Genomic DNA, 56,241 nt, shown 5'->3' with positions numbered 1-56,241 from the left:
GAGATCGGCGGCGGCCTGGATCTCGCGCAGCGCCTGCTCGACGGCGGCGGTGACCCCGGCCTCGTCGGTGGGGTCCACCGCGGCGGACGGTGTGCTCTCGGACATGGTTTCTCGCGTTCCTGCTCGCGGACGGGTGTCACGGATCCCGACGGCTCGGTGGCGCGGGTCACGTGTGGGGCCCTCGGCCGGGGGCCGGGCGGGCACGGTCAGTCTAGTGGATGCCGGTGGCCGCGACGCCGCGGTGGGACCCGCTCACTCCGTGCCCGTGGTGGCCGGTGCCGGAGCCGCCGAGCGCCCGGAGCCGGGTGGCCGGAAGAACGCCGTGGCCACCGCCCCGAGCAGGAGCACCACCACCGGGAGCATGAGGGAGTGCGTCATGGCCAGGGCGAAGCCCGGGCGCAGCTCCTCCGGGAGTCGGCCCGCTGCCCCGAGCTCCGCAGAGCCCGCGCCCGCCGGGAGTTTCGCGGCCAGCTGGGCCTGCATGAGCACGGCCATCATGGCACTGCCGACCGCAGCGGCCACCTGCCGCGTGGCGTTGAAGACACCCGACCCCGCACCCACCACGTCCGGTGCGAGGTCCGTGGTGGCGGTCAGGGACACGGGGGACCAGATCATCGCGCTGCCCAGACCGATCACGAGTGTGAGTGCCGCGAGCAGCCACACGGGTGTGCCGGGGCGCAGGCTCCACGCGTGGGCCGCGAGCCCGGCCGCCATGACCAGCATGCCGGGCAGGGCCAGCGAGCGCGGGGACACTCGGGCCAGGGCACGGCCCACCACCGGGGCCAGCACGGCGGAGAGCAGGGACATGGGCGCGTAGCTCAGGGCTGCCGCGGTGGGGTCCAGCCCGCGGACCACCTGCAGGTACAGCATCGCGGGAATGATCATCGAGTTCACGGTGAGGCTCACCGCCGCCGTGGCCGCATTGGCCAGGGTGAAGTTGCGCTGCCGGAGCAGGCTGAGCGGCAGCAGGGGTTCCGCGGGTGTCACCCGCTGCCACACCAGGAACGCGGCGAAGACCACGGCACCCGCCCCGATCACCATCGGGATGGTGACGGGCCCCCACACGGTGGACCAGTGGTAGGTCTGGCCCTCCTGGATCCCGAAGACCATTAGGAACAGGCCCAGCCCGGACAGCAGCACGCCCAGGACGTCGAACGAGTGGCTGCGGGACGGCAGCCGCGGGAGGTGGACCGCCGCCCGCCACAGCGCGAAGATCCCCACGGGAACGTTGGCCCAGAAGATCCACCGCCAGCCTGCGAGGTCCACGAGCAGACCGCCCAGCAGCGGCCCCACCAGGGTGGCGACCCCGGCGGTGGCACCCCAGATGCCGAGCGCGGAGCCGCGCGTGCGGGCCGGGAACATCCGCGTGATCACGGTCATGGTCTGCGGCGACATCAACGCCGCCCCCAGCCCCTGGACCACGCGCGCGGCCACGAGGCCGGTGACGTCCTGCGCGAGGCCGCACCACAGGGACGCCCCAGTAAAGACCGCGAGCCCCCACAGGTACACGGTGCGCGGGCCGAAGCGGTCACCCAGCCTGCCCGTGACCAGCAGCGGCACGGCGTACGCGAGCAGGTAGCCGCTGGTCACCCACAGCACCCCGGAGATGTCGGTGTGCAGACCCGAGGTGATGGCGGGGATCGCGGTGGAGACGATCGTCGCGTCCACCAGGATCATGAAGAAGCCGATCACCAGTGCCCACAGGGCGTGCCACGCCCGCGGGTCGGTCCCGGTACCCGGCGGTTCCGTGCGGCTCCGGGTCACGGGGTCACGCGCGGTCGCAGCAGCTCCAGCAGGGCGGCCACGATGGGCAGGTCCGCGGGGATCCACGGCAGGGACAGGACGGCGGCGGGGTCCGCGAGCGGGAGCCACCGCACGGCCAGGTGGTCCTCGCCCGCGCTGAGACCGGTGTCCGCCCCGTGGGTCGGAACGGCCGTGAACACGCGCATCACCGCCGAGCCCGCGAGCGGCCACCCCTGCGGCTGCGGCGCTCGCACCTCCTCCAGCAGCTCCAGCTCCACATGCAGCTCCTCGCGGCACTCGCGGAGCAGCGCGTCACGCGCGGACTCCCCCGGTTCCTGCTTGCCGCCCGGGAACTCCCACAGCCCGCGCAGGGACTCGGGGTATGACCGCTGGGCGGCCAGCACACGGGTGGGTTCGGTGGCGGAGTCGAGCACCGCGGCGCCCACCACGCGGGTCACGTGCTCCGCGGCGGCGGTCACCGGGGCTCCCCGGCCCCGGGGACGACGCCGCCGGGGCCGGCGGGTGCGTCCGCACCGGCCGGCGTCTCGGTTCCCACGGGGGCGTGGCTCCCGTCCTGCGCGGGTGCTCCGCCGAGCGCGTCGGTGCCGCCGTGCCGAGGGCTTCCGGCCGCGTCCCGCGCGACCGCTGTCGAGATGGACGGTTGAGTGCGCCGCTGCTGCGCCCGGGCGGACGAGTAGAGGCACACGGTGGCTGCGGTGCCCACGTTGAGGGACTCGGCGCGGCCGTGCAGCGGGACGGCCACGGCGAGGTCGGCGAGCTCCCGCTCGGTGGCGCTCAGGCCCTGGGCCTCGTTGCCGAACAGCCAGGCCGTGGGCCGCTCCAGGGCGACCGTGGCGCGTCCGGAGTGCGGGGCGGCGTCGTCGTGCGTCCCGCCGATGACATCCGCCTGGGCACCGGGGCGGGCACCCACGTGGCGCAGCAGGGCGGCGTCGGCGAGCTCGTCCACGGTCACGCACGCGTGGCCGTCCGCGGCGAGCAGCTGCAGCCCGCGTTCGTGCGCGGATCGCGAGAAGTCGGTGAGGTCCACCCCGGTGAGCACCGGGAGGTGGAAGAGGGAGCCGGCGCTGGAGCGCACGGCCTTCGGGTTGAACGGGTCCACGCTGCCCGCGGTGAACACCACGGCCCCGGCGCCCGCGGCATCCGCGGCGCGCACCACCGTCCCGGCGTTGCCCGGGTCCTGCACGCGCACGAGCACGCACACCAGGTCCGCGGTGGCGGCCGCCCGCTCTGCATCCGGGCGCGGGGTGCGGCACACCGCGAGCATGCCCTGCGGTGTCACGGCGTCCGTCATGGCCGCGAGCACCTCGGTGGACACCGCCCGCACGAAGACGTCGCGACGTGCCTCCAGGACCTCGAGGTCCGCGGCGATCTCCGGGTGCCGTTCCAGCTCCGGGCCGGTGACGTACACGGCGTCGAGGACCGGCAGCTCGGCAGGGTCCTGGCCCGCGGGGGATGCGAGCGCGAGGCGGAGCGCCTCCCGCACGTTCTGGGGCCCCTCGGCGCGGAACAGACCCCGTTTGGAACGCGTCGAGCGCCTGGTCAACGCGGCCACGTCCCTCACCCGATCGGCTCGGGGGTTGGACAGCAACCGGTCTTCCAGGCGCTCGACGAACGTCACAGCTGCACTCAGGCGGCGGCGCGGGGCGCGGAGGTGTCCTCCGGCAGCGCGTCCTTGGCCACCTGGACCAGGGCCGCGAACGCGTTCTCGTCGTTGACGGCCAGCTCGGCCAGCATGCGACGGTCCACCTCGACCTCAGCGGCCTTCAGGCCCTGGATGAAGCGGTTGTAGGTCAGGCCGTTGGCGCGGGACGCGGCGTTGATGCGCTGGATCCACAGCCGACGGAAGTCGCCCTTCTTCTTCCGGCGGTCGTTGTACGAGTAGGTGTACGAGTGGAGCATCTGCTCCTTGGCCTTGCGGTACAGGCGCGAACGCTGACCGCGGTAGCCCGACGCCTTCTCCAGGACTTCCCGACGCTTCTTGTGGGCGTTGACTGCCCGCTTCACACGTGCCACGTGTGTACTCCTCACGATCTGGTCCCGGTGCTCCCGGGAGATGACTGCCGCCGCTCACCGAGCGACGTGGTGCTGACTGGTCTGGCAGGAAGGGCTTACTTGCCCAGCATCCGCTTGATGGCCTTGGCCTCGCCCGGGGTGGAGACGATCTGGTCGCTCGCCAGACGGCGGGTCAGGCGGGAGGACTTGTGCTCCAGGTAGTGGCGGCGGTTGGCCTGCTGGCGCTTGACCTTGCCCGAGCCGGTGAGCTTGAAGCGCTTCTTGGCTCCGCTGTGGGTCTTCATCTTCGGCATGGTGGCCGTCTCCTTCTCCGTCGACCGGTGTGGGGCACACCGGTGGGTCGCGGCACTCGGCCACGACCACGCTGGTGCCGGGCGGTCACACGCCCGGCGCTGTCAATTCTCGGTTCGCGCTACTTCTTGGCGGGCCCGGGCTTGGGCGCCCCGGGCTTCGGCGCGGACGCCGCCGGCTTGGCCGGGGCAGGCTTGCTCGCGGCGGGCTTCGCCGCCGGCTTGCTCGCGGCAGGCTTGTCGGCAACGGGCGTAGCCGACGACGTCGCCGCCGGTGCCTCCTGCTCGGCGGGCGCCTTCTCCGCGACGGCCTCGGACGCCTCCACCGGCTCGGGCTGCCCGGCGTCCTGCGTCCCCTCGCTCGCGGGAGCGACCGTGGCCTTGACCTCGTCCTCGGCGGCCAGCGGAGCGCTCTCCACCGGCGCCTCGGTCGCGGGGGCCTCCGCCTCGGGTGCCGACGCCGCCCGGCGCAGCTCCTCCGGGAACGCGTCCCCGATGGACTGGGTCACGGACTCGGCGGACGAGGTGTCCACCCGCTGCTTGCGCGCGCTGTCCGCCTGGGACTTCTCGCGCTGCGCCTGCTTGCGTGCTTCCGCACGCGCCTCGGCCTTGTTCTTCAGAGGGCCGATGACCATGACCATGTTGCGGCCGTCCACGCGGGGGGTGGTCTCCACGGCACCGACCTCGGCGACGTCGTTCGCGAGCCGCTCGAGCAGACGGACGCCCATCTCGGGGCGCTGCTGCTCACGACCGCGGAACTGGATCATGGCCTTGACCTTGTCCCCCGCGGAGAGGAAGCGCTTGGCGTGGCCCACCTTGGTCTCGTAGTCGTGCGTGTCGATCTTCAGCCGGAAACGCACTTCCTTGAGGACCGTGTTGGCCTGGTTCTTGCGGGACTCACGTGCCTTGACCGCGGCCTCGTACTTGTACTTGCCGAAGTCCATGAGCTTGGCCACCGGGGGCTTGGCGTTCGGTGCGACCTCGACCAGATCGAGATCCGATTCACGGGCCAGCCGCAGCGCGTCCTGGACGCGCACGATGCCGACCTGCTCGCCGCCAGGTCCGACCAGGCGGACTTCCGGGACGCGGATTCTGTCATTGATGCGTGGCTCGCTAATGCCGATCTCCTGATGTTCGTGGGTTTCCCCGTGGTTCGGACGGGACCGCAACGAAAAAACCTCCGCTGCGGCACGCGCGAGCGGAGGCTGGAAACCACACTGGGACCGATGACTCGATCTGCCCCGGCAACCCGGCACGACCGTTCGGCCTCTGACCCGAGCACCTGGTGTCCTCGGAACTGGTCCGGAACGGGCGGTGACGGGTGGGAGTCTCCTCCGCTTGCACACTGCCAGCCATGGTAGCGCATCCCCGCACCGTGGCGCCACCGGGCGCCGCCCGGACTGCTCTGTGGCCTCGGCTCCCCTGTTCTACAGTGGGAGCATGTCCGATCAGCCGCGCTCCGAGCGCTTCGAGTTCCCCTCCGCCCCCTCCACCCGGGACGCCCACGGTGGGCCGTCGGCCACCGCGCCCGAGGACCTGCCCGACGAGACGGTCGAGGTGGTCAGCGCCCAGATGCGCGACATCGCCGAGGTGCCGGCGGTGGAGGTCATCACCACCGCGGCGGTGCACCTCATGAGCGCCGCCGCCGTGAAGTGCGGGCTCGCGGCCGGTGAGGACGCGGAGGAGCTGAAGGACCTGGACGAGGCCCGCAAGCTCATCACCGCTCTGGCCGGATTCGTCACGGCCGCCGCCCCGGAGATCGGGTCCCAGCACGCCGGCCCGCTGCGCGACGGCCTGAAGTCCCTCCAGCTCGCGTTCCGCGAGGCCTCCCCGTTCCCGGACGCCCCCGGTGCGGGACCGGGCGAGAAGTTCACCGGCCCCGTCTACGGCTGAGGCGGCAGCTCCGCGGCCGGTCGCTCCCGCCCGGGAACGCGACCGAGGTGTGCGCTGGTTCTACGACACGGTCGTGGCCGCCCGTGCCTGCACGGGGGTGCGGGTGTGGCGCTCAGCTGGACAGCCGCACCCGGATCGAGTCCACGTTCTCGGCCATGATCGGCTGCGCCGCGAGGGCCTGCTGGAACTGCCGCACGGACGCGGCCACGTCCTCCTGGGCCAGCCCGGGGCGCAGCTGCAGGGAGACGACGAGCTCGGGCCCCTCCCCTCCCCCCGTCAGGACCGTGCCGTCGTGGCGCACGGCGTGCACACCGCTGCCCGGCGCGGCGAGTGCGGAGACGACCCCGGGCAGGCCCAGCGCCGCCCGGGTCACGGCGTCGTCCACCGTGAAGTCCCGGTACGACGGCGTCCACGCCCGTCCCTGCGCCACGGCCCACAGCGCGGGCCGCCGCACCACGAACGCGGGATCCGCACCGGGGTCCAGGACCAGCAGGGAGGAGCCGTCCTGCACGGCCGAGAGCGCGGCGCGCCGGATGTCCGCGGCCACCGGACGGGCCTGTGCGTTCCACGCCCGCAGGGTCTCCGTGGAGGTGAACACGGGCAGGGCCTTGCGCCCGTCCGAGGCCTGGAGGCTCACCAGGGCCATGTCCGCCTCCTTGTCGGAGACCAACCCGTCCTCGGTGATGTGCGAGCGGGAGACCTGGGCGATGATCGGCACGAACACGCGCACCCCGGACAGTGCGGCCACCACCTCGTCCTCCGGGGCGTGCCCCTCGCGCCACGCGGTGAGCGCGCGGCCGAGAGCGGGGGCCGCGGCGCCGTCGTCCTCCGGGAACTGGTGCGTGTGGCTCGTGCCCTCCCCCAGGTTGCGCCCCTCCCAGGCCTGGCCGCCCGTGTCCGCGGGGCCGCCCGCGGAGCGCAGCTGCGCCGCGATGTGCGGCGGGAGGGCCCGAGCGGCGTCGTGGTCGGAGCTGTCCTGCTCAGGCACCCGGGCGCCCCGCGACGTCCAGCGCCTCGGCGAGCGTGAACCTGCCCGCGTAGAGCGCCTTGCCCACGATGGCTCCCTCCACACCCGCGGGGACGAGCTCGCGCAGGGCCGCGATGTCCTCGAGGGACGAGATGCCGCCCGAGGCCACCACGGGCTGGTCCGTGCGGCGCGCCACCTCGGCGAGCAGCTCGGTGTTGGGCCCGCGCAGAGTACCGTCCTTGGTGACGTCCGTGACCACGTAGCGGGCGCAGCCGTCCGCCTCGAGACGGTCCAGGACCTCCCAGAGGTCCCCGCCGTCACGCGTCCAGCCGCGCGCCGCGAGCGTGGTGCCCCGCACGTCCAGGCCCACGGCGATCAGGTCGCCGTGCTCGGCGATCACGCGGTGGGTCCACTCGGGGTTCTCCAGCGCCGCCGTGCCGAGGTTGATCCGTGCGGGGCGCAGGGACAGCACCCGTTCGAGGGACTCGTCGTCCCTGATGCCCCCGGACATCTCGATCTTCAGGTCGAGGTTCTCGGCGACGCCGCGCAGGACCTCGATGTTGTCCCCGCGCCCGAACGCGGCATCCAGGTCCACGAGGTGCAGCCACTGCGCGCCGGCATCCTGCCAGGCGCGCGCGGCCTCGAGCGGGTCTCCGTAGCCGGTCTCCGAACCCGCCTCGCCCTGGACCAGTCGGACGGCCTGTCCGCCCTGGACGTCCACGGCGGGAAGCAGCTCGAGCCGGCGGCCGGTGGTGTCGTTCATGTGTCTCCTCCTGTGCGCGCTGCGCGCGCGACGATGGTCGGGTGGGCCGGGCACGGCCCACCGGGGTCCGTCAGACGCTCACGAACCACGAGTACGCGCCGTAGCCGATCAGTGCCGCGGCGAGCACGCCCAGCAGCACCACGGACCACAGCGGCTTGCGCTGCTGGGCGAACGAGATGGCACCGCCCACGAAGAAGGCTCCGGCCACGAGGACCAGGACGGATGCGGTCATGAGGTGCTCTCCTGCGCGGGGTCTGCGAAGCGGTGGTCCAGGCGACCCGTGCGGGGCAGGGTGGCGATCCAGTTGCGGAGCAGGGCGATGCCCGCGTGCGAGGACTTCTCGGGATGGAACTGGGTGGCGCTGAGCGGGCCGTTCTCCACCGCGGCCACGAAGGGTGCGCCGTGCTCGGCCCACGTGACGGCCGGCGGCGCCATGTGCTGGATGCTCTGGTCGAACGCCCATTCCTGCACCCCGTAGGAGTGCACGAAGTAGAAGCGCTCGTCCTCGATGCCCCGGAACAGCACGGAACCCTCGGGAGGGCGGACCGTGTTCCACCCCATGTGCGGGACCACGGGCGCGGCCAGCCGCTCCACGGTGCCGGGCCACTGGCCCAGGCCCTCGGACTCACGGCCGTGCTCCACACCGGAGTCGAACATCACCTGCAGTCCCACGCAGATCCCCAGGACGGGGCGCCCGCCGCTGAGCCTTCGGTCGATCAGCCGGGGGGCGTCCACCCCACGCAGCCCCTCCATCACGGCCTCGAACGCGCCCACGCCGGGCACCACGAGACCGTCGGCCTCCAGGACGTCGCGGGGCTCCGCACTCAGCAGCACGTTCGCGCCCGCCGCCTCCAGTGCCCGCACGGCGGAGCGGACGTTGCCCGCACCGTAGTCCAGCACGACGACGCTCGGCACCGTTGCCGCCGCGGGGCGTCCCGGCATCACAGTGCGCCCTTGGTGGACGGGATGACCCCCGCCGCACGGGGATCGGGCTCCACGGCCTCGCGCAGCGCGCGGGCCAGGGCCTTGAACTGGGCCTCGACGATGTGGTGCGGATCGCGCCCCCGGATCAGCTCCACGTGCAGGCACAGCTGGGCGTGGTGGGCCAGGGACTCCAGGACGTGGCGGGTCATGGACCCTGTGAAGTGACCGCCGATCAGGTGGTACTGCTGCCCCTCCGGCTCACCGGTGTGGACCACGTACGGCCGCCCGGAGACGTCCACCACGGCCGAGGCGAGGGCCTCGTCCAGGGGCACGGTGGCCTGCCCGAACCGACGGATGCCCCGCTTGTCCCCCAGGGCGCGGGCGAGCGCCTCTCCGATCACGATCGCGGTGTCCTCGACCGTGTGGTGCACGTCCACGTGCGTGTCACCACTCGCCTCGACGTCCAGATCGATCATCGAGTGCCTCGACAGGGCGGTGAGCATGTGGTCGAAGAACGGCACCGTGGTACGGATGCGGGATCTACCCGTGCCGTCCAGGTCCAGGCTCACGCGCACGGTGGACTCGCTCGTGGCGCGCTCCACCGTGGCGGTGCGGGCTTTCTCGTTCGCGCTCATGTGTGGCGGTCTCTCCTCGGGGTGCCTTCGCGCCGTCGTTGCGGCGGGATGTCCAGTCTAGGTGCGCTCACGCCCGACCCAGGCCGGCACGCAGGGCCGCACCTTGCGGCTCCCGCGGCCTGTTGCGGTCATTCGCGGTGGAGACACGCCCGCACCGCCGTGAGGAACGCCGTGGTCTCCGCCTCGGTGCCCGCCGTGACGCGCAGGTGACCGGGAATGCCCACGTCACGCACGAGAACGCCCTCGTCCAGCAGACCCTGCCACAGGGTGGGGGCATCCTGGCCGCAGGCGAAGAACACGAAGTTGGAGTCGGAGGTGGCGGGTGTGAGCCCCAGGGCGGCCAGCTCGGCGACGATCCGGTCGCGCTGCGTCTTGATCTCCTCGACGGTGGCGAGCAGCGACTCGTGGTGCTCCAGCGCCGCCAGAGCGGTGGCCTGCGTGACCGACGACAGGTGGTACGGCAGGCGGACCAGACGCATGGCGTCCGCCACGGGGGCGGCTGCCGCGAAGTACCCCAGCCGTGCTCCGGCGAGGGCGAACGCCTTGCTCATGGTGCGTGACACGACGAGCCTCGGACGGCCCTCCAGCAGCGTCAAGGCAGAGGGTGTCCCCGAACGGGAGAACTCCGCGTACGCCTCGTCCACCACGACCACGGTGCTGTGGGCCTCGCCAGCCTCGTACACCGCGTCCACCACGTCCAGGTCCAGCGCGGTCCCGGTGGGGTTGTTGGGTGAGCACAGGAACACGACGGCGGGCGCGTGCTCGGCGACCTGCCGAGCGGCGGACTCCGCGCCCAGGGAGAAGTCGGGCTCACGACGACCGGCAATGAACTCCGTGCCCGTCCCGAGTGCCAGCAACGGGTACATGGAGTAGGTGGGGACGAAGCTCAGGACAGACCGCCCGGGTCCGCCGAACGCCTGCAGGATCTGCTGCAGGATCTCGTTGGAGCCGTTGGCGGCCCAGATGTTCTGCTCGGTGAGCCCGTGCCCCAGGTAGTTCGCCAGTGCGCGGCGCAGCTCCGTGAAGTCACGGTCCGGGTACCGGTTGAGCTGGGCCGCCACGCTGCGGACGCGCTCCCCGATGGCGTCCACCACGTCCGCGGGCACCGGGTGGGTGTTCTCGTTGGTGTTCAGCGCCACCTCCACCTGCAGCTGGGGAGCACCGTACGGGGACATGCCCCGCAGGTCGTCGCGCAGCGGGAGGGTGGCCAGGGGATCGGCAGGTGAGTTCACCGATCCAGTCTAACGACCCCTGCCGCCCAGCGTCCGTGCGGACCTAGCGAGCGGGGACCTCGAGGACCTGGCCCGAGGTGAGGGCCGGCGAGGTCAGGCCGTTGAGCTCGGCGATGTCGTTCACGACCTCACGGGTGTCACGCTCCGGGTCCGCCTCACGGGCGATGTCCCACAGGGTCTGCCGCGGCTGCACGGTGACGGTCTGGGTCACGGGGGCACCCACGGCGCCCGTGGAGGCCTTGACCGTGGACGGGAACAGGAACACGGCGGCGACCACGAGCAGGGCGGCTGCACCGGTGACCACCGGCAGACCGACCAGGAAGAAGCGACCGCGTCGCGTCAGGTGCAGACCGCCCCTCCGGGCGGCTCCGACTGCGCGGTCCGTCCGGGCAGTGCGGTCCGCCCGTTCGGTGGAGAGCGTCACTCGGCGAACGGACCTCGGCATGATGAGTGCGGTCATGGCTACCTCCTGGGATCGGACCGGAACCGCCCCTCCGGGCGGCGGTGTTCGAACAACTCAGCGTTTAGAACACATCTTCGAATCTTTGGACTCAGTTCTAGCACGGATGTACGAATGCTGTCGAGGTCCACTTCGAACACATATTTGAGCGGGTGAGCCCCGCCGGGTTAAGCTCGAGGTCACACAGGTGATAGTCGACCCCACGTCTCCGACACGCATAAGCGGACGCTCCGTCCGCTGCTCGCCCCGCGAGCCAGCGATGTGCGGCACGGTGAAAGGACCCCGCACGTGAGCACCACTTCCCCGCAGCAGCACACCCCCGGCACCCGCGTTCGAACACTCAGTGCGCGGCAGGCCAAGATCCTGGGGGCCGTCCAGCGCTCGATCGCCACCCGCGGCTACCCGCCCTCCATGCGCGAGATCGGTGACATCGTGGGCCTGGCGTCACTGTCCAGCGTCACGCACCAGCTGGGCCAGCTCGAGAAGTGGGGATACCTCAGGAGGGACCCCCGCCGCCCCCGGGCCATGGAGGTCCTGAAGCCCCTCAGCCAGGACGAGCTCGAACGTCACCTCGGTGTCGACGAGAACCAGGCAGCGGAGGCGGCGTCGTCGGCCGAACCGTCCGTGAGGGCCCTGCACACCACCTCCGACGAGGACGCCATGGTGCCCGTGCCGCTCGTGGGGCGCATTGCCGCCGGCGGGCCGATCACCGCGGAGCAGTCCGTGGAGGAGGTCTACTCGCTGCCCCGGCAGTTCGTGGGCCACGGCCAGCTGTTCATGCTGCGCGTCTCGGGCGACTCCATGATCGACGCCGCCATCTGCGACGGCGACTGGGTGGTGGTGCGACAGCAGAACTCCGCCGAGAACGGGGACGTCGTGGCCGCGCTCCTGGACGACGAGGCCACCGTGAAGACCTTCCGGCAGCGCGACGGGCACACGTGGCTGCTGCCCCAGAACACCCGCTACGAGCCGATCCTCGGCGACCACGCCACGGTCATGGGCAAGGTGGTCTCCGTGTTCCGCGCACTCTGAGCGGACCCCGCCGCGCGCAGCCCCTGCGGCCCGCGGGTTCCGGTCCGGTTCCGCCTCAGGCTCCGCTCAGCCGCTCCAGCGCGCCGAGCACGGTCTTCTTGTCGGTGGTGGGCCACAGCGGCGGCAGTGACCGCGCGAGGAAGGATCCGTAGCGGGCGGTGGCCAGGCGGGAGTCCAGCACCGCCACCACTCCCCTGTCCCCGCTCGCGCGAATCAGCCGCCCGGCACCCTGCGCGAGTCGCACGGCCGCGTGGGAGGCGGAGACCGTCATGAACCCGTTGCCCCCGGCCCGCTCGGCGGCACGGGTGCGCGCGGTACCGAGGGGATCGTCGGGGCGCGGGAACGGGATCCTGTCGATGACCACCAGGCGGCACGAGTGCCCCGGGACGTCCACGCCCTGCCACAGGCTCATGGTGCCGAACAGGCTCGCGGCGGGATCGTCCGTGAAGTCCTTGACGAGCGAGGGCAGGGAGGCATCCCCCTGGCACAGGATGGGCAGGTTCGTGCGCCCGCGCAGGGCCTCGGCGGCATCCTCCGCCGCGCGGCGCGACGAGAACAGGCCCAGCGCTCCGCCGCCCGAGGCCTCCAGCAGCTCCAGCAGCTCGTCGAGCTGCTCCGGTGAGACGCCCCTGCCCGGCTTGGCGAGGCGCTTGGCCACGTAGAGGATGCCCTGCCGGCGGTAGTCGAACGGGCTCCCCACGTCCACGCCACGCCAGGACGGTGATCCCGGGCCCTGCAGGCCGAGTGAGCCGGCCACGCTGGCGAACGAGGATCCCACGGCGAGCGTGGCGGAGGTCAGCACCACGGTGCGACCGTCGAACAGCCCCTCCCGCAGCGGGCCCGCCACGCTCAGCGGGGCGATGTTGAGGGTTGCCGGTTCCCCCGCCGACGCCCCCACGTACCCCTCCGTGGGACTCCACCGGCCCACCCGGGAGATCCACAGGACGTCGTGGGCGGTGTCCGCAGAGAGCATCCGCTCCGCCGTGTCCAGCAGCTCGGACAGCCGTGAGCGCGCGGCGTGCCTGCCCGCGTCCTCATTCTTGGACTCGCCCTTCGTCTCGCTGAGGCCGGTGCGCGCCGCATCCTGCACCCCGCGCACCGCATAGACCTGCTCCTCGGTGAACCCGCGGGCCAGCAGGCCGGACTCGTCGTCGTCGAAGGCCTTGTCGAAGGCCTGCGCCGCGCGCTCCAGCTCGTCGCTCGACGCCGCGGTGTGCTTGCGCACGGCCGTGGCGGCGGCCCGCACCGCGGCGGCGGACAGGGAGGCCGTGACGGCTCCCGTCACGCGGTCCCGCAGCTCGTGCGCCTCGTCGACGACGACGACGTCGTGCTCGGGCAGCACGGCCAGCCCCTCGAAGGCGTTGATGGCGAGCAGCGCGTGGTTGGTGATGACCACGTCGGCCTCGCCCGCCTGCGAGCGCGCACGTTCCGCGAAGCACTGCTCCACGAGCGGACACTTGCGCCCCAGGCACTCCTTGGCGGTCACCGAGACCTGCCGCCACGCCGCGTCCGAGACACCGGGCTGGATGTCGTCCCGGTCCCCGGACTCGGTGGTCTCCACCCACTCCCGCAGCCGCAGCACCTGCTGGGCGAGTCCGCCCAGGGGTGCCTCGGTGCCACTTCCTCCCCCGACGGGAGCGGAGAACAGGGCGTCGTCGTCCTCGGGGTAGCCGCCCTCCACCTTGTGGAGGCACGCGTAGTTCGACCGCCCCTTGAGCAGGGCCACGTCCGGGCGCTCGTCGAGCTCGTCCTCGAGGGCGTCCAGCAGGCGGGGGACGTCCCGGCCCGTGATCTGGTTCTGCAGGGCCAGGGTGGCCGTGGCCACGACCACCGGTTTCTCCGAGGACCGGGCGTGCAGGAGCGCCGGAATGAGATAGGCCAGGGACTTCCCGGTCCCCGTGCCCGCCTGCACGAGCAGGTGCCGACGGGTCTCGAGGGCTTCGGCGACCTTGGCGGCCATGAACCGCTGGCCGTCGCGGCGCTGACCGCCCAGGGCGGAGACCGCCGCATCCAGCAGCTCCAGAGCGTCCGCACCCCCGGGCAGGGACTCCGGACGGATGTCGGAGATGTCACGACCCGACTCGTCGATGAACCCGCCGCTCATGCGCTGGGGTGGTCCTCCGCCGCGGCGGCTCCGCCCGGAGCGCGGTCGGTGCGGTACTGCTCCAGGTCCCCCACGAGATCCTCCCGCACGCGCACGTGCAACCGGGTGCCCTCGGGGGTGTGCTCCGTGCTGAGGATCTCGGCATCCTGCGCGTGCAGCCGTGAGACCACCTCGCCGTGCACGTAGGGCACCAGCAGGTCGAGGTCGTGGTCGGGACGCGGGATCGCGGCGGCGATCAGGCGCTGCAACTCGGCCACGCCCTCACCCGTGCGGGCCGAGACGGCCACGGAGGGGTGCTCGTGGTTGCGCAGCCGGGCGAGGACCACCGGGTCCGCGATGTCCGCCTTGTTCAGGGCCACGATCTCCGGTATGTCGTTGGCACCCACGTCCGTGAGGACGTCCCGCACGGCCTTCAGCTGCCCCTCCGGATCCGGGTGGGAGGCGTCCACCACGTGCACGATGACGTCCGCGTCCGCCACCTCCTCCAGCGTGGAGCGGAACGCCTCCACCAGCTGCGTGGGCAGGGACCGCACGAAGCCCACGGTGTCCGCCAGCGTGTATCCGATGCCGTCCGGGGTCTGCGCCTTGCGCACCGTGGGGTCCAGCGTGGCGAACAGGGCGTTCTCCACGAGCACGCCGGCGTCCGTGAGCCGGTTCAGCAGCGAGGACTTGCCCGCGTTCGTGTAGCCGGCAATCGCGACGGAGGGCACGGCGTTGCGCTTGCGGTTCAGGCGCTTGGTCTCGCGCGCAGGCTTCATCGCGGCGATCTCACGCCGCAGCTTGGCCATGCGCTGCCGGATCCGGCGCCGGTCCAGCTCGATCTTCGTCTCACCGGGACCGCGGCTGCCGATGCCCTCACCGGAGGCCGCGCGCCCGCCCGCCTGCCGGGACAGGGACTCGCCCCAGCCTCGCAGTCGCGGAAGCATGTACTCGAGCTGCGCGAGCTCCACCTGGGCCTTGCCCTCCTTGGACTTGGCGTGCTGCGCGAAGATGTCCAGGATCAGTCCCGTGCGGTCGATCACCTTGACCTTCACCACGTCCTCCAGGGCACGGCGCTGGGAGGGCGCGAGCTCGGCGTCCACGATGACGGTGTCCGCCCCCGTGGCGGCCACGACGTCCTTGAGCTCCAGTGCCTTGCCGGAACCGAGGTAGGTGCCCGGGTCCGGGTTCACGCGACGCTGCAGCATGCCGTCCATGACCTCGGACCCTGCGGTCTCCGCGAGCGCCGCGAGCTCCCGCAGGGAGTTCTCCGCGTCCGCGGGGGTTCCGCTGGAGTACAGCCCGGCGAGCACCACGCGCTCCAGCCGCAGCTGGCGGTACTCGACCTCGGTGACATCCTCGAGCTCCGTGGACAGTCCCGCGACGCGACGCAGGGCGTGGCGCTCCGCGAGGTCCTGCTGGTCCCCGTCCGACGGCACGTGGGCGTCGTCCTCCGGCGCGAGTTCCCGGGCACGCCCGAGACGCTCGTGGGCCGGGCGCGCCGACGCGGCGGCGTCGTCCGCGGGGACGTCGTCACCGGGGTGGGTGGGCGAGGCGGACTCGGACCGCGAGCGCGCGCGGGCGAGGACGCGTGAGACGACGTCCTCGAGTTCGGTCCCGGTCAGGTCACCGGTCTGCTGCGAGCTCTCGGACGCGGTCTGCCGGTGGGGGAAAGAGTCAGTCATGGTTCCTTGATCTGCGCTGTTCATGGGTCGACCCAGTCTAGCGCCGGGTCCCGACACGGCTCCGGCGGGCACTAGCATGTGGAGCCATGGCCCACGAACCTCCCGCGCAGCACTACTTCGTGTCCGACCCCTCCCTCCCGGAGAAGCCGAGACGGATCACGGTGGAGCTGCGGGGGCGCACGGTGACCGTGGGCACCGCCGCGGGCGTGTTCTCCCCCGGGGACCTGGACAGGGGCACGGCCGCGCTGCTGCGCAGCGTTGCGGATCCCCGCGGCTCGTCGTTGCTGGACATCGGCTGCGGCTGGGGTCCGCTCACCCTGGCGCTCGCGCTCGCGGCTCCCGACGCCGTCGTGACCGCCGTGGACGTCAACGACCGCAGCCTGCGGCTCACGGCGGAGAACGCCCGTGAACTGGGCCTCTCCGGGGTGCAGACCCTGCGACCCGAGGACGTGCCCGAGGACCGCACCTTCGACACCATCTGGTCCAACCCGCCGATCCGCGTGGGCAAGGACGCCCTGCACGAGATCCTCAGCGCCTGGCTCCCACGGCTCTCCCCCGGCGGGACGGCCTGGCTCGTCGTCCAGAAGAACCTGGGCGGGGACAGCCTCCAGCGCTGGCTCGCGGACACGCTCGGCGAGGGGTTCACCGTGGCGCGCGCGGCCACGGACAAGGGCTTCCGGATCATCACCGTGCGGCGCGACTGAACCGTGGGAGCGAACTGAGCGGCACACCTCCGCGACGACGCCGCCAGGCGCCCCTCGGCGCAGGGCCGGGCAGGAGATGACCTCAGACGAGCTCGGCGTGCGCCACCACTCGCGCGGGCCCGGCAAGCACCACGTGCTCGGTGCCGTCCGGTGCGGGCACGAACGTGACGGAGAGGACCCCGCCGGGAACCTGCACGAACCAGCGGTCCGGGGACTCGGGCCCACCCCAGAACCGCGTGGCAGCGGCGGCGGCGCACGCACCGGTGCCGCAGGAGAAGGTCTCCCCCACCCCCCGCTCGTGCACACGCATCTCGAGCCGCCCCACGTCGGAGTCGTCGTGGTCCAGGGGCACCACGAACTCCACGTTGGTGCCCTCCGCGGGGACCGGCTCCACCACGGGCGCGGTGTGCAGGTCCAGCCCGTCGAGCTTCTCGCCCTCGGACAGCGCCACCACCGCGTGGGGGTTGCCCATGTCGATCGAGATCCCGGGCCGCGGGACGGTGAGGCCCGCCGCCGTGACCACGCAGTCCGCGCCGCGCTCACGAGCGGTCTCCCCGTCCGTGAAGCTCCAGGGGCCCATGTCCACGGCGTAGCCGTCCGAGGTGCGTGCCACCGTGCGCACACCCGCCCGCGTGCCGATCCGCACGCGGGCGCCGCGCGGGAGGCGGACCAGCCCCTCACGCACGAGGTGGTCCACGAAGACCCGTACACCGTTGCCGCACATCTGTGCCACGGAGCCGTCCCCGTTGCGGTAGTCCATGAACCACTCGGCGTCCGGATGCGTCCGCAGCAGGGCGCGCCCCTCGGGCACGTGCTCGGAGCGGACGGCGCGGATCATGCCGTCCCCGCCCAGCCCCGTGTGCCGGTCGCACACGGCCGCCACGGTCTGCGGGCCCACGTCCCGGGTGCCGTCACCGTCCGTGAAGACCACGAAGTCGTTGCCCGTGCCGTGCGCCTTGCTCACCCGCACACCCGTCAGCTCGTGGCCGCCCACAGCTCGCACCGTCCCCTCGGTCGTTTCAGTCATGCGCGCCATCATACTGAGCACGAACGAGACCCACGGCGCGCTCCACCACGGACTCCCAGCCCCCGGGGTCGAGGGCATCCAGCCAGGTGATGCGCGGGTCCGCGCGGAACCAGGTGCGCTGGCGCTTGGTGAACCTCCGCGTGGCGGCCACGGTCTCGTCACGGGCCTGCGGCAGGGACAGCGAGCCGTCCAGGACGGCCAGCAGCTGCGGATACCCCAGGGCCTTCCCCGCGGTGGGGCTCTGCCGCAGGCCCACGGCCTCCAGGCCGCGGACCTCGTCCAGCCACCCGCGTTCCAGCATGATGTCCACACGGCGTGCCAACCGCTCGTTCAGCGGCTCCCGGCTCATGCCCAGACCGATCTGCACCGTGGGCGCCACGTACCGCCGCTGCGGCATGAAGGACGTGAACGGGCGTCCCGTGAGGTCGTGCACCTCGAGGGCACGCACCAGGCGCCGGTCGTCCTTGACCCGCGACGCCGACTCCGGGTCGACCTCCGCGAGCTCCCGGAGCAGGGCCACCCTGCCACGTGTCCGCAGCTGCTCCTCGCGGGCGGCACGCACCTCGGGATCCGTGCCCGGGAACTCGATGGCGTCCACCACCGCCCGCACGTAGAGCCCCGATCCGCCCACCAGGACGGGAACCTTCCCCCGGCCCGCGATCTCACGGACGACCCGCCGGGCGTCGCGCTGGAACGCCGCCACGGAGGCCTCCTCGGCGATCTCCAGCACGTCCAGCAGGTGGTGCGGGATGCCACCCCGTTCCTCCGGGCCGAGCTTTGCCGTGCCGATGTCGAGCCCCCGGTACAGCTGCAGCGCATCCGCGTTGACCACCTCGCCCCCGAGGCGCTGCGCGACTGCGATCCCGAGGTCGGACTTGCCGGTTCCCGTGGGCCCCACGACCGCCACGAGCGGGGGGACCGAGGCGTCCCGTGCTGGGACCTCCCCCGCCTCAGGCGACGAGCCCGAGGGGTGCGGGGGAACGCGGGCGGTGCCGTGCGGCGTCGCCATGGCTCAGGAAGTGCGCAGGGTGGGCATTCCCAGCCCCACGGCCCCGGGAGTCCCGCCGGACGACGGCGCACCACAGGACTCGGCCTGCGCCGCCTCCCAGGCATCCCCGCCACGCGAGCGGCGCAGCGTGTACTCGGAGGAATCCCGGGGGTCGGCCAGCAGGTGGTACGACGCCGCGCCCGTGACGGGCACCGTGACCAGGTCACCCGGCCGGGGAGCGGGCGACCCCTCGGGGACACTGAAGTGGACGAGGCGCTGGTCGCGGGCCCGCCCCGAGAGCCGGTGGGTGCTCTCCGCCTTGCGTCCGGACTGGGCGCTGACCAGCACCTCCGCGCGCGTGCCCACGAGTTCCCGGTTGAGCCGGGCACTGATGGAGTCCTGCAGAGCGGTGAGGCGCTCGAAGCGCTCCTGCACCACGGCCGCGGGCACCTGGTCCGCCATCTCGCCGGCGGGCGTGCCCGGGCGGACGGAGTACTGGAACGTGAAGGCGGAGGAGAACTCGGAGGCCGCCACCACGTCCAGGGTGTCCTGGAAGTCCTGCTCGGTCTCACCGGGGAAGCCCACGATGATGTCGGTGGTGATGGCCGCGTGCGGGATGCGCTCGCGGACCCGCTCCAGGATGCCCAGGAACTTCTTCGAACGGTAGGAGCGGCGCATCTCCTTCAGGACCCGGTCCGAGCCCGACTGCAGGGGCATGTGCAGCTGGGGCATCACGTTGGGCGTCTCGGCCATCGCGTCGATCACGTCGTCCGTGAAGGCGGCCGGGTGAGGGCTCGTGAAACGGACGCGCTCCAGCCCCTTGATGTCGCCGCACGCCCGCAGCAGCTTGGCGAACGCACCGCGGTCTCCGAACTCCACACCGTAGGAGTTCACGTTCTGGCCCAGGAGGGTCACCTCCACGGCGCCCGAGTCCACGAGGGCCTGCACCTCTGCCAGGATGTCCCCGGGACGACGGTCCTTCTCCTTCCCGCGCAGCTGCGGGACGATGCAGAACGTGCACGTGTTGTTGCACCCCACGGAGATGGACACCCATCCCGCGTAGGCCTGCTCGCGCTTGGTGGGCAGCGCGGACGGGAAGGTCTCGAGCGCCTCCAGGATCTCCACCTGGGCGCTCTCGTTGTGCCGTGCGCGCTCCAGCAGAACGGGCAGCGAACCGATGTTGTGGGTGCCGAACACCACGTCCACCCACGGGGCCCTCTCCACGATGGTGGAGCGGTCCTTCTGGGCCAGGCAGCCGCCCACGGCGATCTGCAGCCGCTCGTTGCGCCGCTTGACCGGGGCCAGCTGACCCAACTGGCCGTAGAGCTTGTTGTCCGCGTTCTCCCGGACCGCGCACGTGTTGAACACCACGAGGTCGGGATCCTGGTCCACGGCCGGAACGTAGCCCGCGCTCTCGAGCAGACCCGTGATGCGCTCGGAGTCGTGCGCGTTCATCTGGCAGCCGAGGGTGCGGACCTCGTAGGCCGGCGGATTCTGCACGGAGACGGAGGTCGCTGGGGGCTGCACGGCGTGGGGCATCTGAGTCACCTCATCATCTTAGGGAGGGGGTCAAATCTCTCGCGGCCGCTCTGCCCGGGACACTCTGCCCCCGCGAACCACCCGGGCCGCCCAGTGACTGGGCTCCGTTCTCCGGCGGCTCCCGCGCGGTGTCCGGGTGGGTCTCGCGGGCGATGTGCCCTGGCCCCGCCGGGGGCGCACTGCTGCTCCTGGGAAGTCAGGGCGTGTCCCACACCTCGGCTCCCATGGTGTCTGCGGCCGCGCCGTCCGTGTCCGTCACGGACCCCGGTGCGCTGAGCTCTGCCTTGACCACTGCGAACGCAGTGCCCGGCGGATAGCCCTTGCGTCCGAGCATGCTCACGAGCCTGCGCGTGAGCTTCTCGTACTCCTTGCGGTCCCCCGGGTCCACCTGCGCGGGGAGTTTCTTGCGGACGAGCTCGTGGGCGTCACGGGCCTCGTCCTCGTCGCTGCGCTGCGCCAGCGCCTCCTCCGCGAGATCCCCCGTGATGCCGCGCTGGGAGAGTTCGCGCCGCAGCGCGCTCCGGGACAGTCTCCGCGTCTCGGCACGGGACCGCACGAACATCGCGGCGAACGCACGGTCGTCCACGAGGTTGACCTCTTCGAACCGGTCCAGGACCTCATGGGCCACCCCCGCGGGGATGTCCCGGGCCGCGAGTTTTTCCTCCAGCTGCCGCCGCGACTTCGCGGACGCCGCGAGCTGCCGCAGGACAATGGCCCGTGCCGCCTCGTGCTGGTCCGCATCCGACGCCGCGGATGGCTCTCCCCCCGCGAGGGAATCTCGTGAGGAGAGTCCCGCGCGGTGGGGAGCCGAGGAACGGCGGCGGCGGCCACCGTGGGGAGCGGAACCGGTCACGACGGATCAGCCCCTAGAAGGCGGGCAGCCCGGTGTCGTCGGTCTCCGGGGCGAAGGCGGCGTCCGGATCCAGCTCACCGGTCTCCGCGTTCAGACCGGCGGAGTCCTGGGATGCTTCGTCCGGATCCTCGGAGATGCCGAGCTTCACCAGGATCTTGCGCTCGATCTCCTGCGCGAGCTCCGGATTGTCCTTGAGGAAGCGGCGGGAATTCTCCTTACCCTGCCCCAGCTGGTCCCCCTCGTAGGTGAACCACGCTCCGGACTTCTTGACGATCCCGTGCTCCACGCCCATGTCGATCAGGCCGCCCTCGATGGAGATGCCCTGGCCGTAGAGGATGTCGAACTCGGCCTGCTTGAAGGGCGGGGCCATCTTGTTCTTGACGATCTTCGCCCGGGTGCGGTTGCCCACCGGATTCGCACCGTCCTTGAGGGTCTCGATGCGGCGGACGTCCACGCGCACGGAGGCGTAGAACTTCAGGGCCTTGCCACCCGTGGTGGTCTCCGGTGAACCGAAGAACACACCGATCTTCTCGCGCAGCTGGTTGATGAAGATGGCCGTGGTGTTGGTGTGGGACAGCCGCCCGGTGATCTTGCGCAGTGCCTGCGACATCAGGCGTGCCTGCAGTCCCACGTGGCTGTCCCCCATCTCGCCCTCGATCTCGGCCTTGGGGACCAGCGCGGCCACGGAGTCGATCACGATGATGTCGATCGAGCCGGAACCCACGAGCATGTCCATGATCTCGAGCGCCTGCTCGCCGGTGTCCGGCTGGGAGACCAGGAGGTTGTCGGTGTCCACTCCCAGCTTCTCGGCGTAGGCGGGATCCAGGGCGTGCTCGGCGTCGATGAACGCGGCGATCCCGCCGGCCTTCTGGACGCTCGCCACGGCGTGCAGCGCCACGGTGGTCTTGCCCGAGGACTCCGGGCCGTAGATCTCCACCACGCGGCCGCGGGGGAACCCGCCGATGCCCAGGGCGACATCCAGTGCGATGGACCCGGTGGGGATGGTCTCGATCTTGGTGGCGGGACGGTCCCCCAGCCGCATGACCGAGCCCTTGCCGTAGTTCTTGTCGATCTGGGAGAGCACCGTGTCGAGCGCCTTCTGCCGATCGGAGCCTGCCACCTGAGAAGGAGCGGGAGTGGATGCGCCCTTGGACTTGGCTGCCATGATTCACCTCGGATCTCGGGGGCCGATCTGTGGGCCCGGTCTTTGTCGTCGCGCTCCACGGTATCCAGGGGCTCAGACACCCATAAGGGCCCGGCCGCACTGTGGAGAGCGCGTGACGCCCTTCGAATATACCTTCGAATGCGCCGCCTCGCATCCCGAGGGCGCGCCCGCGAGGGAGGCGCTCAGCGCCGCGGTGGCTGGTCCGGACCCCACCAGCGGGACTCCGGCACCTCTTGGGCCCGGCACACCGCGAACCACACAACCTTGGGATCCACACCGGCGTCGAGTGCCTCCAGTGCCGTGCGGTCCCCCACCTCGGTGAGCACGAGGTCTCCCGCCAGGACCCGGCAGTAGCCGGCCCCGAACTCGTGGGCCATCAGCTCCCAGAACGCGCTGACTCGCATGGCGAGGTACTCCTCGGGTGGTCGGTTCATCGGGACGAACGGTGGACGGGACAGCGCAACGGACCCGCCCGAGGGCGGGTCCGTTCACCGTACACGCCGTGCACACCGCACGGCCGTCGTTCTGGTGCCGCGGGAGCACGGGTGCCCCGCGACGTGGGCCGCCGGGCCGCGTGGCGGCGCCCGGGCGGCTGGTCGGGATCAGTGGGCGCCGGCGGCGGTGCCCCCGCGCAGCTGACGGACCTCGCGGGTGAACTCCTCGGTCATCTCCGAGGGCACGGTGTCCGGGATGAAGTTGCCCTCCGCGTAGGCGAGCCGGTCGGCCACCTCGCGCAGCATCTGGGACATGGGGATGTCCAGGGCCGTGCAGATGGAGGCGAGCAGCTCGGAGGAGGCCTCCTTCTGGCCGCGCTCCACCTCGCTGAGGTAGCCCAGCGACACGCGGGCGCTGTGGGACACCTCGCGCAGGGTGCGTCCCTGGCGCTGACGCACGCTGCGCAGCACCTCTCCGATCTCCTGGCGCAGAACGCCCACCTTGGTCTCGTGGGTCTCTGCAGTGACGTCGTCGGCCAGACCCACGTCCTTCCAACGGACGACACCATTGACGGACACGGGTTGCTTCGTCATGTGAATTGCCTACTCCTCGTATCAACGAACGGGGCTCGGCACGCTGTGGTCAGCGCGACGGTCTCGCAGTGCCTGAGCCGTTCCGGCTCACGCTCTGTGGGTCATAACGTGCTTGCAGGTTCAATTGTTCCCCCGTCGCGGGGCGAATTGCACTAGGCGTTGGCTGGTAATGAGATTTGAGTCGCCAGTGTGTCAATGGCCCGCTCCACGGTGGCCTCCCGGATCTGTGCGCGGTCCCCCAGCAGCTCCAGCCGCTCGGCACGGTCCCCGCGCGGGCCGCTGACCCCCAGGAACACCGTCCCCACGGCGTGTCCGTCGTGGGGCTCCGGTCCCGCGACTCCGGTGGTGGAGACGGCCCAGTCCACCCCGAGCGCCGCGCGGGCACCGCGGGCCATCGCGATCGCAACCTCCGCGTCCACCGCACCGCGTGCGGCCAGGAGGTCGTGGGGCACGCCCAGCACGCGCTCCTTGACCTCGTGCGAGTAGCTCACCACGGCGCCCTGGAAGCAGGCCGACGCCCCGGCCACCGTCACGACAGCGGACGCCACCGCTCCCCCGGTGAGGGATTCGGCGGTGCCGATCATGAGGCCCAGGTCCGTGGCGAGACGGACGAGCGCGGCGGCGTCGTACCCGGAGGACGGTGCCGTCACGCGGCCTCCCCGCGGACCGAGCGGTTGCGCAGCTGGACCGCCTTCACCACGTAGTCGACGCCCGTGACCACGGTGGCGAGCAGCGCCAGCGCCGTGAGCACCCACGCGAACCAGAGCCACCACTGCCCCACGAGCGGTGCGAGCGGGAGCAGCAGCGCGAGCAGCGCGGCGGTCTGCAGGACGGTCTTGGTCTTGCCGCCCTTGGACGCGGCCATCACGCCGTAGCGGATCACCACGAAGCGCATGACCGTGATGCCCCACTCGCGCACGAGGATCACGATGGTCACCCACCACCACAGCTCGCCCAGCAGGGACAGCACCACGAACGCAGCGCCCGTGAGCAGCTTGTCCGCAATGGGGTCCGCGATCTTGCCGAAGCTCGTGATGAGGTTGCGGGCGCGGGCGAGGTCCCCGTCCAGCTTGTCCGTGTACATGGCCAGGCCGAACGTGACCACCGCGGCCCAGCGCATCCCCATGGACTGCTCGCCGTGGGTGCCGCCGGCCACGAGGAACCAGATGAAGAACGGCACCATGACGATGCGCAGGGCCGTGAGCGCGTTCGGCAGGTTCCAGTTGGAGCTGTTCGGCGCGGGGTCCCCGTGCGGAACCGCGGTCTCGGATGAGCTCATCGTCCAGTCAACTCCCATGCGTCCTCGGATGTGTCGGAACCGTCGTGGTAGTCGTGGGCGACGTCCGCGAGGGACGCCTCCACGGGGTCCTCGCCGTAGTCCACGGAGCCGACGGCGCTCCCCGCGGGCTGCGCGTCCGGCGCGCGGGCGGGCGGTTCCTCGCCCCGGATCAGGGCGAGGGTGGCCGCGAGGTCGTCGGGCTTGACCAGGACGTCACGGGCCTTGGAGCCCTCGGACGGGCTGACCACTCCGCGGGACTCGAGCAGGTCCATGAGCCGCCCGGCCTTGGCGAAGCCCACGCGCAGCTTGCGCTGGAGCATGGACGTGGAGCCGAACTGCGTGGTGATGACGAGCTCCGCGGCCTGCAGCAGGACGTCGAGGTCGTCCCCGATGTCCTCGTCGATCGTCTTCTGCGGGGCCTCCTGGACCACGTCCTCCCGGTAGTGCACGGTCATCTGGGACTTCACGTGCTCCACGACCTTGTGGATCTCGGACTCCGAGACCCACGCGCCCTGCACGCGCATGGGCTTGGACGCGCCCATGGGCAGGAAGAGGGCGTCTCCCTGCCCGATCAGCTTCTCCGCCCCGGCCTGGTCCAGGACCACGCGGGAGTCCGTCACGGAGGACGTGGCGAAGGCCATGCGGGAGGGCACGTTGGCCTTGATCAGACCGGTGACCACGTCCACGGACGGGCGCTGCGTGGCGAGCACCAGGTGGATGCCCGCAGCTCGCGCCAGCTGCGTGATGCGCACGATCGCGTCCTCGACGTCCCGCGGTGCCACCATCATCAGGTCCGCGAGCTCGTCCACGATCACCAGCAGGTACGGGTAGGGGCGGATGGTGCGCTTCGACCCCGGCTCGGGCTGGACCTTGCCGTTGCGCACGGCCTTGTTGAAGTCGTCGATGTGCTTGTACCCGAAGTGGGAGAGGTCGTCGTAGCGGGCGTCCATCTCGCGCACCACCCACTGCAGCGCCTCCGCGGCCTTCTTGGGGTTCGTGATGATGGGCGTGATCAGGTGCGGGACGCCCTCGTACGCGGTGAGCTCCACACGCTTGGGGTCCACCATGACCAGGCGCACCTCGTCCGGGGTGGAGCGCATGAGGATCGAGACGATCATGGAGTTCACGAACGAGGACTTGCCCGCGCCGGTGGCTCCGGCCACGAGCATGTGCGGCATCTTCGCGAGGTTCGCGAGCACGAAGCCACCTTCAACGTCCTTGCCCACGCCCATGATCATGGGGTGCTCGGACGCGCGCGCCTTCTGCGAGCGCAGCACGTCCCCGAGGGCCACGGTCTCGCGGTCCGTGTTGGGGATCTCGATGCCGATGGCCGACTTTCCCGGGATGGGCGAGAGGATGCGCACGTCCGCGGAGGCCACCGCGTAGGCGATGTTCTTCGACAGCGCGGTGACCCGCTCCACCTTGGTGCCCGAGCCCAGCTCGATCTCGTAGCGGGTGACCGTGGGGCCACGGGAGAAGCCCGTGACCTCCGCGTCCACCTTGAACTGCTCGAGCACGCTCGTGAGCGCACTGACCACCTGGTCGTTGGCCTCGGAGCGCTCCTTGGCGGGCGGGCCCTGCACGAGGTCCGCCACGGGCGGGAGGCTGTAGGCGACGTCGCCCTGCAGCTTCAGCTGCTCCGACCGCGCCGGAATGGGGGTGTTGGGGGTGTGGGTGCGCGGCTCGTCGGCGTCCTCGGCGACGTCCAGTGCGGGAGCGTCCGACGCCGCCGCGGTGTCCGCCGCGGGGGTGATCCCCTGCTGCTCACGCAGCTTCTGCACGTCCCGCTGGGAGCGCGTGGGCCGCTTCTCCCCCGGCCGCGGCGCGGAGCCGACGGAAGGCGCGACCTCGGTCTCCTGCGCCTGCGCGGCGGTCGAACCCCCGGCACGTTGCGGGGCGACGACGCGGGAGTCCCCGGTGCCCGGTGTTTCGGACCTCTCGGCGGGCGCGGCCGCGGCCGAGCCGACGTCGAACACGCCCGTGGCGGTGGCACCGCGGGCCTCGCGGCGGTTGGCCTCGTCCACCACGGCGCGCTCGAAGGCCTCGTCGCCGTCGTAGCGGTCGAGGTCCTGTCGCTGCCGACGGCGTTCGGCGCGGGTGGCCTTCTTCCCCGAGGACGCGCGGACGGGCTCCAGGTAGGAGCGGTCGTGCTCGGGCGCGGAGACGTCCGGGGCGCGGCGCTCGGTCTGGCCCGTGAGACGGCGGTAGAGGTCCCGCAGCCGCGGGCCGATCTCCCCCACGGGAGTGGCCGTCATGACGAGCAGCGCGAGGAGGGCGAGGACCACCAGCACGGCCAGCGCACCCCAGCGGGTGACGAGGGAGGCCAGCGGGTCCGCGGCGAGGAAGCCGACGAAGCCGCCGGCGTGCCACACGGCCTCGAAGCCGTCCCCCAGGTCCGGGGCGCCGCCGGCGAGGTGGGCGATGCCGGAGCCCGCCACCGTGAGGGCCAGCAGCCCGATCGCAATCCGGTTGTTGGCCTGCGTGGGCTCGGGGTGGCGGAACACCCGGATGGCGAAGCAGAAGCAGAAGATGGGCAGAACGAGCGCCATGAACCCGAAAGTGCCGCCCACCACGGCGTGCACCCACGAGGCCGGGACGGCCACGGGTGCCAAACCTACGCCGCGCAGGTTCCACCACTCGACCGCGGCGGTCAGCACCGCGAGCACGAGCCACACGAGGGCACCGCCGTCCCGACGCTGCTCCGGGGCGATGTCGGTGCGCACGGTCCCCACACGCCGCACCGCGGCCCCCACCACGTGACCGGCGCCCGACCACGCCCGGACCAGGCCGTGAAGGGCCGTGGTGCCGGCGGAGGGCCCCGCCGGTGTGCTGCGTGCCGGGGTCTTCTTGCCGTTCTTGGGGGAACGCGCCGCGGTCTTGGACCGGGGTGCGGTCTTCGCCGAACGCGCGGGGGAAGTTCGTGACGCCATTGCTCCAGGGTACCCGGACGCGCAGCGGCCCGCCCGGAGTGGATCCGGGCGGGCCGCTCGTCACGATGGCGCCGTGGGGACCGTCAGGCCTCCACGACCACGGGGACGATCATGGGCTTGCGGCGCAGCTTGCGGGCGACCCACGAGCCCACCGTGCGGCGCACGATCTGCTGCAGCTGGTTGGCGGTGTGGTTCTTCCCGCTCTCGCCCAGCGCCTCCTCCAGCGCCGCGGCGATCTTCGGACGGATCTCGTTGAAGACCTTGTCCTCCTCCGCCACGCCGCGGGCGTGGATGTCCGGGCCGGACACGATCTTGCCGGTGTCCCGGTTGACCACCGTGACCACGGAGATGAAACCCTCCTCGCCGAGCGTCATGCGGTCCTTGAGGTCCGCGTCCGTGATCTCGCCCACCGACGAGCCGTCCACGTAGATGAAGCCGCACTCCACCTGGCCCGTGATCTTGACCTTGCCCGCGTGCATGTCCACCACGGTGCCGTTCTCCGCGAGGATCACGTGGTCGTCCGGCACACCGGTCTCCCGCGCGAGCTCGCCGTTGGCGATCAGGTGGCGCACCTCACCGTGGACCGGCATCACGTACTCCGGCTCCACGATGTTGTAGCAGTACAGCAGCTCACCGGCACCGGCGTGGCCCGAGACGTGGACCTTCGCGTTGCCCTTGTGCACCACGTGGGCGCCCAGACGCATGAGGCCGTTGATCACGCGGAACACGGAGTTCTCGTTGCCGGGGATCAGCGAGGACGCCAGCACCACGGTGTCCCCGGCGTTGACCTGGACCTTGTGGTCCCCGTTGGCCATGCGGGACAGCGCGGCCATCGGCTCGCCCTGGGAGCCGGTGCACATGATGACCAGCTTGTCGTCCGGGTAGTCCCCGACCTTCTTCTGGTCCACGAGCACGTTCGGCGGCACGTCCAGGTAGCCGAGCTTCTCAGCGATCGACATGTTGCGGATCATGGAGCGGCCCATGAGCACGACCTTGCGCCCGCTGGCCACCGCGGCGTCCAGCACCTGCTGCACGCGGTGCACGTGGGAGGAGAAGGAGGCCACGATCACGCGCTGCTTGGCGCGGGATACCACGTCCGTGAGCACGGGGCCGATGGCCTTCTCGGACGGGATGAATCCGGGGACCTCGGCGTTCGTGGAGTCCGTGAGGAACATGTCCACGCCCTCCTCGCCCAGGCGGGCGAAGTGGCGCAGGTCCGTGATGCGCCCGTCCAGGGGCAGCTGGTCCATCTTGAAGTCACCGGTGTGCAGCACCGTGCCGGCCTTGGTGCGCAGGAACACGGCCAGGGCGTCCGGGATGGAGTGGTTCACCGCGACGAACTCGCACTCGAACTCGCCGAGCTTCTCCACCTGGCCCTCGCGCACGGCCATGGTGAACGGCTTGATCCGGTGCTCCTGCAACTTGGCCTCGATCAGGGCCAGGGTCAGCTGCGAGCCGATCACGGGAATGTCCGGGCGGCGCTTGAGCAGGTACGGGACCGCCCCGATGTGGTCCTCGTGCCCGTGGGTGAGCACGATTGCCACGATGTCGTCCAGGCGGTCCCGGATGTTGTTGATGTCCGGCAGGATCAGGTCCACGCCGGGCTGCGTCTCCTCGGGGAACAGCACACCGCAGTCCACCACGAGCAGCTGCCCGTTGATCTCGAACACGGTCATGTTCCGGCCGACCTCACCGAGCCCACCCAGGGGCACCACGCGGAGGGTGTCCTTCGCGAGTGCGGGCGGCGTGGCCAGGTCTGTGGAGTTCCACTGGGTCATGAGACCCCTTTCGTCGTCAGTTGATCAGTGTGTCCGCAATGACCGATGTGCTCAGATCCGCTCGGATCTGCTCCAGCTCAGTCTGCGTGGGTGCCACGTGCGGCAGGCGCACCGTGTTGTTCGGCAGACGGTCCTGCCAGTGAAGAATGGTCTTCGCGGCCACGGCACCGGGCACGCGCATCATGGTGGCGCGCACCACGGGCAGCAGCTCCGCGTTGATCCTCCGGGCGGTCTCGAGGTCCGCGTCCAGGACGGCGTCCACGAGGCGGCGGTACCGCGGCGTGTCCACGTGCGTGGTCACACCCACGAGCCCGGCGGCACCGAGCGCCATCCACGGCAGGGTGAGGGCGTCGTCGCCGGAGTAGAACAGCAGGTCCGTCTCCGCCATGACCCGCGCGGCCGAGACGAAGTCCGCCTTGGCGTCCTTCACGGCCACGATGTTGGGGTGCGAGGCGAGGGAGATCATCGTCTCCGGCTCGATGGGGATCCCCGAGCGCCCGGGAATGTCGTACACCATCACGGGGGTGTCCACCGAGTCCGCGAGGGAACGGAAGTGCGCCTCCACGCCCGCCTGGGTGGGCTTGTTGTAGTACGGGGTGACCACGAGCAGCCCGTCCATCCCGATCTTCTGCGCCTCGAGGCACAGGTACCGGGAGTGCTCGGTGTCGTTGGACCCGGTGCCCGCGAGCAACGGGACCCGCCCGCCCACGGCGTCCTTGACGGCGCGGAAGACCGAGAGGTTCTCCTCGTCCGTCATGGTGGAGTACTCGCCCGTGGTGCCGCACACCACCAGACCGTCGCAGCCGTCGTCCACGAGCTCCTCGGCGAGGTGGCCCGTGGCCTCCAGGTCCACGGACCCGTCCTCGTGGAAGACCGTGACCATGGCGGTCAGCAGGGTCCCGAACAGCGGCGCGGGACGGTCCTTCTGCACTGGGGTGCTCTCGTGTGTCATACCCACAGGCTACCGTCCGGACCCGGCGAGCACGGTCTCGGGGCTGCCGCTGCGGTGCAGGGCGATCGCCGTGCGCATGGCGGCGCGGGCCCGCCGACCGTCCCCGCTGGCCGAGTAGGCGAGGCTCAGCCGGTACCAGCCGCCCCACTGCTCCGGGGCTGCCTCCACCTCACGGCGCACGACGTCGAACCGCTCGTCCGCGGCCGAGCGCACGTACCGCCCGGCCGGGGTCCGCGGCAGGTCGTCCGCGGGGAGCTCGCCGTTCGCGGCCAGCTCCCTGCCCAGCTGCTGGGTGCGGGCGCCGAAGACGATCTCCCGCACCATGGCCCACGCGCCCACGGCGGGGATCACGAGCATGGCCACACCGAGCACCCTGGGGATCCACCCGGGCGTTTCCAGCAGCAGCACGGCACGCTGGAGCGAGAGCCCCAGGTACAGCGTGAGCAGGGCGATCATCAGCGCCGCGAGCGCGCGACCTGCGGAGCCCACCTCCAGCACCGTGAACACCCCGGCGAAGACCAGGACCGCGACAATCCACGTCGTGGAGCCCACCGAGATGGGCAGCAGGAGCACGGTGAGCACGAGCAGCACGATCGCCGCGGTGGCCCACCACCGCAGACCGCCACGTCCTTGTCCCGCGGTCACAGGCCGAGGTCCATGTAGCCGTCCAGACCGTGGGTGAGTCCGGGGTGCTCGGCCACGGAGCGCACGCCGAGCAGCACGCCCGTCATGAACGACACGCGGTCGAACGAGTCGTGGCGCAGGCTCAGCTGCTCCCCCGCGTTGCCCAGCAGGGTCTCCTGGTGCGCCACGAGGCCCTGCAGCCGCACCGAGTGGACGTGCACACCGGACACGTCCGCGCCGCGCGCACCCCGGGGATCGGACTCCGTGGCGTCCGGCGAGGGCGCCACCCCCGCCGCCTCGCGGGCGGCCGCCACCAGCTCGGCGGTCCGGGCGGCAGTGCCCGACGGCGCGTCGAGCTTGCGGGGGTGGTGCAGCTCCACGATCTCCACGGAGTCGAAGAACGCCGCGGCCAGCTCCGAGAACTTCATGGCGAGCACGGCGCCCACCGCGAAGTTCGGGGCCACCAGCACGCCGGTGCCGGGAGATTCCGCCAGCTGGGCCGTGAGCTCCGCCAGGGCGGCGTCGTCCCAGCCCGTGGTGCCCACCACGGCGTGCATGCCGTGGGAGACGGCGAAGCGCACGTTCTCCCGGGTGGCGTCCGGGACCGTGAGGTCCACGACCACCTTGGCGCCCGCGCGCACGAGCTCCGAGAGGTCGTCCGTGCGTCCCAGTGCCGCCACGAGATCCATGTCCGGGGCGTCCGAGACCGCGCGCACCGCTTCCGAGCCCATGCGTCCGTTCCGCCCGAGGACGGCCACCCTGATCCGCTGCTCCATGCTCTCCTGCCTCATTCCTGCTCGTCCGCGGCCTGCGGCCCCACGACGGTGCGGACGGTGGCGTCCGCCGAGAGCCGGGCCGCCAGCTCCTGAACGTCCCCGGACGTGACCGCCCGGATCCTGCGCAGGGACTCGTCCACGTCCACGAAGGTGCCGGTCTTCAGCTCCGCGGAGCCGAGCCGCGACATGCGCGAGCCCGTGTCCTCGAGCGCGAGCACCGTGGCCCCGCTCAGCTGCCCCTCGACCTTCGCGAGTTCCGCACCGTCCATGCCGTCCTGGGCCAACCGGTCCAGCTCCGCCCGCATCAGCTCGCTCACCTGGTCCACGCGCCCCGGCGTGCACCCGGCGTACATGCCGAAGAACCCCGCGTCCGAGTACGAGCCGGAGAACGAGAAGGTGGAGTACGCCAAGCCCTTCTGCTCCCTGATCGTGTGGAACAGCCGGGAGGACATCCCGCCACCGAGTGCCGCGTTGAGCACCGTCATGGCGAACCGACGGTCGTCCCCGGACTGCAGACCGGGGCCGCCGAGCACCACGTTGGCCTGCTCCACGGGCCGGTCGAAGGACCGTGTGCCGGTGAGCGGGCTCAGCGGCGCGGGCGTGGTGGCACGGCGGGTGCCCACGGCCCCGGCCGCGTCCGGGTCCCAGCCCGCGCGCGCGAGCGACTCGCGGACCATCTCCACCACGGCCTCGTGCTCCAGGCCGCCCGCGGCCGTGACCACGAGGTTCTCGGGGCGGTAGGCCGCGCGGTAGTGCTCCCACACGGCGTCCCGCGCCACGCTGCGGATCTCCTCGGGCGTGCCCGCGATGGGACGTGCCAGGGCCGAGCCGTGGAACACCTGGGCCGTGAACTGCTCGAACGCGAAGTCCGTGGGGTCGTCCCGGTCCATGGCGATCTCCTCGAGGATCACACCGCGTTCCCGGTCGAACTCGCGGGGGTCCAGGACAGCTCCGGTGAACATGTCCGCGAGCACGTCCACCGCCATGGGAAGCGCCTCGGAGAGCACCCGTGCGTGGTAGCAGGTGTGCTCGTGCGAGGTGAACGCGTTGGACTCCCCTCCCACGCGGTCGAACGCCTCGGCGATCTCCAGCGCGCTGCGTCGGGCGGTTCCCTTGAAGAGCAGGTGCTCCAGGAAGTGTGTGGAGCCGAGCATGCCCGGCGCCTCGTCACGGGAGCCCAGGCTCACCCAGAAGCCCACGGACGCGGAGCGCTGCCCGGGCATCTTCTCGGTGAGCACGCGCGTGCCGCACGGCAGCACGGTGCGCATGACCACGGCACCGTCTGCGTCGTCGTGGACCACGTGGGTGAAGCCCCCGCGTGGTCCCTGGTCCGGATACGCCCGAAGGCGGGCGTCCGCGCCGGAGCCGTGCTCCGCGGGATCGCCCGCCCTCAGGGGAAGGTCGACAGCCGTCATCGAGTAGCGAAGACCTCTGCTCAGTTCTGGTCGTCGGACGCGGCGTCCGACCCGGCCGCCACCGGCGCGAGCGAGAGCTTGCCGCGGTCGTCCACCTTGGTGATCTCCACCTGGACCTTCTGGCCCACGGAGAGGACGTCGTCCACCTCGTTGACGCGCTTGTCGTCGTTGAGCTTGCGCATCTCGGAGATGTGCAGCAGACCGTCCTTGCCCGGGGTCAGCGAGATGAACGCCCCGAACGTGGTGGTCTTGACGACGGTGCCCAGGTAGCGCTCCCCGACCTCGGGGACCTGCGGGTTGGCGATCGCGTTGATCGCGGACCGCGCGGCCTCGGCGGAGGGGCCGTCGGTGGCGCCGATGTACACGGTGCCGTCGTCCTCGATGGAGATGTCCGTGCCGGTGTCCTCCTGGATCTGGTTGATCATCTTGCCCTTGGGGCCGATGACCTCGCCGATCTTGGAGACGGGGACGTTCACGGAGATCACGCGCGGGGCGAACTCGCTCATCTCGTCCGGGGCGTCGATCGCCGACGTCAGCACGTCCAGGATGTAGAGGCGGGCCTCACGGGCCTGGGTCAGCGCCGAGGCCAGCACGGACGCCGGGATGCCGTCCAGCTTGGTGTCCAGCTGGATGGCGGTCACGAACTCCGAGGTGCCGGCGACCTTGAAGTCCATGTCGCCCAGGGCGTCCTCCGCACCCAGGATGTCGGTCAGGGCCGCGTACTGGACCTCGCCGTCCACGGTGTCCGAGACCAGGCCCATGGCGATGCCCGCGACCGGCGCGCGCAGGGGCACACCGGCGTTGTACAGCGACAGGGTGGACGCGCACACCGAGCCCATGGAGGTGGAGCCGTTGGAACCCAGTGCCTCGGAGACCTGGCGGATCGCGTAGGGGAACTCCTCGCGCGTGGGCAGCACGGGGGTGATCGCACGCTCGGCGAGTGCGCCATGGCCGATCTCGCGGCGCTTGGGCGAGCCCACGCGGCCGGTCTCGCCCGTGGAGTACGGCGGGAAGTTGTAGTGGTGGATGTAGCGCTTGTTCTTCACCGGGGACAGCGAGTCGATCTGCTGCTCCAGCTTGAGCATGTTCAGCGTGGTGACGCCCATGATCTGGGTCTCGCCGCGCTCGAACAGGGCGGAGCCGTGCACGCGCGGGAGCACGTCCACCTCGGCGCTGAGCTGGCGGATGTCCGTCAGCCCGCGGCCGTCGATGCGCACCTTGTCCTTGAGGATGCGCTGGCGCACGGTCTGCTTGGTCAGGGCCTGGTAGGCGCCGTTGACCTCGTCCGCGCGGCCCTCGAAGGGCTTGCCCTCACCCGTGAGCTCGGCCAGCGTGGCCTGGTGCAGCTCGTCCGTGGCGGCCTCGCGCTTCTGCTTGCCGGCGATCGAGTAGACCTGGGCCATGCGCTCGCCCGCGAACTCCCGGACGGCCGCCGCGGCGTCGTCGCCGAAGCCGCCGAAGCGGGGCAGGTCGAGCTCGGGCTTCGCGTTGCGGGCCGCGAGGTCCGCCTGGGCGTCGCACAGGGCCTTGATGAAGGGCTTGGAGGCCTCGAGGCCCTCGGCCACGAGCTCCTCGGACGGGGCGACGGCACCCTGGCCCTTGATGAGCTCCCACGCGTTGTCGGTGGCCTCGGCCTCGACCATCATGATGGCGACGTCCTGGCCGCCGTCCTTGGTGGTCACCACGCGGCCGGCCACGGCCATGTCGAACACGGCGTTCTCGAGCTGGGAGTGCTTGGGGAACGCGATCCACTGGTGGCCGCCGTTCTCCTCGGCCATGAGCGCCATGCGCACGCCGCCCACGGGGCCCTGGAAGGGCAGCCCGGACAGGGTGGTGGACATGGACGCGGCGTTGATGGCCACGGTGTTGTAGATCTCGTCCGGCGCGATGGACATGACGGTGACGACCACCTGCACCTCGTTGCGCAGACCCTTGCCGAACGCGGGGCGCAGGGGGCGGTCGATCAGACGGCACGTGAGGATCGCGTCCGTGGACGGGCGGCCCTCGCGGCGGAAGAACGAGCCGGGGATGCGGCCCGCGGCGTACATGCGCTCCTCCACGTCCACCGTGAGGGGGAAGAAGTCGAAGCCCTCGCGGGGGTGCTTGCCCACGGCCGTGGCCGAGAGCATCGAGGTCTCCTCGTCGATGTACACCATGGCCGCACCTGCGGCCTGACGGGCAAGACGCCCGGTTTCGAAGCGCACGACGCGCTTTCCGTAGGAGCCGTTGTCGATGACGGCTTCTGCACTCTGGATCTCGGGACCCTCCACGGGTCACCTCCGTTTCTTCGTGGTGCGCAGCCCGCGCAACACACCGGTCTTCGATCGAAGCCCTCGCACCGCTCTCGCGTTGCGGAGGCCACTGTCGAGGACCGCGACATGCGGCGCGGCTGCACAGCTGCTGTGGTTCCTGGTACGTGGTGCCGCGGGGATCTGCCCGCGGGCGGCCCGCGTGGTGCGGGCCCGGACGGTGCTCGTCACGAGCAGCGCCGGGTGTGGAGATTCCCCGCCCTCCGGTGCGGAGCGCGGGGAATCGCCGGGACTCACATCACTTGCGCAGGCCGAGGCGCTCGATGAGCGCACGGTAGCGGGCGATGTCAGTGCGACGCAGGTAGTCAAGCATGCGACGACGGCGACCCACCAGGGCCATGAGGCCGCGACGGGTGTGGTGGTCGTGCTTGTGCATCTTCAGGTGCTCGGTCAGGTCGGAGATCCGACGGGACAGAACGGCGATCTGCACCTCGGGCGAACCGGTGTCGCCCTCGTGCGTCGCGTACTCGGTGATGATCTGGTTCTTGATCGTGGCATCCAGTGCCATGGGTAACTCCTCGAGTTAGTACCGTGACCGCCCGGTGCGTGAGATTCCCGCCCGGGGTCCGGGGCGTGCCCCGGGGCCCGACCGCCACGGACCGCAGTCAGACCGTTGACCATCCTAACCGATGCGGCCACCGGGCACCGCACGGCCGCTCCCGGTTATGCGTGTCCGCCCCTGCTGAGACAATGGGCCCATGCACAGCACCGACACGACCGACGACGCCGCCCTGTTCGCCGCCTGCGTGGGCGCACCCGCCGTGGTGGTCGCCATGCCCGAGGAGGCCGAGCCGTTCCTGCAGCTCGCCTCGCGCCGCTGCGAGCACCCGCAGCTCGTGGGCAACGCCTCGTTCCACGCCCTGGAGCTCGCGGGGCGGGCCGTGCTGCTCGTGCGCACGGGCATCGGCCTGGTCAACGCGGCCTCGGCGCTCACGGCGGCCGTCGAGCGGTTCGAGCCGGGCGTCGTCGTCTCCGCGGGGTCCTGCGGTGGTCTGCGCGCGGACGTGAACGTGGGGGACCTCGTGGTCGGCACGGAGTTCCGGTACGCGGACGCGGACGCCACCGCCTTCGGCTACGCACCCGGCCAGGTGCCCGGGATGCCCGAGGCCTATCCGGCCTCTGCCGACCTCGTGACGGCGGCAAGCCGGCTCGTGGCCGGCGGGAACGGAACCGTGTGGCGCGGCACCATGCTCTCAGGGGGCTCCTTCGTGACCGCCGAGAACGTGGGCGGGGCGCGCGGCACGTTCCCCGAGGCGCTGAGCACGGACATGGAGAGCACCGCCCTGGCGCAGGTGTGCCAGGCCCACGGGAGAAAGTTCCTGGCGGTGCGCAGCATCTCGGACCTGTGCGGACCGGCCGCGGACCAGCAGTTCCACCTGGAGCTGGACCTCGTGGCGCGCCTCAGCGCGGATGCCGTGGTCGAGCTGCTCAGCACTCTGCCCGCGCCCGCACACCAGGGCTGACCCGCCCCCACCGGGGATACTCTCCCCGGAAGCAACAGCACCCCGCCCGCACGTCGAGGAGAACGAGGAACCCATGAGCGACCACAAGAACAAGGCCCTCCAGGACGCCGTCCCGGACGTGGCCCACCACGTGCTGCGGGACGGGCACAAGATCCCGCAGCTCGGGTTCGGCACCTACCCCATGGACGACGCCGAGGCCGAGGCGCTGCTGCCCGAGGCCCTGTGGCGGGGCTACCGGCTCCTCGACACGGCGGTGAACTACGGCAACGAGCGCGGTGTGGGCCGGGGAATCCGCCACAGCGGCATTTCCCGGGACGACATCTTCCTGACGTCCAAGATCCCGGGGCGGGACCACGGCCGCGAGTCGGTGCGCCGTTCCTTGGAGGGCTCACTGCGGCGGCTCGGCACCGACTACCTGGATCTCTACCTGATCCACTGGCCCAATCCGGGAGTGGACCAGTACGTCCAGACGTGGCAGGCCATGCTCGAGGCCCGGGACGAGGGACTCATCCGCTCGGTGGGCGTCTCCAACTTCCTGCCCGAGCACCTGCTGCGTCTCGAGGCGGAGACCGGCGAGATGCCCGTGGTGAACCAGGTGGAGCTGCACCCCCAGTACCAGCAGGAGGCCCTGCGCGCTTTCCACCAGGAGCACCGGATCCTCACGCAGGCCTGGTCCCCGCTGGGGCGCAAGACGGACCTGCTGCAGAGTGACTGGCTCGCGGAGATCGGCCGGCGGCAGGGACGCACGCCCGCCCAGGTGGTGCTGCGCTGGCACGTGCAGTCGGGAATCGTGCCCATCCCCAAGTCCTCCAACCCCGAGCGGATGGCGGAGAACATCGACGTCTTCGAGTGGGATCTCACGGACGAGCAGATGGAGCGCCTGCGCATGATGCACACCGGCATCAGCGGCTCGGGGTTCGATCCGGCGGCGCACGAGGAGATGTGACACGGGCCGACCGCGGGGCACGGCGTTCCGCGGTCGGAGCCCGGCACGGCTCTGCCGCTCCCCTGCCCACCCGCCCAGCCCGGCACCCGCGCGGGCCGGGCGGTGGAAAAGGCTGCGGTCGGTGCTCAGTCCGCCGCGCGGGAGAGGGCGCGCAGGATGTCCCGGGTGCGGTTCACATCGTCCTTCATCTGCGCCACGAGCGCGTCGATGCCGCGGTAGGCCACCATGCCCCGCAGCCGTTCCACGAACTCCACCACCACGGTCTGGCCGTAGAGGTCGAAGTCCTCCACCGCCTCGTCCGGGCGGTCGATCACGTGCGCCTCGACCTGGCGGGTGACGCCGTCGAACGTGGGGTTGGAGCCCACCGAGATGGCCGTGGGCCACCGCGTGCCGTCCTGGTCCACGAGCCACCCGGCGTAGACGCCGTCCGCGGGGATGAACCCCGTGGCCTTCGGGGCCAGGTTGGCGGTGGGGAAACCGAGCTGCCGACCACGGGCGGCGCCGTGCACCACCTCGCCGCGCATCCGGTGGGGACGTCCCAGCAGCTGCGCGGCCCCCTCGATGTCCCCGGCCTCGAGGCACGAGCGCACCCACGTGGAGGAGCAGCGCCGTTCCTCACGGCGGGCTGCGGAACCGGACGGGGCGTCGTCGTCCGAGGCGGGGGTGCCGGGCACGTCCTCGACCACGACGACGTCGAAGCCGTACTCGTGGCCCAGATCCGTGATGGCGGCGAGGTCACCGGAGTTGTTGCGGCCCAGCCGCACGTCCGAGCCGAGGACGAGCGAGACCGCGCGCAGCGGGCGGACGAGGTAGTCCACCAGGAACTCCTCGGGAGTCAGCTCGGAGAACTCGAGGCTGTAGGGCAGCACGAGCGCGGCGTCCACGCCGGTCTCCTCGAGCGCGTCGAGCTTGTCCTCGAGACCCATGATGAGCCCGGGGTGGTACTCGGGGCGGTGCACCAGGGCGGGGTGGGGGTCGAACGTGACCACCACGGACTGCGCGTGACGCTCCCGGGCGGTGTCCAGCAGCCGCGTGAAGACCTCCTGGTGGCCGCGGTGGACACCGTCGAAGTTGCCGATGCTCACCACGGAGGGACCGAATCCCGGGGTGACCTCGTCCAGGCTTCTCCAGCGAATCACAGTGCTCCTCGAGGTGTCATGGGTGTGTGGCGCATCGTGTAGAGCCTACCGCCCGGCGTGGGAGGCCCGCGTCAGCCACAGCCACACGAGGCCCACCACGGGCAGCACCAGCGGGATGTAGCCGTAGCCCGCGCCGAGCTCCGACCACACGCTGGCCTTGGGGAAGAGATCGGGACGGAGCACGCTCAGCAGGCCCACCCCGAGCACGCCCACGAGCTCCGCGCCCACGGCGAGCGTGGCCACCCGGTGCCACCGCGGTCCGGTCTTGGACAGCGCCACGGTGGCCAGCACGTAGATGGCCGCCGAGAGGGTGGAGAGCAGGATGGCCAGGGGCGCCGCGGAGAACTCCGTGGCCAGCTGGTAGAGCGAGCGGACCCCCGCGGAGAGGGAGAAGACCCAGTACACGACGATCAGCAGCCGACCGAACCCCGTGCTCTTGCGGTCGGTGCGCCGGGAACCACCCGGGCGGCCGAAGCGCTGCTGGAGGGTGCTGTGGGAGGACTCGCGGTCCATCGTCGTCCTTTCGGGTGCGCGGAGCCGGGCGCTGCGGCGCGGCTCACTGGTAGTAGTAGATGAAGTTCATGCGGTAGACCATCACGATCACCACGGGCCCGGCGGCCGCGAGGATCAGCGTGGACCAGCGGGAGCGCTCCACGAGGGACCACACGAACGTTCCGGCCGGGATGAGCAGCGCGGTGAGCAGGTAGCCCCAGTACTCCAGCAGGCTCCCGGACGGTGAGGGTCCCAGGACGGGCAGCAGCACCGAGCCCACGCAGTACACGAGCAGGAACGCCTCCAGCACCAGCACGGAGCCCTGGGACCAGTCGTCCGGGGCGCGTCCGCGCAGCGCCTGCACCAGGCAGACGGCGAACGAGATCACCCCCAGGACCACTGCCGCCCAGAACCAGCCGTCATATCCCCACACCATGGCCTACGCGTCCGTTCCCGTGTCGATGTCGTTGTCGTCCTGGCGCTGCGGCGAGCCGTGGGCGTCGTCGCCCGATGCCACGTCCGGGCCGTCTGCCGCTCCGGCACCGTCCGACGCTCCTGCACCGGGGGTCTCCCCCGGACCCGGGGTGAACCTCGTGCCCACCGTGATGCCCAACACGGAGGTGGCGTAGCGGCGGGCCGGCGCCCCCCTCTCCTGCGCGAGCGCGACGAGTGTCCCGTCGGGGGCGAAGCACGCCACCACCGGGCCGTCCCCGGCCTCCGCACGGCCCCCGGTGGGTGCCGCCTCCGGGGAGGCGGAGATCCGTCGCCCGTGCGAGAGGTCGGTGGCCTCCTCGGCCCCCAGCTCACGGACCGGGAAGAGCAGCCGGGCGGCCCGTGCGATCTCCAGGGTCTCGACGGTGCCCCCGGACGCCACCTGCTCCGCGAGCTCGTCCAGGGTGTGCGCGTGCTCGAGGGTGAACGACCCCACACGGGTGCGCCGCAGCGCGGTGAGGTGGCCCCCCACCCCCAGGGCGGCCCCGAGATCCCGGGCCAGCGCCCGGACGTACGTGCCGGAGGAGCACGTCACGATTGCCTCGACGTCGACGAACGCCGGTTCACCGCAGACCCGCCGGATCTCGTGCACGTCGAACGCCGAGACCGTCACGGGCCGGGCGGCGAGCTGCACGTCCTCCCCGCTGCGCACGCGCGCGTAGGAGCGCTTGCCGTCCACCTTGATGGCGCTCACGGCGGAGGGCACCTGCTGGATCTCGCCGGTGAGCTCCCCCACCGCGGTCATGACCTGCTGGTCGGTGATCCCGGCCAGCCGCTCGGGTGACGCTGTCCGCGTGACCTCGCCCTCGGCGTCGTCGGTCACGGTGGCCGCACCCAGGCGGATGCTCGCCCGGTAGGTCTTGTCCGTGCCGGTCACGTAGGTGAGCAGCTTGGTGGCCTTCTCCACCCCGATCACCAGCACACCCGACGCCGCGGGGTCCAGTGTGCCTGCGTGACCCACCTTCCGGGTCCCGGCGAGCCGACGCATGCGGGAGACGACGTCGTGCGAGGTCCAGCCCAGCGGCTTGTCCACGACCACGAGCCCGGCCACCCTCGGGAGGGAGAGGTCCGGGCTCGGGACGTCCTGTCGCTGCGCCACCGGGCTCAGGCCTGGCTGGTGTTCTCGGTGCCGGCCGCGTCGTCGTCCTCGGACGTGCGGTAGGCGTCCTCCCCCGCGGCGTACTGGGCACCCTGGGCCTGTTCGGCCACCTGGGCGTCCTTCTCCCGGGCCGTGCGCAGCAGGGACTCGAGACGCGCGGCGTCCGCGGGGATCTCGTCCGCCACGAACGTGAGCGTGGGGGTCAGACGGGCCGTGATGTTCTTGCCCACCTCGGCGCGCAGGATGCCCTTGGCGGACTCCAGGGCGCGCGCGGTGTCCTTGCGCTGGGTCTCGTCCCCGTAGACCGTGTAGTAGAGCGTGGCGTGCTGGAGGTCGTTGGTCACGCGGGCGTCGGTGACCGTGACGAACCCGAGCCGGGGGTCCTTAATCCTGCGTTCGAGTGCCTGGGCCACGATCACCTTGATGCGATCGGCCAGGCGGGCGGCGCGTGCGGCGTCGGCCATGGTGGAGCTCCTCGTGTCGTGGCAGCGCGTGCGCGCTGCGAAGTCCTCGGGCGGGTGCCTCGGGCACCCGCCGTGGGTGGGCCGCAAGCGTGGCGGCCCGGTGCGGGGCAGGGTGCCCGGGACCCCTCACTGGGATCCCGGGCACCCGGTCACGCTGTGGTTCACTCCACCCGCCCCGGCCACGGGGCGCGGGACGGGCGGGGAGACCGGATCAGTCGCGCGGCTTCTCGCGCATCTCCCAGGTCTCGATGATGTCACCCTCATGGATGTCGTTGAAGGACCCGAGCCCGATGCCGCACTCGTAGCCCTCGCGGACCTCGGTGGCGTCGTCCTTGAAGCGGCGCAGCGAGTCGATGGTGAGGTTGTCCTGCACCACGTTGCCGTCGCGCACCAGGCGTGCCTTGCCGTTGCGACGGACGGTGCCCTTGGTGATGTAGGCACCGGCGATGTTGCCCCACTTGGAGGAGCGGAACACCTCGCGGATCTCGGCGGTGCCGAGCTCCACCTCCTCGTACTCCGGCTTGAGCATGCCCTTCAGGGCGCTCTCGACCTCGTCGATGGCGTTGTAGATGACCGAGTAGAACTTCATCTCCACGCCCTCGCGCTCGGCGAGCTCGGTGACGCGCTCCGCGGGGCGGACGTTGAAGCCGATGATCACGGCGTTGTCCACCGTGGCCAGGTTCACGTCGTTCTGCGTGATGGCGCCGACGCCGCGGTGGATCACGCGCAGCTGGACCTCCTCGCCCACGTCGATCTTGAGCAGCGAGTCCTCGAGCGCCTCCACGGCACCGGACACGTCGCCCTTGATGATGAGGTTGAGGGTGTCGATCTTGCCCTCGGCCACGGCCTCGTCGAAGGACTCCAGCGTGATGCGCTTGCGGCGCTTGGCCAGCTGGGCGTTGCGGTCCGCGGCCTCCCGCTTCTCCGCGATCTGACGCGCGGTGCGCTCCTCCTGGGTGGCCAGGAAGGTGTCACCGGCGCGCGGCACGGTGGACAGACCCAGCACCTGCACCGGGCGGGACGGCGTGGCCGCCTCGACGGTGCGGCCCATCTCGTCGAACATCGCGCGGACACGGCCGTACGCCGCACCGGCCACGATGGAGTCGCCCACCTTCAGCGTTCCGGACTGGACCAGCACGGTGCACACCGCGCCGCGGCCCTTGTCCAGGTTCGCCTCGATGGCCACGCCGCGGGCGTTCTTGTCCGGGTTGGCCTGAAGCTCCAGCGCGCCGTCCGCGGTCAGGACGATCGCGTCCAGCAGGTGGTCGATGTTCAGGTTCTCGCGGGCGGAGACGTCCACGAACATCGTGTCGCCGCCGTACTCCTCGGGCACCAGGCCGTACTCGGTGAGCTGGCCGCGGATCTTCTCGGGGTTCGCGTCCGGCTTGTCCACCTTGTTGACGGCGACGACGATCGGCACGTTCGCGGCCTGCGCGTGGTTCAGCGCCTCCACGGTCTGCGGCATGACGCCGTCGTCCGCGGCGACCACCAGCACGGCGATGTCCGTGACCTGGGCACCACGGGCACGCATGGCGGTGAACGCCTCGTGGCCCGGGGTGTCGATGAACGTGATCAGACGCTCCTGCTCGTCCACCTCGGTGGAGATCTGGTACGCACCGATGTGCTGGGTGATGCCGCCGGCCTCGCCCTCGATCACCTTGGTGTTCCGGATCGCGTCCAGCAGACGCGTCTTGCCGTGGTCCACGTGGCCCATGACGGTGACGACCGGCGGGCGCGGTGCGAGGACGTCCTCGCCCTCGGCCTCCAGCTCCGCCTCGAGGTCGATGTCGAAGGACTCGAGCAGCTCGCGCTCCTCGTCCTCCGGGGACACCACCTGGATCTGGTAGCCGAGCTCGGCACCGAGGAGCTGGAAGGTCTCCTCGTCCAGGGACTGGGTCTGCGTGGCCATCTCACCCAGGTGGATGAGCACGGTCACCAGCGAGGCCGGGTTCGCGTTGATCTTCTCCGCGAAGTCCATGAGGGACGCGCCGCGGCGCAGGCGCACCACGGTGCTGCCGTCGCCGTGCGGGACCGACACGCCGCCCACGGCGGGTGCGGACATCTGCTCGAGCTCCTGGCGCTTCGCCCGCTTCGACTTGCGGTGCTTGCCGCGGGCTCCGCCGCGACCGAACGCGCCCTGGGTGCCGCCGCGGCCACCGCGGCCGCGGAAACCACCGCCGCCGCCGGGTCCACCGCCGGGCCCGCCACCACCGCGGCGGGGACCGGAACCGGGAGCAGGACGGCTGCCGATGGGTGCCACACCAGTGGTGTGGCCCGGCATCATGTTCGGCGAGGGGCGCGGGCCACCGGGGCGGGGACCGCCCTGACCCTGGCCCTGGCGCGGGGCACCCGGGCGGGGTGCGCCCGGACGGGGGCCGCCCTGACCGGCCTGCGCGGGACGGGGCCCACCCGGGCGGGGACCGCCGGGACGGGGGCCGCCCTGGCCGGCGTTGCTCGTGCGCATGCCCTGCTGGGCCGCGAACGGGTTGTTGCCGGGACGCGGTGCGCCCGGCTTGCCGGAGCGCTGCTGGCCACCGGGACGGGGGCCGCCGCGCTGGGCGCCGCCCTCGGAGGAGCGTCCCATGCCCTGCTGGGAGGCGAACGGGTTGTTGCCGGGGCGGGGCGCGGACTGGCCGGGCTTGGCACCCGGGGCCGGGGCCTTGCGCGGACCCGGCGTGGCACCGCCGGGCTTGCGGGCTCCGGTCTCCGGGGCGGCCGGGCTCTGCTCGGACGCTCCCCCGGTCTGCTGGGACGGGGTGTCCTGGGCGGGGGTCCCGGTGCTCGCGGGCTTCGACTCGGCGGGGGCGCTCGGAGCGGCCGCGGGCTTCGCGGACTCCTTGGCGGCGGCCGGCTTGGCTCCGGGCTTGGGGCCCGACGCCGCAGGCTTCTTCGCGCTCTGGGAGGCGGGGGCCTTGGCGGCCGACGCGGGCTTGGACTGCGCCGGGGCGTCGCCGCCGGCGGGGAACGCGGTGCGCAGCTTCTTGGCTACGGGCGGCTCCACCGTGGACGAGGCGCCACGGACGAACTCACCGAGTTCCTGCAGTTTGGAAATTGCTTGTTTGGACGTGATTCCGAGCTCTTTCGCGAGCTCGTGGACACGGGGCTTGGCCACTGTTCTCCTGTCTCGGTCCGCACCGAAACAGGTACGAACCGTTTATCTTCCGTTGAAGTCGCCACCGGACACGGGCGTGGTGCACGCGTGTCCTGCGCGGCTGCGGGGTGAGTACGTGGAAGTACTCATCGGCCGGCACTCATCGGTTTTCCATGGTCTTCTGACTCGCTTTCCTTGTGGTCGTCCTCCTGCACGGGCAGGAGCACGCGGAGTTGCTCCGCGAGATCGTGCGCGCTGACCGCTGTGCGGAACGCCCTGTTGAACGCCTTCTTCCGCACCGCTGTGGTGACGCACTCTCGGGTGGCATGCACCCAGGCCCCACGGCCTCCCCTTCGGCGGTGGAGGTCGGCCACGACCCGCGGGCCGTGCTCCGTGTCCTCCATCGTCACTCGGACGAGTTGATCAGGGGACGCCGTGGCACGGCACCCCACGCAGGTGCGACGACTCGTGGTGCTCATCATCGCTCCTCGTGTGCCACTCCTGGTTCCGTGCACGCCGAACGCGCGCGGGAACCGGGGGTGGTTGACCTGATCGCACCCCACTCTAGCGCGCCGCGCGCCCTGAGCGGGAATCCCGGGGTTCTCAGCCCTGCGTTGCGCGGGACTCGGGCACGATGTCGATCTTCCACCCGGTCAGGCGCGCGGCGAGTCGGGCGTTCTGGCCCTCCTTGCCGATGGCCAGGGACAGCTGGGAGTCCGGCACCACCGCGCGGGCCGAACGGGCGGCCTCGTCGAGCACGGTGACCCGGGTGACGCGGGCGGGGGACAGCGCGTTGCCGATGAACTGTGCGGGGTCCTGCGAGAAGTCGATGATGTCGATCTTCTCCTCCCCGAGCTCGTTCATGACCGCGCGCACGCGGGAACCCATGTCGCCGATGCACGCGCCCTTGGCGTTCGCCCCGGGCCGGGTGGACTCCACGGCCATCTTGGTGCGGTGCCCGGCCTCGCGGGCCAGGGTGACGATCTCCACGGATCCGTCCGCGATCTCGGGGACCTCCATCTCGAACAGCCGGCGCACCAGGTCCGGGTGGGAGCGGGAGAGCGTGATGGACGGGCCCTTGAAGCCGCGCTTGGCCTCCACCACGAACGCACGGATGCGCTCTCCGTGGCGGTAGGTCTCCCCGGGGACCTGCTCGTGGGGCGGCAGCAGACCCTCCACGGTGCCCAGGTCCACCTGGACCATCTTGGGGTTGTGGCCCTGCTGGATCTGGCCCGAGACGAGCTCGCCCTCGCGGCCCTTGAAGTGGCCCAGGACGTTGTCGTCCTCCACGTCCCGCAGCTTCTGCAGGATCACCTGGCGCGCGGTGGCCGCCGCAATGCGGCCGAAGCCGGAGGGGGTGTCGTCGAACTCACCGATGCGCCGGTCCTCCTCGTCGAGCTCCGGTGCCCAGATGGTCACGTGGCCCGAGCGGCGCTCGACCTCCGCGCGGGCGCCGTCGATCGCTCCCGGCGAGCGCATGTAGGCGAGCAGCAGCGCCTGCTCGATCGTGGGGATCAGCACGTCCACCGGGATGTCGCGCTCGCGCTCCAGCAGTCGCAGGGTGCTCATGTCGATGTCCATGTGTCCGGCCTTCCGTCCCACCACCCCCGGTCGCCGCGGGCTGGGCCGGGAATCAAACAGCGCGCCGCACGAGGTGTGCGGAGCGCTGCTGCGGGGGTGTCTCGTCGTCTTGTCTCGTGGGCCATGGTACATCCCCGGGGGATGCGTCAGATCTCCACCTCGGACCGGGCGCCCCGCAGCTGCGCGTAGTCCACGCGCTCGGGGTCCAGGAACTTCACGGGCATCCCCTTCTTGGGCTGGTGCCAGCGCTGCACCACGGCGTGGTCGTCGTGGGCCTCGATCAGCCGCGCCGTGTAGCGCTCCCCCTCCAGGGGTCGGATCCGCACCAGGTGGCCCACGGTGCGCCGCCAGTGCCGCGGGGTCTCGAGCGCGCGGGTTGCGCCCGGGGAGGAGACCTCCAGCTCGTAGGGCGGGCCCGGGACGGGATCCTCACGGTCCAGGGCGTCCGAGACCTGCTGCGCCACGGCCGCCACACGGTCCAGGTCCAGGGCCTCCGTGCCGTCCGGCAGGTCCACGAGCACCTGCAGGGTGCGGGTGCCGCCCTGGCCCGTGAGCTCGCACTGCTCCAGGAACAGTCCGGCGGCCTCGACCACCGGTTCCACGGTGGCGCGGATGGGTGCGTTCTGGTCGGAAGTCATGGGTCCTCTCCACGGGGTGCTCGGCGGCGGTGCGCCTGTGCCGGTCGGTGCTCCTCCCTATCATGAAGGACACCCGTCCCCCGGAGGAATTCGTGAGCTCCCACCCGCCCGCCGACCGCGCCCGCGCCTGGCGCCTCGCGGCCCTCGGACTCGTGCTCGCGCTGCTCCTGGTCCTGGCCGCCGGAGCGTGGTCGCTCTGGCGCCCGCTGTCCGACGACGACGCCGCCCGCCTCGCCGCGCGCGGCCACCGGGTCCGTGCGCACCCAGCTCCATCCGAATCCGTGGCTGCTGCCCGAGGACGCCCTGACCCGCCAGCTCGATGCGTTCGGACCACCGGCCACCCCGGCGCAGCAGCGGCGACTGGAGGAGCGCGGTGCGGTGGCACCCGCTCCCCCGTCCCTCGAGGCCGCGGCCGACGATCTGGCGCGCCTGGCCCGGAGCACCGAGGACGAGCACCTCACGGCAGATCTCGCCGCGGTGGCGGCCTCCTGGTGGGCGGGCGCCGCGAGCGGCCGCGGGGCCGACGCTCTCAGCTCACAGGACGATGCACGGGAGACGGAGCAGGAGACGGGGGGTACTGGAGGGGCGGTCACCGATCGTGAGGACGCCTGCGGGAGCGGTCTCACCACCGCCGTCACCGCGGTGGACCGCTCCCTGTTCACGGCCGAGACCGCCGCGGCGCGCACGGGACCGGAGGCCGGCACCGCCGGTGGGCTGGTGGATGGCGCTGCGGAGCTGCACCGGGCCGCCCTGTCCGACCCCCGGGTGGCGCCGGTGCTGGAGTGCGAGCCTCCCCCCGTGGCGGGACACCACGAGCTGCCCCCCGGTGTGCAGGAGGACCCGGTCCGGGCTCTGGGGCGCGCTGAGCAGGAGGCGCGGGACACGCTGGTGCGGGCCGCGGCGTCGTCGTCCGGGGAGCAGCGCGCGTGGATACTGGAAGCACTGCGCACCGCGGCGCGCGCCGGCCAGGTCCTGGACCCGGAGCAGCCCGTGCCCGCCCTGCCGGGCCGGCCCTGACCCCCGCCCACGGGGATCCGCGGTGGGGTCCGTCACGGGAGCCGTCACCGGCCGGTCAGGACGTCCCAGCCCAGTTTCACGATCAGCACCGAGACGACCGCGAAGAACACCACGCGAATGAACGAGCTGCCCCGCGCCACTGCGGTGCGGGCGCCCAGGTAGCCGCCGACCATGTTGCTCAGTCCCAGCACCAGACCGAGCCCCCACAGGATGGAACCGTGCGCGGCGAAGACGGCCAGGGCCCCCAGGTTGGTGGCCAGGTTCACGATCTTCGCCTTGGCGCTCGCCTCCAGGAAGCTGTAGCCCAGCACCGAGACCAGCCCGATGATGAGGAACGAGCCCGTGCCCGGGCCCATGACCCCGTCGTAGAACCCGATGCCCGCGCCCAGTGCGGCGGCGAGCCCGTAGTGCCGCGCCCCGGTGTGCCGCAGGGCCGTGAGCCGGCCCATGGACGGCTTGAGGGCCGTGAACAGCAGCACGGCCACGAGCGCCAGGACGATCACCGGTTTGAACACGGACGCCGGAAGGGCCGCGGCCACCGCGGCGCCCAGGCCCGAGGCCACGAGGGCGACGGCCGCCATGGGAAGCGCCGTGCGCAGGTCGGGACGGACCCGCCGGAAGAACGTGAGCGCGGAGGTGGCGGTGCCGAACACCGAACCCATCTTGTTGGTGGCCAGCGCCTGCACCGGGGTGAGCCCGGGGATCATGAGCGTCACGGGCAGCTGCAGGAGGCCGCCGCCGCCCACCACGGCGTCGATGAAGCCCGCCGCCAGCCCCGTGGTCATGAGCAGAAGCAGGAGGCCGGGGCTCGCGGAGTCCAGGCCGGACCCCGCGAGCAGGGAGAGCTCCACGCGGTCAGAGGGTGTCCGCCGCGGGCCCGTCCGCACCGTGCAGCTCGGTGGTGACCTCTGCGACCACCTGCTCACGCTGGATCTCGCGGCTGCGTCCGGAACGGCGGTCCTTGAGCTCGAGCACGCCGTCCGCAAGACCGCGGCCGACGACCAGCACGGTGGGGACGCCCAGCAGCTCGGCGTCCCGGAACTTCACGCCCGGGGAGACCTTGGGGCGGTCGTCGAAGAGGACCGTGATGCCCGCGGCCTCCAGGTGGCCCACGATCTCCTCCGCGGCCTCGAGCACCTCGGTGCCCTTGCCCGTGGCGACCACGTGCACGTCCGCGGGGCTCAGGTCCCGCGGCCACAGCAGGCCCTGCTCGTCGTGGTAGAACTCGGCCACCGCGGCGAGCGCACGGGTCACGCCGATGCCGTACGAGCCCATGGTCACGGTCACGAGCTTGCCGTTGCTGTCCAGCACCTTGAGCCCCAGCGCCTCGGCGTACTTGCGGCCGAGCTGGAACACGTGGCCCATCTCCATGCCGCGGGCGATCTCCAGCGGCCCGGAGCCGTCCGGGGCGGGGTCGCCGTCCCGGACCGTGCAGGCCTCCAGGGTGGCGTCCCACGTGAAGTCGCGCTCGGCCACCAGGTGGTACACGTGGCTCTGCTCGGCGTTGGCGCCCGTGATCCAGGAGGTTCCGGGGACCACGCGGGGATCCACGAAGTACGGGATGCCCGTGCGGGACGTCGAACCGAGCAGGGCGTCGTCGCGGCTGAGCCCGGGGCCGATGTAGCCCTTCACGAGCTCGGGGACGGCGCGCAGCTCCTCCTCGGTGGCCGCGGCGACCTCGAGCTCACCGCCCACCTCCAGGGCCTGGCCGATCCCGGCCTCCACCCGCTTGAGGTCCACCTCGCGGTCACCGGGCACGCCGATGGCCACGAGCTGCTTCCCGCCCTCGGGCAGGGACACGGAGAGCACCACGTTCTTGAGGGTGTCCGCGGCCGTCCACGGCTGCCCCTCCCTGGGGTGCAGCTCGTTGGAGCGCGCCACCAGCGCCTCGATGGTGGGGCTGTCCGGGGTCTCGTGGACCTGCGCGGCCGGGGCGTTCGTGTAGTCCACGGGGTCCGGCACCACGGTGGTCACGGCCTCCACGTTCGCGGCGTAGCCACCGGCGGAGCGCACGAAGGTGTCCTCCCCCACGACGGAGGGGTGCATGAACTCCTCGGAGCGCGAGCCGCCCATGGCCCCTGAGGTGGCGGACACGGCAACCACGGGCAGCCCGAGCCGCTCGAAGATCCGCACGTAGGCCGCCCGGTGCTTGGCGTAGGAGTCCTCCAGGCCGGCGTCGTCCACGTCGAAGGAGTAGGAGTCCTTCATGACGAACTCGCGCCCGCGCAGCAGACCGGCGCGGGGGCGGGCCTCGTCCCGGTACTTGGTCTGGATCTGGTAGAGCATCACCGGCAGGTCCTTGTAGGACGAGTAGAGGTCCTTGACCAGGAGGGTGAACATCTCCTCGTGGGTGGGGGCCAGCAGGTAGTCCGCGCCCTTGCGGTCCTGCAGCCGGAAGAGGTTCTCGCCGTACTCGGTCCAGCGGTTGGTGGCCTCGTAGGGCTCGCGCGGCAGCAGCGCGGGGAAGTGCACCTCCTGGGCACCGATCGCGTCCATCTCCTCGCGGACGATGTTCTCGACCCTGCGCAGCACGGCCAGTCCCAGGGGCAGCCACGTGTAGATGCCGGGTGCCGCGCGCCGGATGTAGCCGGCGCGGACCAGCAGCTTGTGGCTGTCGACGTCGGCGTCCACCGGGTCTTCGCGCAGGGTGCGCAGGAACAGGGAACTCAGGCGAAGCGGCACGAAAAGGTCCTAACCGCCCGTGACCGGGCCGATCGAAACTGCGGATGTCCCCGCGAGTCTATCGCTGTGGTGCGCGCTGCCACGCCCGGGTGCTCACAGCAGCACCGTGGCGAAGTCCCCCCGGCGCTCGAAGCCCACGTGGCGGTAGGTGGCCAGCGCGGGGGCGTTGTACGAGTTCACGTAGAGACTCACCACGGGCGCCACCGTGCGGGCGAGTGCCACCGTGGCGGCCATGCACGGCACGGCCAGTCCCCGGCCGCGCAGCTCGTGGGCCACCCACACCCCCTGGATCTGGCACACGTCCCCGTGCAGGGAGCCGATGTCCGCCTTGAACACCACGGCACCCCGGTGGTCGGTGAGCACCACCGTGCGCTGCTCCCGGAGCAGGGAGCGGATCCGGCGCCGGTAGCCCTCCGCGCCGTTCGTGTACGGGGAGTACCCCACCTCCTCGGTGAACATGGCGGCCGCGGCGGGCAGCACACGCTCCACGTCCGCCTCGCTCCCCCACCGCACCTCGGCCGCCGGGCCCGTCAGCAGGGACGGGTCCGGGTCCCGGTCCATGACGAGCAGCGGCTGCTCGGGACGAACGTCGAACGGCGCGGACCACGCGTGGCGCAGCCGCTCCCACAGCCCCAGCACCGGCTCGGCGGGGCCGAAGACCGAGGCGAAGCGCGGACCGGTGCGCAGCAGCGTGGCCGCGACGAGCTGGACCCCGGTCTCGTCCAGCACCACGGGCACCACGTTGGTGCCCGTCCAGCACGCGCCCACGAGTCTCCCCGCGGCGTCGACCACGCCGTGGACGGGCGGGGCCGCGCGGCCCGCCGCCCGCACCCGCTGCACGTGGGAGGCCACGAACACCGAGGACACGGGGTCCTGCGCGAGGAGCCGGTCCAGGGCCGCGGGCTCGACGGCCGCGGGCTGGAGCACCCGGGGCGAACGGCGCAGGATCACCCCGCGGTCACGACCGGGGCACCCTCGACCGGCTGGCCGTTCTCGTCGAGGCTCATGCTCTCCGCCATCTCGTTGGCCTGCGCGAGCAGGGTCTCCACGATCTGGTCCTCGGGAACGGTCTTGACCACCTCGCCCTTGACGAAGATCTGCCCCTTGCCGTTGCCGGAGGCCACACCGAGGTCCGCCTCGCGCGCCTCGCCCGGGCCGTTCACGACGCAGCCCATCACGGCCACGCGCAGCGGCACGGTGAGGTGGGCCAGACCCTCGTTGACCTCCTCGGCGAGCTTGTAGACGTCCACCTGGGCGCGCCCGCAGGAGGGGCACGAGACGATCTCCAGCTTGCGGGGGCGCAGCCCGAGCGACTGCAGGATCTGGTTGCCCACCTTGACCTCCTCCACGGGGGGCGCGGAGAGGGACACGCGGATGGTGTCCCCGATGCCCTGGGACAGCAGGATGCCGAACGCGGTGGCGGACTTCACGGTGCCCTGCAGCGCGGGCCCGGCCTCCGTGACACCGAGGTGCAGGGGCCAGTCCCCCCGCTCGGCGAGCAGCTGGTAGGCCCGGACCATGGTCACGGGATCGTTGTGCTTCACGGAGATCTTGAAGTCGTGGAAGTCGTGCTGCTCGAACAGCGAGGCCTCCCACACGGCGGACTCCATGAGGGCCTCCGGGGTGGCCTTGCCGTACTTCTCGAGCAGCCGCTTGTCCAGGGAGCCGGCGTTCACGCCGATCCGGATGGACACCCCGGCGGCCTCGGCGGCCCGGGAGATGCCCTCGATCTGGTCGTCGAACTTGCGGATGTTGCCCGGGTTCACGCGCACGCCCGCGCAGCCGGCGTCGATGGCCGCGTACACGTACTTGGGCTGGAAGTGGATGTCGGCGATCACCGGGATCGGGGACTTCTTGGCGATGATCGGCAGGGCGTCGGCGTCGTCCTGGGACGGGCAGGCCACCCGCACGATGTCGCACCCGGCGGCGTTGAGCTCCGCGATCTGCTGCAGCGTGGCGTTGATGTTGGTGGTGGGCGTGGTGGTCATCGACTGGACGCTGATCGGCGATTCCGAGCCCACACCCACGGAGCCCACCCTGATCTGGCGGGTCGCCCGCCGCGGGGACAGGACGGGCTGGGGTGCTGCGGGCATGCCGAGGTTGACCGAGGTCACGAATTTCCTCCAGGGAATCGACGTGCGGGGCCCGTGACGCGCGCCCCGTGTGGTGCAGCCTCCATTGTGCCCCACGGCTGCGACCCGTCGAACCTCCCACGCGTGCCTCGCCGGGGCACCGGGCAGCGGGGACGACGCCGCCCCCGGCCGCGCGGGAGGCGCGAACGGGGGCGGCGTGGTGCGGCGGACGCGGGAGCGCTACGGCCCCGGCCGCGTCAGCGGCGCATGATGCGGCGCGCGAGCCAGTTGCCGAAGAACTGCACGAGCTGCACCAGCACGATGATCACGATCACCGCGGCCCAGGTGACCTCGTCGTTGAAGCGCTGGTAGCCCAGGCGCAGGGCGAAGTCGCCCAGCCCACCGGCACCGATCGCGCCCGCCATCGCGGACATGTCCGTGATGCCGATGACCAGGAAGGTGTAGCCGAGCACCAGCGGCCCGAGGGCCTCGGCCAGGATCACTGTGGTGATGATCTTCCAGCGCGACACCCCCATGGAGCGCGCGGCCTCCACCACACCCGGATCCACGGTCATGAGGTTCTGCTCCACGATCCGGGCCACCGCGAAGGTGGCGCCGATGGTCATGGCGAAGATCGCGGCGTTGGGCCCCAGGCGGGTGCCCACCACCCCCTCGGTCACCCGTCCGAGAGCGGCCAGCAGGATGATGAACGGAATGGGACGGACGAAGTTCACCACCACGTTCAGGATGGTGTACACCACCACGTTCTGCAGGATGTTGCCCCGCCGGGTCACGTACAGACCCACGCCCACCGCCAGGCCGATCAGCCCGGCGAGGACCAGGGTCACGGTGACCATGTACAGCGTCTGCCCGGTTGCGCTCAGCAGCTGCGGGCCGAGAGTCGACCAGTCCATCATGCGGACACCTCCTGGACCGTGGTGACCGTTCGCAGGGCGTCGACGGCCCGGGTCACGGCATCCTCGGGACCGTCGAGGGACAGCGTGAGCGTCCCGAACGTGTGCGACTGCAGGATGGAGATGCCTCCGAAGGCGATCTCGAAGCGCAGACCGTCACGCGCGGCCGCCGAGAGCACCTCCCCGATCCGGTTCTGGTCCGAGACGTCCACGAGCACCAGGCGCCCCGGGTGATCACGGCGCAGCGTGGCGAGCTCGTCCTCCCGCGGCACGGTGCGCATCACCGAGGACACGAACTTGCGGGTGGTCTCCGCCTTGGGGTGCGCGAAGATCTCCGCGGTGCTCCCCACCTCGACGACGCGCCCGCCGTCCATCACGGCCACTCGGTCCGCGACGGCGCGCACCACGTCCATCTCGTGGGTGATGAGCACGATGGTGATCCCCAGTTCACGGTTGACCCGGCGCAGCAGGCCCAGCACCTCCTGGGTGGTCTCCGGGTCCAGGGCGGAGGTGGACTCGTCCGCGAGCAGCAGCTCGGGGCTCGTGGCGAGCGCCCGGGCGACGCCCACGCGCTGCTTCTGCCCGCCCGAGAGCTGCTCGGGGTAGTTCCCGGCGCGCTCGGTGAGGCCCACGAACTCCAGCAGCTCCGCCACGCGGGCCTTCCGGTTCTCCGCGCTCCACCCGGCACGCTTGAGCGGGTACTCCACGTTGCCCGCCACCGTGCGCGAGGTGAACAGGTTGAACTGCTGGAAGATCATGCCGATGTCCCGGCGGACGGGTGCCAGCTGGGTCTCCGACCGGCCGTCCACGCGCCGCCCGGCAACCTCGAGGAAACCGGAGGTCACGGGCTCGAGGCCGTTGATGAGGCGCACGAGCGTGGACTTGCCGGCCCCGGAGTAGCCGATGACCGCGAAGATCTCGCCCCTGCGGATGTCCAGGTCCACGGACTCGACGGCGGTGACCGTGCGCCTGCGGCGTCGGTTCCCCGTCTCGAAGACCTTGCTGACGTCCCGGAAGCTGACCAGGGTGCTCGCCGTGTCGGCTGGGCTCACTTGCTCTGCTCCTTGAGGTCCTGCGAGTACCGCGCGAGCAGGTCCTTGAGCTCCTGCTGGTCCACCTTGGTGGGAACGGCGGTGCCCTTGGTCTCCTTCTTCTCGGCCTCCTGGACCGTGGAGTCGTAGTAGAAGCTCGCCACCTTCTTCAGCGTCTCGTTGTCCGCGTTCGCCTGGGTCGCGGCGAAGAGGTTGTCGTAGACCTTGGCGCTGTCGGCGGTGGGGTCGTCCTGCGCGAGCGCGTTCTTCGGGTCGAGGTTCGCGCGGTCCAGGAAGTCGTTGTTGACCACGGAACCGGCCACCGAGTCCATGGACAGCACGGTCTGCTCGGCGGAGACCGGGCGGACCTTGACCTTGGACTTCTCGGCGTCGAGGTCCTGCTCCGTGGGCGCGATCGTGTCCTTGGTGAAGGACACCAGCCCCTGCTGCTTCAGCAGGTTCAGGGAGCGCGAGAGGTTGATGGAGTCGTTGGGCACGGCGATCTCGTCACCCTGCTTGAGGTCCCCCACGGACTTCGCGGTCTTGGAGTACAGCCCCAGCGGGAAGATCGACGTGGAGCCCACGGGCGTGATGGTGTCCCCGGAGCTGTTGTTGTAGTCCGCGAGGTACGCGATGTGCTGGAACCAGTTCATGTCGATGTCCCCGCTCTTCAGTGCGGGGTTCGGCTGGCTGTAGTCGCTGAAGTCCACGTACTCGACCGTGACGTCGTGCTGCGCCGCCACGTCCTTGAGCGCATCCTGCACGGGGGTCGAGCCCACGATGCCGATGGTGATCTTGCCGTCCGCGGCCGGGTCCGTGTTCTCGGAGCCGCCACCGCACGCGGTGAGGGTCAGGCCCAGGGTGGTGGCCAGTACTACGGGGAGCAGTCGTTTGGTTCGCACGATCATGCCTTTCCAGGGTCGGGGTCCGGTCGCGCGGAGCGAAGGGTCCCGCCTGGATGAGGGCAATGATCAGACACGTGCCATTCGAAGAGAAACCGCACTTGCCGTGATCTTTTCGAACCGCGGCCGGATGGTCATCTGGGGCACCCCGCTACGGGAGAGGGTTGCCGTCCGGCCAGCCAGAGCTACGCGCCGGATCTCGTCATCCGCCCACGAGCCTAGCACGGGACTGCGGCACCACCGGCACCGCCCGTGCCTCAGCGGCCGCGGGAGATTCGCTCGCCCGCGTGGGCCCGGGCCCACCGCTCAGCCTCGAGGACATCCTCCAGCGTGGGCTCCCGCACCCCGTCGTGGTCTCCCACCACGCGCTCCACGAGGTCCACGATCCCCGTGAAGCCCAGCTCCCCGCGGTGGAACGCGTGCACGGCCTCCTCGTTCGCCGCGTTGAACACCGCGGGCCAGGTCCCGCCCAGAGACCCCGCGCGCTTCATGAGCTCCACCGCGGGAAAGGCCTCGGCGTCCAGGGGCTCGAACGTCCACTGCGCGGCGGTGCTCCAGTCGCACGGCACCGCCGCGCCGGTCACGCGGTGGGGCCAGCCGACGCCGAGCGCCAGGGGAAGCCGCATGTCCGGCGGGGAGGCCTGCGCGATCGTGGAGCCGTCCACGAACTGCACCATGGAGTGCACCACGGACTGCGGGTGCACGGTCACGTCGATGCGCTCCAGGTCCACGTCGAAGAGCAGGGACGCCTCCAGGACCTCGAGCGCCTTGTTGACCATCGTGGCGGAGTTGGTGGTCACCATGACTCCCATGTCCCATGTGGGGTGCTTGAGGGCCTGCGCGGGGGTGACGTCCGCGAGCTGCGCGCGGTTCATCCCGCGGAACGGGCCGCCGGACGCGGTCAGCACCAGACGTGCCACCTCCCCCGCCGTGCCGGAGCGCAGGGTCTGGGCAATGGCCGAGTGCTCGGAGTCCACCGGGATCAGCGCGTCGGCGAGGCCCGTGGCCTCGGCCGCGCGTTTCACGAGCGGCCCCCCGGCGATCAGCGACTCCTTGTTGGCCAGCGCCACGCGGTGCCCCGCCGTGAGAGCCGCGAGCGTGGGAGCCAGA

The 56,241-nt window shown here is 71.5% G+C and carries 55 protein-coding genes, 1 pseudogene and 1 riboswitch (2 of these 57 cut by a window edge); of the genes and pseudogenes, 6 read left to right on the top strand and 50 right to left on the bottom strand.

Annotated elements, in window-relative coordinates; all coding sequences use genetic code 11:
- From pheS to infC, 7 genes and pseudogenes are all read right to left on the bottom strand, one after another.
- Positions 1 to 105, bottom strand: the start of a protein-coding gene (gene pheS / locus EAE32_RS09775) for a phenylalanine--tRNA ligase subunit alpha (protein ID WP_121865013.1). It extends 954 nt beyond the left edge of the window; only the first 105 of its 1,059 coding nucleotides appear in the window; its start codon is at positions 103 to 105; the stop codon falls past the left edge of the window.
- A gap of 147 nt (positions 106 to 252) precedes the next feature.
- The gene (locus EAE32_RS09770; protein ID WP_279386930.1) at positions 253 to 1,764 is read right to left on the bottom strand and encodes a DHA2 family efflux MFS transporter permease subunit; all 1,512 of its coding nucleotides are present in this window, start codon (positions 1,762 to 1,764) and stop codon (positions 253 to 255) included.
- A complete protein-coding gene (locus EAE32_RS09765; protein ID WP_279386929.1) occupies positions 1,761 to 2,222 on the bottom strand; it encodes an NUDIX domain-containing protein in 462 nt (153 codons plus the stop codon). Before EAE32_RS09765 ends, EAE32_RS09770 begins: the two co-directional genes overlap by 4 nt.
- A gap of 191 nt (positions 2,223 to 2,413) precedes the next feature.
- Positions 2,414 to 3,382: pseudogene (locus EAE32_RS09760) on the bottom strand (TrmH family RNA methyltransferase); the annotation flags it as partial.
- 8 nt (positions 3,383 to 3,390) lie between these two features.
- A complete protein-coding gene (gene rplT / locus EAE32_RS09755; protein ID WP_121845124.1) occupies positions 3,391 to 3,777 on the bottom strand; it encodes a 50S ribosomal protein L20 in 387 nt (128 codons plus the stop codon).
- A gap of 95 nt (positions 3,778 to 3,872) precedes the next feature.
- Positions 3,873 to 4,070, bottom strand: coding sequence for a 50S ribosomal protein L35 (gene rpmI / locus EAE32_RS09750; protein ID WP_016998296.1), 198 nt, complete (start codon positions 4,068 to 4,070; stop codon positions 3,873 to 3,875).
- A 119-nt stretch (positions 4,071 to 4,189) separates the two neighbouring features.
- Positions 4,190 to 5,236 carry a translation initiation factor IF-3 gene (infC, locus tag EAE32_RS09745; RefSeq protein ID WP_243635670.1) on the bottom strand — a complete coding sequence of 349 codons (1,047 nt, stop codon included), beginning with the start codon at positions 5,234 to 5,236 and terminating at the stop codon, positions 4,190 to 4,192.
- A 271-nt stretch (positions 5,237 to 5,507) separates the two neighbouring features.
- Here infC and EAE32_RS09740 point away from each other — a divergent pair, with 271 nt between their 5' ends.
- The gene (locus EAE32_RS09740; protein ID WP_121865042.1) at positions 5,508 to 5,960 is read left to right on the top strand and encodes a DUF1844 domain-containing protein; all 453 of its coding nucleotides are present in this window, start codon (positions 5,508 to 5,510) and stop codon (positions 5,958 to 5,960) included.
- A 112-nt stretch (positions 5,961 to 6,072) separates the two neighbouring features.
- On the opposite strand, the gene EAE32_RS09735 is transcribed toward EAE32_RS09740, so the two are convergent.
- The 7 genes from EAE32_RS09735 to EAE32_RS09710 form a co-directional block, all read right to left on the bottom strand.
- On the bottom strand, positions 6,073 to 6,948 hold the full coding sequence (locus tag EAE32_RS09735) for an SseB family protein (RefSeq protein ID WP_121865011.1): 876 nt from the start codon (positions 6,946 to 6,948) through the stop codon (positions 6,073 to 6,075).
- Positions 6,941 to 7,690 (bottom strand): bifunctional 1-(5-phosphoribosyl)-5-((5-phosphoribosylamino)methylideneamino)imidazole-4-carboxamide isomerase/phosphoribosylanthranilate isomerase PriA, encoded by a 750-nt coding sequence (gene priA / locus EAE32_RS09730; RefSeq protein ID WP_121865010.1) that lies wholly within the window; start codon positions 7,688 to 7,690, stop codon positions 6,941 to 6,943. Before priA ends, EAE32_RS09735 begins: the two co-directional genes overlap by 8 nt.
- 70 nt (positions 7,691 to 7,760) lie before the next feature.
- Positions 7,761 to 7,922: a hypothetical protein gene (locus EAE32_RS11820; protein WP_165860312.1), complete on the bottom strand. Its 162-nt coding sequence runs from the start codon at positions 7,920 to 7,922 to the stop codon at positions 7,761 to 7,763.
- On the bottom strand, positions 7,919 to 8,632 hold the full coding sequence (gene hisH / locus EAE32_RS09725; RefSeq protein ID WP_121845121.1) for an imidazole glycerol phosphate synthase subunit HisH: 714 nt from the start codon (positions 8,630 to 8,632) through the stop codon (positions 7,919 to 7,921). The genes EAE32_RS11820 and hisH overlap by 4 nt, the downstream gene beginning before the upstream one ends.
- Positions 8,632 to 9,249: an imidazoleglycerol-phosphate dehydratase HisB gene (gene hisB, locus EAE32_RS09720; RefSeq protein ID WP_121845120.1), complete on the bottom strand. Its 618-nt coding sequence runs from the start codon at positions 9,247 to 9,249 to the stop codon at positions 8,632 to 8,634. The genes hisH and hisB overlap by 1 nt, the downstream gene beginning before the upstream one ends.
- A gap of 128 nt (positions 9,250 to 9,377) precedes the next feature.
- Entirely contained in the window at positions 9,378 to 10,481 is a 1,104-nt protein-coding gene (locus EAE32_RS09715; RefSeq protein ID WP_121845119.1) for a histidinol-phosphate transaminase, read from the bottom strand.
- Positions 10,482 to 10,524: 43 nt separating this feature from the next.
- Positions 10,525 to 10,941: a LysM peptidoglycan-binding domain-containing protein gene (locus tag EAE32_RS09710; protein WP_121845118.1), complete on the bottom strand. Its 417-nt coding sequence runs from the start codon at positions 10,939 to 10,941 to the stop codon at positions 10,525 to 10,527.
- A 288-nt stretch (positions 10,942 to 11,229) separates the two neighbouring features.
- On the opposite strand from EAE32_RS09710, the gene lexA reads away from it, so the two are divergent.
- Positions 11,230 to 11,973, top strand: a complete 744-nt coding sequence (gene lexA, locus EAE32_RS09705) for a transcriptional repressor LexA (protein WP_121845117.1) — start codon at positions 11,230 to 11,232, stop codon at positions 11,971 to 11,973.
- A 55-nt stretch (positions 11,974 to 12,028) separates the two neighbouring features.
- On the opposite strand, the gene EAE32_RS09700 is transcribed toward lexA, so the two are convergent.
- Positions 12,029 to 14,077, bottom strand: a complete 2,049-nt coding sequence (locus EAE32_RS09700) for an ATP-dependent DNA helicase (protein ID WP_121845116.1) — start codon at positions 14,075 to 14,077, stop codon at positions 12,029 to 12,031.
- Complete coding sequence (hflX, locus tag EAE32_RS09695) at positions 14,074 to 15,741, bottom strand: GTPase HflX (RefSeq protein ID WP_121865009.1); 1,668 nt, start codon at positions 15,739 to 15,741, stop codon at positions 14,074 to 14,076. Before hflX ends, EAE32_RS09700 begins: the two co-directional genes overlap by 4 nt.
- 86 nt (positions 15,742 to 15,827) lie before the next feature.
- Between hflX and EAE32_RS09690 the strand changes: the two genes are divergently transcribed.
- A complete protein-coding gene (locus EAE32_RS09690; protein WP_121845114.1) occupies positions 15,828 to 16,445 on the top strand; it encodes a class I SAM-dependent methyltransferase in 618 nt (205 codons plus the stop codon).
- An 82-nt stretch (positions 16,446 to 16,527) separates the two neighbouring features.
- Here EAE32_RS09690 and dapF read toward each other — a convergent pair whose 3' ends face one another.
- From dapF to rpsO, 17 genes are all read right to left on the bottom strand, one after another.
- Positions 16,528 to 17,472 (bottom strand): diaminopimelate epimerase, encoded by a 945-nt coding sequence (gene dapF / locus EAE32_RS09685; RefSeq protein ID WP_240624990.1) that lies wholly within the window; start codon positions 17,470 to 17,472, stop codon positions 16,528 to 16,530.
- On the bottom strand, positions 17,465 to 18,481 hold the full coding sequence (gene miaA / locus EAE32_RS09680) for a tRNA (adenosine(37)-N6)-dimethylallyltransferase MiaA (RefSeq protein ID WP_121845112.1): 1,017 nt from the start codon (positions 18,479 to 18,481) through the stop codon (positions 17,465 to 17,467). Before miaA ends, dapF begins: the two co-directional genes overlap by 8 nt.
- 3 nt (positions 18,482 to 18,484) lie before the next feature.
- A complete protein-coding gene (miaB, locus tag EAE32_RS09675) occupies positions 18,485 to 19,999 on the bottom strand; it encodes a tRNA (N6-isopentenyl adenosine(37)-C2)-methylthiotransferase MiaB (RefSeq protein WP_121845111.1) in 1,515 nt (504 codons plus the stop codon).
- A 196-nt stretch (positions 20,000 to 20,195) separates the two neighbouring features.
- The gene (locus EAE32_RS09670) at positions 20,196 to 20,852 is read right to left on the bottom strand and encodes a regulatory protein RecX (protein ID WP_121865008.1); all 657 of its coding nucleotides are present in this window, start codon (positions 20,850 to 20,852) and stop codon (positions 20,196 to 20,198) included.
- A gap of 13 nt (positions 20,853 to 20,865) precedes the next feature.
- A complete protein-coding gene (gene recA / locus EAE32_RS09665) occupies positions 20,866 to 22,017 on the bottom strand; it encodes a recombinase RecA (RefSeq protein ID WP_121845109.1) in 1,152 nt (383 codons plus the stop codon).
- 182 nt (positions 22,018 to 22,199) lie between these two features.
- Entirely contained in the window at positions 22,200 to 22,421 is a 222-nt protein-coding gene (locus EAE32_RS09660) for a DUF3046 domain-containing protein (protein WP_121845108.1), read from the bottom strand.
- Positions 22,422 to 22,619: 198 nt separating this feature from the next.
- On the bottom strand, positions 22,620 to 23,045 hold the full coding sequence (locus EAE32_RS09655) for a helix-turn-helix domain-containing protein (RefSeq protein WP_121845107.1): 426 nt from the start codon (positions 23,043 to 23,045) through the stop codon (positions 22,620 to 22,622).
- Between the two features lie 152 nt (positions 23,046 to 23,197).
- Complete coding sequence (locus EAE32_RS09650) at positions 23,198 to 23,695, bottom strand: CinA family protein (RefSeq protein WP_276309546.1); 498 nt, start codon at positions 23,693 to 23,695, stop codon at positions 23,198 to 23,200.
- Positions 23,692 to 24,324, bottom strand: a complete 633-nt coding sequence (gene pgsA, locus EAE32_RS09645) for a CDP-diacylglycerol--glycerol-3-phosphate 3-phosphatidyltransferase (RefSeq protein WP_121845106.1) — start codon at positions 24,322 to 24,324, stop codon at positions 23,692 to 23,694. Before pgsA ends, EAE32_RS09650 begins: the two co-directional genes overlap by 4 nt.
- Complete coding sequence (locus tag EAE32_RS09640) at positions 24,321 to 27,254, bottom strand: FtsK/SpoIIIE family DNA translocase (protein WP_121865007.1); 2,934 nt, start codon at positions 27,252 to 27,254, stop codon at positions 24,321 to 24,323. Before EAE32_RS09640 ends, pgsA begins: the two co-directional genes overlap by 4 nt.
- An 83-nt stretch (positions 27,255 to 27,337) precedes the next feature.
- A complete protein-coding gene (locus tag EAE32_RS09635) occupies positions 27,338 to 29,032 on the bottom strand; it encodes a ribonuclease J (protein ID WP_121845104.1) in 1,695 nt (564 codons plus the stop codon).
- 16 nt (positions 29,033 to 29,048) lie between these two features.
- Entirely contained in the window at positions 29,049 to 29,984 is a 936-nt protein-coding gene (gene dapA / locus EAE32_RS09630; protein ID WP_121865006.1) for a 4-hydroxy-tetrahydrodipicolinate synthase, read from the bottom strand.
- 9 nt (positions 29,985 to 29,993) lie between these two features.
- The gene (locus EAE32_RS09625; RefSeq protein WP_121865005.1) at positions 29,994 to 30,629 is read right to left on the bottom strand and encodes a hypothetical protein; all 636 of its coding nucleotides are present in this window, start codon (positions 30,627 to 30,629) and stop codon (positions 29,994 to 29,996) included.
- Positions 30,626 to 31,384: a 4-hydroxy-tetrahydrodipicolinate reductase gene (dapB, locus tag EAE32_RS09620; RefSeq protein ID WP_243635669.1), complete on the bottom strand. Its 759-nt coding sequence runs from the start codon at positions 31,382 to 31,384 to the stop codon at positions 30,626 to 30,628. Before dapB ends, EAE32_RS09625 begins: the two co-directional genes overlap by 4 nt.
- 11 nt (positions 31,385 to 31,395) lie before the next feature.
- Positions 31,396 to 32,799: a M16 family metallopeptidase gene (locus EAE32_RS09615; RefSeq protein ID WP_121865003.1), complete on the bottom strand. Its 1,404-nt coding sequence runs from the start codon at positions 32,797 to 32,799 to the stop codon at positions 31,396 to 31,398.
- Between the two features lie 20 nt (positions 32,800 to 32,819).
- Entirely contained in the window at positions 32,820 to 35,069 is a 2,250-nt protein-coding gene (locus EAE32_RS09610) for a polyribonucleotide nucleotidyltransferase (protein WP_121865002.1), read from the bottom strand.
- Between the two features lie 277 nt (positions 35,070 to 35,346).
- Complete coding sequence (rpsO, locus tag EAE32_RS09605; protein ID WP_035963435.1) at positions 35,347 to 35,616, bottom strand: 30S ribosomal protein S15; 270 nt, start codon at positions 35,614 to 35,616, stop codon at positions 35,347 to 35,349.
- Positions 35,617 to 35,806: 190 nt separating this feature from the next.
- Here rpsO and mtnN point away from each other — a divergent pair, with 190 nt between their 5' ends.
- Positions 35,807 to 36,571 carry a 5'-methylthioadenosine/S-adenosylhomocysteine nucleosidase gene (mtnN, locus tag EAE32_RS09600; protein ID WP_121845098.1) on the top strand — a complete coding sequence of 255 codons (765 nt, stop codon included), beginning with the start codon at positions 35,807 to 35,809 and terminating at the stop codon, positions 36,569 to 36,571.
- Between the two features lie 73 nt (positions 36,572 to 36,644).
- The gene (locus EAE32_RS09595; RefSeq protein WP_121845097.1) at positions 36,645 to 37,517 is read left to right on the top strand and encodes an aldo/keto reductase; all 873 of its coding nucleotides are present in this window, start codon (positions 36,645 to 36,647) and stop codon (positions 37,515 to 37,517) included.
- A gap of 125 nt (positions 37,518 to 37,642) precedes the next feature.
- On the opposite strand, the gene EAE32_RS09590 is transcribed toward EAE32_RS09595, so the two are convergent.
- The 9 genes from EAE32_RS09590 to EAE32_RS09550 form a co-directional block, all read right to left on the bottom strand.
- On the bottom strand, positions 37,643 to 38,656 hold the full coding sequence (locus EAE32_RS09590; RefSeq protein ID WP_121865001.1) for a bifunctional riboflavin kinase/FAD synthetase: 1,014 nt from the start codon (positions 38,654 to 38,656) through the stop codon (positions 37,643 to 37,645).
- A 45-nt stretch (positions 38,657 to 38,701) separates the two neighbouring features.
- Complete coding sequence (locus tag EAE32_RS09585) at positions 38,702 to 39,169, bottom strand: hypothetical protein (protein WP_121865000.1); 468 nt, start codon at positions 39,167 to 39,169, stop codon at positions 38,702 to 38,704.
- A 43-nt stretch (positions 39,170 to 39,212) separates the two neighbouring features.
- A complete protein-coding gene (locus tag EAE32_RS09580) occupies positions 39,213 to 39,584 on the bottom strand; it encodes a hypothetical protein (protein ID WP_121845094.1) in 372 nt (123 codons plus the stop codon).
- Between the two features lie 3 nt (positions 39,585 to 39,587).
- On the bottom strand, positions 39,588 to 40,739 hold the full coding sequence (gene truB, locus EAE32_RS09575; protein WP_121864999.1) for a tRNA pseudouridine(55) synthase TruB: 1,152 nt from the start codon (positions 40,737 to 40,739) through the stop codon (positions 39,588 to 39,590).
- A gap of 5 nt (positions 40,740 to 40,744) precedes the next feature.
- Complete coding sequence (gene rbfA / locus EAE32_RS09570; RefSeq protein WP_121864998.1) at positions 40,745 to 41,203, bottom strand: 30S ribosome-binding factor RbfA; 459 nt, start codon at positions 41,201 to 41,203, stop codon at positions 40,745 to 40,747.
- A 211-nt stretch (positions 41,204 to 41,414) separates the two neighbouring features.
- Complete coding sequence (gene infB, locus EAE32_RS09565) at positions 41,415 to 44,315, bottom strand: translation initiation factor IF-2 (RefSeq protein ID WP_121864997.1); 2,901 nt, start codon at positions 44,313 to 44,315, stop codon at positions 41,415 to 41,417.
- Between the two features lie 125 nt (positions 44,316 to 44,440).
- The gene (locus EAE32_RS09560) at positions 44,441 to 44,773 is read right to left on the bottom strand and encodes a YlxR family protein (RefSeq protein ID WP_121845799.1); all 333 of its coding nucleotides are present in this window, start codon (positions 44,771 to 44,773) and stop codon (positions 44,441 to 44,443) included.
- A gap of 124 nt (positions 44,774 to 44,897) precedes the next feature.
- Complete coding sequence (gene nusA, locus EAE32_RS09555) at positions 44,898 to 45,875, bottom strand: transcription termination factor NusA (protein WP_121845781.1); 978 nt, start codon at positions 45,873 to 45,875, stop codon at positions 44,898 to 44,900.
- A 146-nt stretch (positions 45,876 to 46,021) separates the two neighbouring features.
- Positions 46,022 to 46,513: a ribosome maturation factor RimP gene (locus EAE32_RS09550; RefSeq protein ID WP_121864996.1), complete on the bottom strand. Its 492-nt coding sequence runs from the start codon at positions 46,511 to 46,513 to the stop codon at positions 46,022 to 46,024.
- 255 nt (positions 46,514 to 46,768) lie between these two features.
- On the opposite strand from EAE32_RS09550, the gene EAE32_RS09545 reads away from it, so the two are divergent.
- Complete coding sequence (locus EAE32_RS09545) at positions 46,769 to 47,530, top strand: hypothetical protein (RefSeq protein ID WP_121864995.1); 762 nt, start codon at positions 46,769 to 46,771, stop codon at positions 47,528 to 47,530.
- A 44-nt stretch (positions 47,531 to 47,574) separates the two neighbouring features.
- Here EAE32_RS09545 and EAE32_RS09540 read toward each other — a convergent pair whose 3' ends face one another.
- The 8 genes from EAE32_RS09540 to dxr all read right to left on the bottom strand — a co-directional run.
- Positions 47,575 to 48,315 (bottom strand): TSUP family transporter, encoded by a 741-nt coding sequence (locus tag EAE32_RS09540; RefSeq protein ID WP_121865041.1) that lies wholly within the window; start codon positions 48,313 to 48,315, stop codon positions 47,575 to 47,577.
- A 70-nt stretch (positions 48,316 to 48,385) separates the two neighbouring features.
- Positions 48,386 to 50,212: a proline--tRNA ligase gene (locus EAE32_RS09535; protein WP_121864994.1), complete on the bottom strand. Its 1,827-nt coding sequence runs from the start codon at positions 50,210 to 50,212 to the stop codon at positions 48,386 to 48,388.
- A 93-nt stretch (positions 50,213 to 50,305) separates the two neighbouring features.
- A complete protein-coding gene (locus EAE32_RS09530; protein ID WP_121864993.1) occupies positions 50,306 to 51,163 on the bottom strand; it encodes a GNAT family N-acetyltransferase in 858 nt (285 codons plus the stop codon).
- The gene (gene ispG, locus EAE32_RS09525) at positions 51,160 to 52,326 is read right to left on the bottom strand and encodes a flavodoxin-dependent (E)-4-hydroxy-3-methylbut-2-enyl-diphosphate synthase (RefSeq protein ID WP_121845786.1); all 1,167 of its coding nucleotides are present in this window, start codon (positions 52,324 to 52,326) and stop codon (positions 51,160 to 51,162) included. Before ispG ends, EAE32_RS09530 begins: the two co-directional genes overlap by 4 nt.
- 215 nt (positions 52,327 to 52,541) lie before the next feature.
- Positions 52,542 to 53,198: a methionine ABC transporter permease gene (locus EAE32_RS09520; protein WP_121845801.1), complete on the bottom strand. Its 657-nt coding sequence runs from the start codon at positions 53,196 to 53,198 to the stop codon at positions 52,542 to 52,544.
- Positions 53,198 to 54,250 carry a methionine ABC transporter ATP-binding protein gene (locus tag EAE32_RS09515; protein WP_121845787.1) on the bottom strand — a complete coding sequence of 351 codons (1,053 nt, stop codon included), beginning with the start codon at positions 54,248 to 54,250 and terminating at the stop codon, positions 53,198 to 53,200. The genes EAE32_RS09520 and EAE32_RS09515 overlap by 1 nt, the downstream gene beginning before the upstream one ends.
- Complete coding sequence (locus EAE32_RS09510; protein WP_240625064.1) at positions 54,247 to 55,137, bottom strand: MetQ/NlpA family ABC transporter substrate-binding protein; 891 nt, start codon at positions 55,135 to 55,137, stop codon at positions 54,247 to 54,249. The genes EAE32_RS09515 and EAE32_RS09510 overlap by 4 nt, the downstream gene beginning before the upstream one ends.
- 86 nt (positions 55,138 to 55,223) lie before the next feature.
- Positions 55,224 to 55,338, bottom strand: a riboswitch (SAM riboswitch).
- A gap of 50 nt (positions 55,339 to 55,388) precedes the next feature.
- Positions 55,389 to 56,241 carry the 3' portion of a 1-deoxy-D-xylulose-5-phosphate reductoisomerase gene (dxr, locus tag EAE32_RS09505; RefSeq protein ID WP_206059857.1) on the bottom strand. Its footprint extends 410 nt past the window's final position, so 853 of the gene's 1,263 nt are visible here — the last part of the coding sequence; its start codon lies off the right edge, out of view; the stop codon is at positions 55,389 to 55,391.

This window comes from Kocuria tytonicola (assembly GCF_003687175.1).
Classification (GTDB): domain Bacteria; phylum Actinomycetota; class Actinomycetes; order Actinomycetales; family Micrococcaceae; genus Kocuria; species Kocuria tytonicola.
Note: the sequence above shows the minus strand (reverse complement) of the source record. Positions and strands in the feature narration are given on the sequence as shown.

What these genes read in the sequence shown, in the direction of transcription:
- rpmI (WP_016998296.1), bottom strand. Translation starts at nt 4,070, where the DNA reads ATGCCGAAGATGAAGACCCACAGCGGAGCCAAGAAGCGCTTCAAGCTC.
- EAE32_RS09520 (WP_121845801.1), bottom strand. Translation starts at nt 53,198, where the DNA reads ATGGACTGGTCGACTCTCGGCCCGCAGCTGCTGAGCGCAACCGGGCAG.
- EAE32_RS09510 (WP_240625064.1), bottom strand. Translation starts at nt 55,137, where the DNA reads ATGATCGTGCGAACCAAACGACTGCTCCCCGTAGTACTGGCCACCACC.
- EAE32_RS09560 (WP_121845799.1), bottom strand. Translation starts at nt 44,773, where the DNA reads ATGAGCACCACGAGTCGTCGCACCTGCGTGGGGTGCCGTGCCACGGCG.
- EAE32_RS09660 (WP_121845108.1), bottom strand. Translation starts at nt 22,421, where the DNA reads ATGCGAGTCAGCGCGTTCTGGGAGCTGATGGCCCACGAGTTCGGGGCC.
- priA (WP_121865010.1), bottom strand. Translation starts at nt 7,690, where the DNA reads ATGAACGACACCACCGGCCGCCGGCTCGAGCTGCTTCCCGCCGTGGAC.
- miaA (WP_121845112.1), bottom strand. Translation starts at nt 18,481, where the DNA reads ATGGCGACGCCGCACGGCACCGCCCGCGTTCCCCCGCACCCCTCGGGC.
- miaB (WP_121845111.1), bottom strand. Translation starts at nt 19,999, where the DNA reads ATGCCCCACGCCGTGCAGCCCCCAGCGACCTCCGTCTCCGTGCAGAAT.
- EAE32_RS11820 (WP_165860312.1), bottom strand. Translation starts at nt 7,922, where the DNA reads ATGACCGCATCCGTCCTGGTCCTCGTGGCCGGAGCCTTCTTCGTGGGC.
- EAE32_RS09740 (WP_121865042.1), top strand. Translation starts at nt 5,508, where the DNA reads ATGTCCGATCAGCCGCGCTCCGAGCGCTTCGAGTTCCCCTCCGCCCCC.
- EAE32_RS09710 (WP_121845118.1), bottom strand. Translation starts at nt 10,941, where the DNA reads ATGACCGCACTCATCATGCCGAGGTCCGTTCGCCGAGTGACGCTCTCC.
- EAE32_RS09550 (WP_121864996.1), bottom strand. Translation starts at nt 46,513, where the DNA reads ATGACTTCCGACCAGAACGCACCCATCCGCGCCACCGTGGAACCGGTG.
- EAE32_RS09580 (WP_121845094.1), bottom strand. Translation starts at nt 39,584, where the DNA reads ATGGTGTGGGGATATGACGGCTGGTTCTGGGCGGCAGTGGTCCTGGGG.
- EAE32_RS09540 (WP_121865041.1), bottom strand. Translation starts at nt 48,315, where the DNA reads ATGACCACGGGGCTGGCGGCGGGCTTCATCGACGCCGTGGTGGGCGGC.
- EAE32_RS09700 (WP_121845116.1), bottom strand. Translation starts at nt 14,077, where the DNA reads ATGAGCGGCGGGTTCATCGACGAGTCGGGTCGTGACATCTCCGACATC.
- recA (WP_121845109.1), bottom strand. Translation starts at nt 22,017, where the DNA reads ATGGCAGCCAAGTCCAAGGGCGCATCCACTCCCGCTCCTTCTCAGGTG.
- rbfA (WP_121864998.1), bottom strand. Translation starts at nt 41,203, where the DNA reads ATGGCCGACGCCGCACGCGCCGCCCGCCTGGCCGATCGCATCAAGGTG.
- EAE32_RS09595 (WP_121845097.1), top strand. Translation starts at nt 36,645, where the DNA reads ATGAGCGACCACAAGAACAAGGCCCTCCAGGACGCCGTCCCGGACGTG.
- dapA (WP_121865006.1), bottom strand. Translation starts at nt 29,984, where the DNA reads ATGACACACGAGAGCACCCCAGTGCAGAAGGACCGTCCCGCGCCGCTG.
- rpsO (WP_035963435.1), bottom strand. Translation starts at nt 35,616, where the DNA reads ATGGCACTGGATGCCACGATCAAGAACCAGATCATCACCGAGTACGCG.
- EAE32_RS09655 (WP_121845107.1), bottom strand. Translation starts at nt 23,045, where the DNA reads ATGACGAAGCAACCCGTGTCCGTCAATGGTGTCGTCCGTTGGAAGGAC.
- pgsA (WP_121845106.1), bottom strand. Translation starts at nt 24,324, where the DNA reads ATGAGCTCATCCGAGACCGCGGTTCCGCACGGGGACCCCGCGCCGAAC.
- EAE32_RS09690 (WP_121845114.1), top strand. Translation starts at nt 15,828, where the DNA reads ATGGCCCACGAACCTCCCGCGCAGCACTACTTCGTGTCCGACCCCTCC.
- EAE32_RS09635 (WP_121845104.1), bottom strand. Translation starts at nt 29,032, where the DNA reads ATGACCCAGTGGAACTCCACAGACCTGGCCACGCCGCCCGCACTCGCG.
- dapB (WP_243635669.1), bottom strand. Translation starts at nt 31,384, where the DNA reads ATGGAGCAGCGGATCAGGGTGGCCGTCCTCGGGCGGAACGGACGCATG.
- mtnN (WP_121845098.1), top strand. Translation starts at nt 35,807, where the DNA reads ATGCACAGCACCGACACGACCGACGACGCCGCCCTGTTCGCCGCCTGC.
- EAE32_RS09585 (WP_121865000.1), bottom strand. Translation starts at nt 39,169, where the DNA reads ATGGACCGCGAGTCCTCCCACAGCACCCTCCAGCAGCGCTTCGGCCGC.
- hisB (WP_121845120.1), bottom strand. Translation starts at nt 9,249, where the DNA reads ATGAGCGCGAACGAGAAAGCCCGCACCGCCACGGTGGAGCGCGCCACG.
- dapF (WP_240624990.1), bottom strand. Translation starts at nt 17,472, where the DNA reads ATGACTGAAACGACCGAGGGGACGGTGCGAGCTGTGGGCGGCCACGAG.
- EAE32_RS09640 (WP_121865007.1), bottom strand. Translation starts at nt 27,254, where the DNA reads ATGGCGTCACGAACTTCCCCCGCGCGTTCGGCGAAGACCGCACCCCGG.
- hisH (WP_121845121.1), bottom strand. Translation starts at nt 8,632, where the DNA reads ATGCCGGGACGCCCCGCGGCGGCAACGGTGCCGAGCGTCGTCGTGCTG.
- EAE32_RS09615 (WP_121865003.1), bottom strand. Translation starts at nt 32,799, where the DNA reads ATGACGGCTGTCGACCTTCCCCTGAGGGCGGGCGATCCCGCGGAGCAC.
- hflX (WP_121865009.1), bottom strand. Translation starts at nt 15,741, where the DNA reads ATGACTGACTCTTTCCCCCACCGGCAGACCGCGTCCGAGAGCTCGCAG.
- nusA (WP_121845781.1), bottom strand. Translation starts at nt 45,875, where the DNA reads ATGGACATCGACATGAGCACCCTGCGACTGCTGGAGCGCGAGCGCGAC.